Genomic DNA, 56,809 nt, shown 5'->3' with positions numbered 1-56,809 from the left:
AAGTCGAAGTGCTGACCTTGTTCGCCTTTTCCAGCGAGAACTGGCAACGTCCGGCCGATGAGGTCAGCGCTTTGATGGATCTGTTCTTCAGGGCGCTACGTCGTGAGGCCAAGCGCCTCAACGATAACAACATCAGCCTGCGCATCATTGGTGACCGCTCGCGTTTTCATCCCGAGCTGCAGGCCGCCATGCGTGAAGCGGAAGCCATGACGGTTGGCGCCAATCGTTTTGTGCTGCAGATCGCCGCCAATTACGGCGGTCAGTGGGATATCGCGCAAGCTGCGCAACGACTGGCGCGAGAAGTTCAGGCCGGACACTTGCGTCCGGAAGACATCACACCTGATCTGCTGCAGACCTGTCTGGTCACAGGCGACCTGCCGTTGCCAGACCTGTGTATCCGTACCGGTGGTGAGCGCCGCATCAGCAACTTCCTGCTCTGGCAGCTGGCCTATGCCGAGTTGTATTTCTCCGACCTGTTCTGGCCGGACTTCAAACACGATGCCATGCGCAATGCGCTGGCCGATTTCGCTTCCCGCCAGCGCCGCTTCGGTAAAACGAGCGAGCAGGTCGAGGCTGGAGCCCGGGTTTAATGCTTAAACAACGCATCATCACCGCACTGATCCTGCTGCCGATTGCCCTGTGCGGGTTTTTCCTGCTTGAAGGTTCCGGTTTTGCACTGTTCATCGGGCTGGTCGTAACCCTTGGTGCCTGGGAGTGGGCGCGTCTGGCGGGTTTCGCCGGTCAGGCGTTCCGCGTCGGCTATGCCGCCGCGGTCGCTTTGGCGCTGTTCCTCATGCACATCCTGCCCGGCCTCGCGCCTTGGGTGTTGGGCGCTTCGGTGCTGTGGTGGGCGGTGGCGACGTATCTGGTGCTGACCTACCCGCGTTCGAGCGAGCATTGGTCCAATGCGGCGACCAAATTGGTGATCGGTCTGTTGATTCTCCTGCCGGCCTGGCAAGGTCTGGTCGAAATCAAAAAGCATGAAACCGGCAACGGCAACCTGCTGATTTTGGCCGTGATGGTGCTGGTCTGGGGTGCCGATATTGGCGCCTACTTCTCCGGTCGTGCTTTCGGCAAGCGCAAGCTCGCACCGCAGGTCAGTCCGGGCAAAAGCTGGGAAGGCGTTTACGGTGGTCTGGCGCTGAGCCTGGTGATTACCACAATCGTTGCTCTGGTACGCGACTGGACGGTGGCTGAGCTACTCAAGGGGCTGATCGGCGCTGCGCTTATCGTGTTTGTCTCGGTGGTGGGTGATCTCACTGAAAGCATGTTCAAGCGTCAATCCGGGATCAAGGACAGCAGCAACCTGCTTCCGGGTCACGGCGGCGTGCTGGATCGTATCGACAGCCTGACGGCGGCGATTCCGGTGTTTGCCGTGCTGCTGTGGATGGCGGCGCCATGAGTCGCGCGCAACAGATTACCGTTCTGGGTGCGACCGGCTCGATTGGCCTGAGTACGCTCGACGTCATTGCTCGCCATCCTGACCGTTATCAGGTCTTTGCCTTGACTGGCTTCACTCGCTTGAGTGAATTGCTGGCGTTATGCGTGCGACATGTCCCGCGATTTGCTGTGGTGCCTGAGGTTGCTGCTGCCCGCACCTTGCAGGATGAATTGCGCGCGGCGGGGCTTTCGACCCGTGTTCTGGTGGGGGAGGAAGGTTTGTGTCAGGTCGCTTCCGATCCGGAAGTCGATACGGTCATGGCGGCCATCGTCGGTGCGGCGGGATTGCGCCCGACACTGGCAGCGGTCGAGGCTGGCAAGAAGATCCTCCTGGCCAATAAAGAAGCGCTGGTCATGTCCGGTGCGTTGTTTATGCAGGCGGTGCGCAACAGCGGTTCGGTGTTACTGCCGATCGATAGCGAGCACAACGCGATTTTTCAGTGCATGCCGCTCGATTATGCCCGTGGCCTTGAGGCGGTCGGTGTACGTCGGATTTTGCTGACGGCCTCCGGTGGTCCGTTTCGACAGACGCCAATGGCTGAACTGGCACATGTTTCTCCCGATCAGGCGTGTGCTCACCCGAACTGGTCAATGGGGCGAAAAATCTCCGTTGACTCGGCCAGCATGATGAACAAGGGGCTTGAGTTGATCGAAGCCTGCTGGCTGTTCGATGCCAGGCCATCCCAGGTCGAGGTGGTGATTCACCCGCAAAGTGTGATCCATTCGCTGGTCGACTATGTCGATGGTTCTGTCTTGGCGCAGTTGGGGAATCCGGACATGCGCACGCCCATCGCCAATGCCCTGGCCTGGCCTGAGCGGATTGATTCGGGTGTGGCACCGCTGGATCTGTTCGCCATTGCGCGCCTGGATTTCCAAGCGCCCGATGAAGAGCGTTTCCCGTGCCTGCGTCTGGCTCGTCAGGCAGCCGAAGCGGGTAATAGCGCGCCGGCCATGCTCAATGCGGCGAACGAAGTGGCAGTGGCGGCATTTCTCGACGAACGGGTTCGTTACCCGGAAATCGCGAGTATCATCGAGGAAGTACTGAATCTGGAGCCCGTAGTGGCAGTGGATGACCTCGATGCAGTGTTCACGGCAGACGCGAAGGCGCGATTGCTGGCTGGACAATGGTTGAGTCGTCACGGGCGGTAAATGCTGCGGATAGTCGAGCCAGGCAGCAGCGGATAGGAATGCGGAGAAAGTAGATGAGCGCGCTCTATATGATTGTCGGCACCCTGGTCGCTCTGGGTGTGCTGGTTACCTTCCACGAGTTCGGCCATTTTTGGGTCGCGCGTCGCTGTGGGGTCAAAGTGCTGCGCTTCTCCGTAGGCTTCGGCATGCCTTTGCTGCGCTGGCACGACAAGCAAGGTACCGAATTTGTCGTCGCGGCGATCCCGTTGGGTGGCTACGTCAAAATGCTCGACGAGCGCGAGGGGGAAGTGCCACTCGATCAGCTCGACCAGGCATTCAATCGCAAATCCGTTCGTCAGCGCGTTGCCATCGTAGCGGCAGGGCCGATAGCCAACTTCCTGCTGGCATTGGTGTTCTTCTGGGTATTGGCAATGCTCGGCAGTGAGCAGGTGCGTCCGGTCATCGGGGCTGTCGAGTCTGGCAGTATCGCGGCCAGGGCGGGATTGAGCCCCGGCCAGGAAATCGTGGCCATTGATGGCGAGGCGACTTCCGGCTGGGCAGCGGTGAATCTGCAACTGGTTCGTCGCTTGGGCGAAAGCGGTTCGTTGCAGATATTGGTTCGCGAGCAAGGCTCCACAGCCGATTCTCCTCGTGAACTTGCGCTGGATAAATGGCTCAAAGGGGCTGACGAGCCTGACCCTATCCATTCGTTGGGGATTCGTCCGTGGCGTCCGGCATTGCCGCCTGTCCTGGCCGAGCTCGATCCAAAGGGCCCGGCTCAGGCTGCCGGCCTGAAGACCGGTGACCGGTTGCTGGCGCTCGATGGTCGTACGCTGGATGAATGGCAGCAGGTCGTCGATACCGTCCGTATGCATCCTGATACCAAAATCATGCTGCGGGTTGAGCGCGACGGTGCTCAAATCGACGTCCCGGTGACGCTGGCCGCTCGCGGCGAGCGCAAGTCACCCAGCGGATACCTGGGGGCGGGGGTGAAGGCTGTCGATTGGCCGCCGGAGATGATCCGCGAGGTCAGTTACGGGCCGTTGGCAGCGATTGGCGAGGGGGCTCGACGCACCTGGACCATGAGCGTGCTGACCCTCGATTCGCTGAAGAAAATGTTGTTCGGTGAGCTCTCGGTAAAAAACTTGAGTGGACCGATAACCATTGCTAAAGTGGCGGGCGCTTCGGCCCAGTCGGGTGTTGCTGATTTCCTGAATTTCCTTGCTTATCTGAGTATTAGCCTGGGCGTTCTGAATTTGTTGCCCATTCCGGTACTGGATGGGGGGCATTTATTGTTTTATCTGATCGAGTGGGCGCGTGGTCGTCCCTTGTCGGATCGGGTGCAAGGTTGGGGGATACAGATCGGTATCAGTTTGGTGATCGGGGTGATGTTGCTTGCACTGGTCAATGATCTGGGTCGACTGTAACGCTTCGCTGAATTGCGAATCTGCCGCATTTTGCGGCAGTTTGTTTATTGCCAGTTGGAATAAGAAAGGACTTCATGAAACGTCTGCTGCTAACTGCGGTTCTCACCGTATTGATGATCGCCGAAGTTCACGCCGAGTCCTTCACTATCTCTGATATTCGCGTCAATGGCCTCCAGCGGGTCTCCGCGGGTAGCGTCTTTGGTGCTTTGCCGTTGAACGTCGGTGAACAGGCGGATGATCGTCGCCTGGTGGAATCCACTCGTGCGTTGTTCAAAACCGGTTTCTTTCAAGATATCCAGCTGGGCCGTGATGGCAACGTCCTGGTCATCACTGTAGTCGAGCGCCCGTCGGTCGCCAGTATCGAGATCGAAGGCAACAAGGCGATCTCTACCGAAGACCTGATGAAAGGCCTCAAGCAATCCGGTCTGGCCGAAGGCGAGATCTTCCAGCGTGCCACCCTTGAAGGTGTGCGTAACGAACTGCAGCGCCAGTACGTCGCCCAGGGTCGCTACTCGGCTACCGTCGATACCGAAGTGGTGCCACAGCCGCGTAACCGCGTCGGCCTGAAGGTCAACATCAACGAAGGCACCGTTGCCGCTATCCAGCACATCAACGTGGTGGGTAACACGGTTTTCCCTGATGAAGATCTGATCGACCTGTTCGAACTCAAGACCACCAACTGGTTGTCGTTCTTCAAGAACGACGACAAGTACGCCCGTGAAAAACTGTCCGGTGACCTGGAACGTCTGCGTTCCTACTACCTGGACCGTGGCTACATCAACATGGATATCGCTTCGACCCAGGTTTCCATTACCCCGGACAAGAAGCACGTCTACATCACCGTCAACGTCAACGAAGGCGAGAAGTACACCGTTCGTGACGTCAAGCTCAGCGGTGACCTGAAAGTCCCTGAAGACCAGGTCAAGTCCCTGCTGCTGGTGCAAAAAGGCCAGGTGTTCTCGCGCAAGCTGATGACCACCACCTCCGAACTGATCACCCGTCGCCTGGGTAACGAAGGTTATACCTTCGCCAACGTCAACGGCGTGCCTCAACCGCACGATGAAGATCACACCGTAGACATCCTGTTTGCAGTCGATCCGGGCAAGCGTGCTTACGTGAACCGCATCAACTTCCGTGGCAACACCAAGTCCGAAGACGAAGTGCTGCGTCGTGAAATGCGTCAGATGGAAGGCGGCTGGGCTTCGACCTACCTGATCGACCAGTCCAAGACCCGTCTGGAACGACTGGGCTTCTTCAAGGAAGTCAATGTCGAGACCCCGGCCGTGCCGGGTGTCGATGACCAGGTGGACGTCAACTACAGCGTTGAAGAACAAGCCTCCGGTTCGATTACCGCCAGTGTCGGTTTCGCCCAGAGTGCCGGTCTGATCCTCGGTGGTTCGATCACTCAGAACAACTTCCTGGGTACCGGTAACAAGGTCAGCGTCGGCTTGACCAAAAGCCAATACCAGACGCGTTACAACTTTGGTTTTGTCGACCCCTACTGGACGGCTGATGGCGTGAGCCTGGGTTACAACGCCTTCTACCGCACCACCGACTACAACGACCTCGACGTCGATGTAGCGAGCTATGCCGTGGACAGCATGGGTGCTGGCGTGAGCGTCGGCTACCCGATCAGCGAGACTTCGCGTCTGACCTTCGGCCTGACTGCGCAACAGGACAAGATCAAGACCGGTCAATACACCGTCGACGAAATTTTCGACTTCGTTAACCGTGAAGGCGATCAGTACTTGAACTTCAAGGCTTCGGCCGGCTGGTCCGAATCCACCCTGAACAAAGGCGTATTGGCGACTCGTGGTCATTCTCAAAGCTTGACGGCGGAAGTCACCGTACCGGGTAGCGACCTGTCGTTCTTCAAGCTCGATTACCGTGGCCAGTTGTTCCAGCCACTGAGCGAAAACTACACCATGCGCCTGCACACCGAATTGGGTTATGGCGACGGTTATGGTTCGACCGATGGCTTGCCATTCTATGAAAACTACTATGCTGGTGGTTTCAACTCGGTTCGTGGCTTCAAGGACAGTACATTGGGGCCGCGTAGTACTCCGAGCCGCGGCGCACTCAGTACTGGCAACCCGGGTACTCTTGCTGACCCGGATCAGGATCCACTGCCGTTCGGTGGTAACGTCCTGATTCAAGGTGGTGCAGAGATTCTGTTCCCGCTGCCGTTCGTCAAGGATCAACGATCCCTGCGTACCTCGGTATTCTGGGATGTGGGTAACGTATTCGACTCCAAGTGCGAGCAGACGACCAATACCAACCCTGCGTCGAAGTCCAATACGCAGTGTAACGATGTCAGTCTGAGCAACCTGGCCAGTTCCGTCGGTGTGGGCGTGACATGGGTCACCGCGCTGGGTCCTCTGAGCTTTGCGTTGGCCATGCCAGTAAAAGAACCGGATAACGCTGAAACCCAGGTGTTCCAATTCTCTCTTGGCCAGACGTTCTAAGCGTCTGTCCCAAAATAACGACAATGGATTTTGTAGGAGTGCATCGTGCGTAAGTTGACTCAATTGGTTCTCCTGGCGACCGTACTGGTAGCAGGTCCGGCGTTCGCCGACATGAAAATTGCTGTTCTGAACTATCAGATGGCTTTGCTGGAGTCCGACGCGGCCAAGAAATACGCCGTGGATGCCGAGAAGAAGTTCGGTCCTCAGCTGACCAAGCTCAAGGCGCTGGAAACCAGCGCCAAGGGCATTCAGGACCGCCTGATGGCCGGTGGCGACAAAATGCAGCAGGGCGAGCGCGAGCGTCTGGAGCTTGAATTCAAGCAAAAGGCCCGTGACTTCCAGTTCCAGTCCAAGGAGCTGAATGAAGCCAAGGCCGTTGCCGATCGTGAAATGCTGAAGCAGCTCAAGCCGAAACTGGACAGCGCTGTGGAAGAAGTCATCAAGAAAGGTGCTTTTGACCTGGTCTTCGAGCGTGGCGCAGTGATTGATGTCAAGCCTCAGTACGACATCACTCGCCAGGTTATCGAGCGCATGAATCAGCTGAAGTAACCCATGACCGTGACCATTAAGCTCGGCCAGCTGGCCGAGTTCCTCGGTGCCACGCTACGTGGCGACCCCGAGAAAGCAATTACTGGGCTAGCCACCTTGCAGGAGGCTGGCCCAGCTCAGTTGAGCTTTCTTGCAAACCCCCAATACCGTAAGTACCTGGCAGGCAGTCAGGCTGCAGCCCTGTTGCTCAAAGCCGCTGACGCCGAAGGTCATTGCGGGGATGTGCTGGTGGTGCCGGATCCATACGCAGCCTACGCGCGTATTTCTCACCTGTTCGATCCCAAGCCCAAGGCGGCAGCCGGGATTCATCCGACGGCGGTGATCGCGGCGGATGCGGTTGTCGATCCAGCGGCGAGTATCGGCGCTTTTGTGGTGATCGAAAGCGGTGCGCAGGTTGCCGCCGGTACGACTGTCGGCGCGCATTGCTTCATTGGCGCTCGCAGCGTGGTGGGTGAGGGTGGCTGGCTCGCACCGCGTGTGACCTTGTATCACGACGTTCGCGTCGGCAAGCGGGTCGTCATTCAGTCCGGTGCGGTGCTTGGCGGCGAAGGCTTCGGCTTTGCCAATGAAAAAGGTATCTGGCAGAAAATCGCCCAGATCGGTGGTGTGCTGATCGGCGATGATGTTGAAATCGGCGTGAACACAGCTATAGATCGCGGTGCGTTGGCCGATACCATCATCGGTAACGGCGTGAAGCTCGATAACCAGATTCAGATTGCCCACAACGTTCAGGTAGGCGATCACACCGCCATGGCAGCGTGCGTCGGGATCTCCGGCAGCACCAAAATCGGCAAGCATTGCATGCTCGCCGGTGGCGTAGGCCTGGTGGGGCACATCGATATTTGTGACAACGTTTTCATTACCGGGATGACCATGGTGACCCACTCGATTACCGAGCCAGGGGCCTATTCTTCCGGTACGGCCATGCAACCGGCTGCCGAGTGGCGCAAAAGCGCGGCACGTATTCGTCAGCTCGATGACATCGCGCGACGTCTGCGCCAGCTGGAAAAGCAAGTAGGGGAAGTGACCCCTGACGGTAATGCTTCATCAGATGGCTGATACCATTTCCATATCAAGTGTGCACAGCCGCTAGACTGCCTCCTTGATTTGCTAGAGGGGTGCGCGTCAGTCGCGCGCTCCCAATCTTTACATAGGCTTCCCCCCGAAATGATGGACATCAACGAGATTCGCGAATACCTGCCTCACCGTTACCCGTTCCTGCTGGTGGACCGGGTAGTGGAGCTGGATGTTGAAGGCAAGCGCATTCGTGCCTACAAGAATGTCAGCATCAACGAACCGTTCTTCAACGGTCACTTCCCTGCGCATCCAATCATGCCGGGCGTATTGATCATCGAGGCAATGGCTCAGGCTGCCGGGATCCTTGGTTTCAAAATGCTCGACGTGAAACCGGCCGACGGCACCCTCTATTACTTCGTCGGTTCCGACAAGCTGCGCTTCCGCCAGCCGGTATTGCCGGGCGATCAGCTGATCCTTGAAGCCAAGTTCATCAGCTGCAAGCGTCAGATCTGGAAATTCGAATGCCAGGCTTCGGTCGATGGCAAGCCTGTCTGCTCGGCTGAAATCATCTGTGCGGAACGCAAACTATGAGTTTGATTGACCCTCGTGCAATCATCGATCCGACAGCCGTTCTGGCTGACGGCGTCGAGGTCGGCCCGTGGTCGATCGTCGGCGCAGGTGTGGAAATCGGCGAGGGGACAGTCATCGGGCCACACGTGATTCTCAAGGGCCCGACCCGAATTGGTAAGCACAATCGCATCTACCAGTTTTCCTCGGTGGGTGAAGACACGCCTGACCTGAAGTACAAGGGCGAGGAAACCCGCCTGGTGATTGGTGATCACAACGTCATCCGTGAAGGCGTGACGATTCACCGTGGCACCATCCAGGACCGTTCGGAAACGACCCTGGGCGATCACAACCTGATCATGGCGTATGCCCATATCGGCCACGACAGCGTTATCGGCAACCACTGCATCCTGGTCAACAACACCGCACTGGCGGGCCATGTGCATGTGGAAGACTGGGCAATCCTTTCCGGTTTTACCCTGGTTCACCAGTATTGCCACATTGGTGCCCACAGCTTCTCAGGCATGGGTACGGCGATCGGCAAGGATGTTCCTGCGTATGTCACGGTGTTCGGTAACCCCGCCGAAGCCCGTAGCATGAACTTCGAGGGCATGCGCCGTCGGGGTTTCAGCGAAGATGCGATCCACGCGCTGCGTCGTGCCTACAAGGTTGTGTACCGCCAGGGCCTGACCGTGGAACAGGCGCTCGTCGAACTGGCCGAGCCTTCTGCGCAGTTCCCGGAAGTAGCGGTGTTCCGCGACTCCATCCAGTCTTCGACCCGCGGCATCACCCGCTAATCATGGCCAATCTGCGTATTGCGCTGGTAGCGGGTGAGGCTTCCGGTGACATTCTGGGTGCGGGTCTCATGCGCGCGCTCAAGGCTCGTCACCCTGCTGTCGAGTTCATCGGTGTTGGTGGTCCGTTGATGCAGGCTGAAGGCCTGACCTCGTATTTCCCGATGGAACGTCTGTCCGTCATGGGTCTGGTGGAAGTCCTGGGCCGCCTGCGCGAGTTACTGGCGCGACGCAAGAAGCTGGTCGCCGACCTGATCGATGCGAAACCCGATGTGTTCATCGGTATCGATGCGCCGGACTTCAACCTCAATATCGAACTCAAGCTGCGCCAGGCCGGGATCAAGACCGTGCATTACGTCAGCCCGTCGGTCTGGGCCTGGCGACAGAAACGCGTGTTGAAGATTCGCGAAGGCTGCGACCTGATGCTCACGCTGTTTCCGTTCGAAGCCAAATTCTACGAAGAAAAGGGCGTGCCGGTGCGGTTCGTCGGCCATACCCTGGCCGATGCCATTCCACTCCAGGCCGATCGCGCTGCTGCGCGGGCCGAACTCGGTTTGCCCGACGGGCCGCTGGTGGCGTTGATGCCCGGCAGCCGTGGCGGTGAAGTCGGCCGGCTCGGCGCGTTGTTTCTCGACACAGCGCAGCGCCTGCGGGCATTGCGTCCGGGTGTGCGGTTTGTCATGCCTTGCGCCAGTGCGCAACGTCGCGCACAGCTCGAAGAACTGTTGGCCGGTCGCGATTTGCCGCTGACCCTGCTCGATGGGCAGTCTCACTTAGCCCTGGCAGCGTGCGATGCGGTGTTGATTGCCTCCGGTACCGCGACGCTTGAAGCGCTGCTGTACAAGCGACCGATGGTGGTCGCCTATCGCCTGGCGCCGCTGACGTTCTGGATTCTCAAACGCATGGTGAAAAGCCCCTACATTTCGTTACCGAACTTGTTGGCCCAGCGCCTGTTGGTGCCCGAATTGTTGCAGGACGATGCAACGGTCGAAGCGCTGGCCCAGACGTTGTCACCGTTGATCGAGGGCGGGGAAGAGCAGACCCGTGGCTTTGACGAAATTCACCGGACCCTGCGTCTGGATGCCTCCAACCAGGCTGCGGACGCAGTGCTGAACCTGATCGGCCAAGACAAATGAGTAAAACGAACATGCAGATGGGCCTGGATTTCACCTTGGTCGCTGAAATCGAAGACCTGGTTGCCGGCGTCGATGAAGTCGGTCGCGGTCCGCTCTGTGGCGCGGTGGTGACGGCGGCGGTGATCCTTGATCCGAACCGCCCGATCCTCGGCCTGAACGACTCGAAGAAACTCACCGAAGCCCGTCGCGAAAAACTCTACGACGAAATCTGCGAAAAAGCCCTGAGCTGGTGCATCGCTCGCGCCGAAGTCGAAGAAATCGACGAACTGAATATCCTGCACGCCACCATGCTGGCCATGCAGCGTGCGGTCGCCGGGCTGCATGTCCAGCCGAAGCTGGCGATGATCGACGGCAACCGTTGCCCGAAACTGCCAATGCGCTCAGAGGCCGTGGTCAAGGGCGATAGCAAGGTCCCCGCCATCGCCGCCGCATCGATTCTGGCCAAAGTGAGCCGTGATCGCGAAATGGCCGCCTTCGAATTGATCTACCCGGGCTACGGTATCGGCGGTCACAAAGGCTACCCGACCCCCGTTCATCTGGAAGCACTGGCACGGCTTGGGCCGACCCCGATTCACCGGCGCTCGTTTGCCCCGGTGCGGCTGGCGTATGAGGCGCGGGAAGGTCTCATCGAGAGTTAGTCGCGAGGCTGATTTTTTTTACCAAGGCCCGGTACAATCCGGGCCTTGTTGTCTTCATGTTTACAGACAGGATCACTATGCCGGCTTCATTCGTTCACCTACGCCTGCACACTGAATATTCCCTGGTCGACGGTCTGGTGCGGATCAAACCGCTGGTCAAGACCCTGGTCGGCATGAGCATGCCTGCCGTAGCGGTCACCGACCAGAACAACATGTGTTCCCTGGTCAAATTCTATAAAAACGCCATGGGTGCCGGGATCAAGCCGATCTGCGGCGCCGACCTGTGGCTGTCGAACAAGGATCCGGACAACCCGCTGAGCCGGATCAGCCTGCTGGTGATGAACGCCGAAGGCTATCGCAACCTTACCGAACTGATTTCCCGCGGCTTCATCGACGGTCAGCGCAATGGCGCGATCATCATCGAGCGCGAATGGGTTGCTGAAGCCAACTCGGGCTTGATCATGCTGTCGGCGGCCAAAGACGGCGAGATCGGCCAGGCCATGCTCAGCGGCAACCCCGCCGAGGCCGAAACCCTGGCCCGGGAATGGATGGAAGTGTTTCCGGATCGTTTCTACCTGGAAATCCAGCGCACCAACCGCCCCAACGATGAAGAGCAACTGCACGGTGCCGTGGCGCTGGCCGAGAAGCTCGGTGCGCCGCTGGTGGCGACCAATGATGTGCGTTTCATCAAGCAGGAAGATTTCGCCGCCCACGAAACCCGCGTCTGCATCGGTGAGGGCCGCGCCCTCGACGATCCGCGGCGTTCGAAGAATTACAGTGATCAGCAGTACCTCAAAAGCGCCGAGGAAATGGCCGAGCTGTTCAGCGACATTCCCGAAGCGCTGGAAAACACCGTCGAGATCGCCAAGCGCTGTAACATCGAAGTGAAGCTGGGCACGCACTTCCTGCCCAACTTCCCGATTCCCGATGGCATGACCATCGACGAGTACTTCCGCAAGGTGTCCTTCGACGGCCTGGAAGAGCGCCTTAGTGTTCTGCTGCCCAAAGACACCACCGAAGACTACGAGGCCAAGCGTCAGGTCTATGTCGATCGGTTGAATTTCGAGCTGGATATCATTATCCAGATGGGGTTCCCCGGTTACTTCCTGATCGTGATGGACTTTATCCAGTGGGCCAAGAGCAACGGCGTACCGGTGGGCCCTGGCCGTGGATCGGGTGCCGGATCGCTGGTGGCCTATGTACAGAAGATCACCGACCTCGACCCGCTGGAATATGACCTGCTGTTCGAACGATTCCTTAACCCGGAACGGGTATCCATGCCCGACTTCGACGTCGACTTCTGCATGGACGGTCGTGACCGGGTTATCGACTATGTGGCCGAGAAGTACGGCCGCAACGCGGTAAGCCAGATCATCACCTTCGGTTCCATGGCCGCCAAGGCCGTGGTCCGCGACGTGGCGCGGGTGCAGGGCAAGTCCTATGGCCTGGCGGATCGTCTGTCGAAGATGATTCCGTTCGAAGTCGGCATGACCCTGGAAAAGGCCTACGAGCAGGAAGAGATCCTGCGCGACTTCATCAAGGTCGATGAAGAGGCCGCGGAAATCTGGGAGATGGCCCGCAAGCTCGAAGGCGTTGTGCGTAACGTCGGCAAGCACGCCGGTGGTGTGGTGATCGCACCGACCAAGCTGACCGACTTCTCGCCGATCTATTGCGACGAGGCCGGTGACGGTCTGGTAACCCAGTTCGACAAGGATGACGTCGAGGCGGCTGGCCTGGTGAAGTTCGACTTCCTTGGCCTGCGGACCCTGACGATCATCGACTGGGCGCTGAAAACCATCAACCGCGACCGCGCCAAGGTCAACGAACCGCCGCTGGATATCGCGTTTATCCCGTTGGACGACAAACCGACTTACACACTGCTGCAAAAAGCCGAAACCACGGCGGTGTTCCAGCTCGAATCCCGGGGCATGAAGGAGCTGATCAAAAAGCTCAAGCCCGACTGCCTGGAAGACTTGATCGCACTGGTGGCACTGTTCCGTCCGGGTCCGCTGCAATCGGGCATGGTGGACGACTTCATCAACCGTAAGCACGGCCGCGCCGAGCTGGCGTATCCGCACTCGGACTTTCAGTACGAAGGCCTCAAACCGGTGCTGGCACCGACTTACGGCATCATCCTGTATCAGGAACAGGTGATGCAGATTGCCCAGGTCATGGCCGGTTACACCCTCGGTGGTGCGGACATGCTGCGTCGAGCCATGGGTAAGAAAAAACCCGAGGAAATGGCCAAGCAGCGCGGCGGCTTCATTGAAGGTTGCGCCACCAACAACATCGACGCGGACCTCGCCGGTAACATTTTTGACCTGGTGGAAAAGTTCGCCGGTTACGGCTTCAACAAATCCCACTCCGCCGCCTATGGCCTGGTGTCGTACCAGACCGCATGGCTGAAGGCGCACTACCCGGCGCCGTTCATGGCCGCGGTGCTCTCGGCGGATATGCACAACACCGACAAGGTCGTGACCTTGATCGAAGAAGTGCGGACCATGAAGCTGCGTCTCGACGCGCCGGACGTGAACACCTCCGAATTCAAGTTCACGGTGAACGACGAAGGCCGGATCATTTACGGCCTCGGTGCCATCAAGGGCGTGGGCGAAGGCCCGGTCGAGGCGATCACCGAAGCGCGCCTGGCCGGTCCGTTCAAGGATCTGTTCGATTTCTGCGCACGGGTCGACCTCAAGCGTATCAACAAGCGCACTCTCGACGGTTTGATCCGCAGCGGTGCCCTGGATCGCCTCGGGCCGTATTTCCACGATGAGCAGAAAGCCTACCAGGCCAATATCGACCGCAATCGCGCGGTGCTGTTGACCGCCATGGAAGAGGCGATCAAGGCGGCCGAACAGACCGCGCGCACCCAGGACAGCGGTCACTCCGACCTGTTTGGCGGTCTGTTTGTCGAAGAGGACGCTGACGTCTACGCCAATCACCGCAAGGCCAAGGAGCTGACCCTCAAGGAGCGCCTGAAAGGGGAGAAAGATACCCTTGGCCTGTACCTGACCGGTCACCCGATTGACGAATACGAAGGTGAAATCCGTCGCTTCGCTCGCCAGCGCATTATCGACCTGAAACCGGCGCGCGATACCCAGACCGTTGCCGGGATGATCATCGCCTTGCGGGTGATGAAGAACAAAAAGGGCGACAAGATGGGCTTCATCACCCTCGACGACCGCTCCGGACGGATCGAGGCCTCGCTGTTTTCCGAGGCGTTCCATTCCGCGCAGTCGCTGTTGCAGACCGACGCGATGGTGGTGGTCGAAGGCGAAGTCAGCAATGACGACTTCTCCGGTGGCCTGAAATTGCGGGTCAAGCGGGTGATGAGCATGGAGGATGCGCGCACCAATCTGGCCGAGAGCCTGCGCCTGAAGTTGCATGCCAAGGACCTCAAGGGCGATCAGCTACGCTGGCTGGGTGAACTGTTGAAGCGTCACCGCGGTGCTTGCCCGATCACCATGGACTACACCAGTCCCGATGCGAAGGCCTTGTTGCAGTTCGGCGAAGGCTGGCGAATCGATCCGGCGGATGCGTTGATTCAAGCCTTGCGTGACCAGTTCGGGCGAGACAACGTCTTCCTCCAATACCGTTGACCGGCAGGTGATATCAGAACGCCTGCCCGCAACCTGAATTTTTAATCTCGACCTCAACGCGCCTGTCCCTTAAGGTAGGGCGCGAATAGACAACCGGCCGGCCCAAGATCCCTTGGGACTCGACCCAAGACGGACGCCTATGAACCCGAATTTTCTAGATTTCGAACAGCCGATCGCCGACCTGCAAGCCAAGATCGAAGAGTTGCGCTTGGTCGGTAATGACAATTCGCTGAATATCGGCGATGAGATCTCCCGCCTGCAGGACAAGAGCAAAACGCTGACCGAAGACATCTTCGGCAAGCTGACCAGCTGGCAGATCGCACGTCTGGCGCGTCACCCGAAACGTCCGTATACCCTGGACTACATCGAACACATCTTCACCGAGTTCGACGAACTGCACGGTGACCGTCACTTCTCCGACGACGCTGCGATCGTTGGCGGTATTGCCCGTCTGGATGACCAGCCGGTGATGATCATCGGTCACCAGAAAGGCCGTGAAGTGCGCGAGAAGGTTCGCCGCAACTTCGGCATGCCGCGTCCGGAAGGCTACCGCAAGGCTTGCCGCCTGATGGAAATGGCCGAACGTTTCAAAATGCCGATCCTGACCTTCATCGACACCCCGGGCGCTTACCCTGGCATCGACGCTGAAGAGCGCAACCAGAGTGAAGCGATTGCCTGGAACCTGCGTGTCATGGCCCGCCTGAAAACCCCAATCATCGCCACCGTGATCGGTGAGGGTGGTTCCGGTGGTGCACTGGCTATCGGTGTCTGCGATCAGTTGAACATGCTGCAATACTCCACCTACGCGGTGATTTCGCCGGAAGGTTGCGCTTCGATTCTGTGGAAAACCGCCGAGAAAGCACCGGATGCCGCAGAAGCGATGGGCATCACCGCCGAGCGCCTCAAGGGCCTGGGCATCGTGGACAAGGTGATTGGTGAGCCATTGGGTGGCGCGCACCGTAACCCGGCCGCTGCCGCTGCATCGATCCGAGCCGAGCTCAGCTCGCAACTGGCGATGCTGAAGAAGTTCGATAACGATGCGCTGCTGACCCGTCGTTATGAGCGTCTGATGAGCTACGGTCTGTAATCAGATCTCGCTGTACCCATGTGTGGGAGCGAGCCTGCTCGCGAAAGCGGTATGACAGCCAACGAATGTGTTGAATGTTGAACCGTCTTCGCGAGCAGGTCGGAACGCCGAACCGTCGCTCCCACATTTGATTTGTGCAGGGTGATGGATATGAGTCGGTCCAATATTGATCTGCCCGCCAGAGTCTTGTTGAATCTTGCCTTGTGGCGCAATGCTTCCGCTTGGCGCATCGCCTTCTCCGGCGGCCTGGACTCCACTGTTCTGCTGCACCTTCTGGCAACACTCTCCAAAACCGAATCCCTGCCGGCGCTGAGCGCCATCCATGTTCATCACGGTCTTCAAGCTGTGGCCGATGCGTGGCCGGAATATTGTCGTGCTGTGTGCACTGCGCTGGGCGTGCCGCTGCAAGTGGTTCGCGTGCAGGTGCAACCGGGTGCCAGCCTTGAACGTGCAGCCCGGGATGCGCGGTATCAGGCCTTCACTGAAGCCGTTCAGGCCAACGAAGTGCTGCTGACGGCCCAGCACCGCGACGATCAGGCGGAAACCCTGTTGTTTCGCTTGTTACGCGGAGCGGGCGTGCGCGGATTGTCCGGGATGCCGCGTCAGCGCCCGTTGGGCAAGGGGCACTTGCTGCGACCATTACTTGATGTCACGCGGGCTGAACTGGAGGCTTATGCCAGTGCACATGGGTTGAGCTGGATCGAAGATCCCTCGAACCAGGATCGGCAGTACTCGCGCAATTACCTTAGGCATCAAGTCTTGCCCGTGCTGATCCAGCGCTGGCCACAAGCGGTGGCGACCATGGTCCGTAGCGCGGCGCATTTGACTGAAGCGCAGGGGCTGCTCGAAGAACTGGCGGACATGGATTTGCGTGAGGCCAGCTCTGCCAGTGAGTTTGCCTGGTTGGGCTTGCGATCCCTTGAACTGGCGCCCCTTGCGCGACTGTCTGATGCCCGGCAGCGCAATGCCTTGAGTCATTGGCTCGAACCGCTGACCCGCCTGCCGGACACTGACCATTGGTCGGGTTGGGAGGATTTGCGCGACGCCACCGGCGATGCCTGCCCGGTGTGGCGGCTGGCCGATGGCGAACTGCATCGGGCGGGCGGTCGGATCTGGTGGCTGTCCGGCCGCTGGCTGCGCCCTTTGCCCGGCGCCGGGGTGTGGCTGGATCCGGCGTCACCACTGGCTATCCCGGGCAACGGTGTGCTTTCGCTCACCGGGCAAATCCCCGATGGCCCGCTGCATATCCGCTATCGTGAAGGGGGAGAGGTCATGGCTTTGCCAGGCCGCGGCCATCGGGACCTGAAACGTTTGCTCAATGAAAGTGCTGTACCGTCCTTCGTACGCGGCAGATTGCCGCTGCTCTACAAAGACGGGCAACTGCTGGCGGTAGCGAACCTTAAGGGGCTCGATGGTGGTGCGCTCGGCGACTGGCATTTGCATTGGCAGCCACTGAACGAAGATCAAGGTTTGAGCTGAAAGGGGCTTTCCGGTAGACTACGCTCCCTTCTTGATACAACTTCTGTGGATTCGCCTGAATTGCAGGAGTTGCCGATTACCAAGCAGTCTTTGCTGGGCGATTCCAAAAAATGTGTAGCGAGCAACGAACCGGTGTTTCATTTTCCGGTCTGTCCCAACGCGGCGGTTTTTTCGAAAGGTGCACTGTGATTAATGCAGGTGATCGGGGGCTTCGGCCTTCCTTCGCTTTCCCCGGCGGCTCGGACCGCTTTAACGCAGACTTCTAGGGTTTTTCATGACGCGCTACATATTCGTCACGGGCGGTGTTGTTTCTTCATTGGGGAAAGGCATTGCATCGGCATCATTGGCGGCCATCCTGGAGGCGCGGGGACTTAAGGTCACCATGCTGAAGCTGGACCCGTACATCAACGTCGACCCGGGCACCATGAGCCCGTTCCAGCACGGTGAAGTGTTCGTCACCCACGACGGCGCCGAGACTGACCTGGACCTGGGCCACTACGAGCGGTTCATCCGCACGACCATGACCCAGAACAACAACTTCACCACCGGCCGTGTCTACGAACACGTCCTGCGCAAGGAGCGCCGTGGTGACTACCTGGGTGCAACCATCCAGGTGATCCCGCACATCACCGACGAAATCAAGCGCCGCATCATCAAGGGTGCCGGCGACGCTGACGTGGCAATGGTCGAGATCGGTGGCACTGTGGGTGACATCGAGTCGCAACCGTTCCTCGAAGCCATCCGCCAACTGCGTTTCGAAGTCGGCGCCAAGCGCGCGATGCTGATGCACCTGACACTGGTGCCGTACATCGCCACTGCCGGCGAAACCAAGACCAAGCCAACCCAGCACTCGGTGAAGGAACTGCGTTCCATCGGCCTGCAACCAGACGTGCTGGTCTGCCGCTCCGATCACCCGATCGATATTTCCTCGCGTCGCAAGATCGCGCAGTTCACCAACGTTGAAGAGCGTGCGGTGATCGGCCTGGAAGACGCCGATACCATCTACAAGATCCCGGGCATCCTGCACTCCCAGGGCCTGGACGATTTCGTCGTCGAGCGTTTCGGCCTGCAATGCGGCGGTGCCGATCTGTCCGAGTGGGAAGCCGTGGTCGACGCCAAGCTCAACCCTGAGCACGAAGTCACCATCGCCATGGTCGGCAAGTACATGGAGTTGCTGGACGCCTACAAGTCGTTGATCGAAGCGATGAGTCACGCCGGCATCAGCAACCGTACCAAGGTCAACCTGCGCTACATCGATTCCGAAGACATCGAGAACCAGGGCACCGCGCTGCTGGAAGGCGTCGACGCGATCCTGGTGCCTGGCGGCTTCGGTCTGCGTGGCGTTGAAGGCAAGATCACTGCCGTTCAATACGCTCGCGAAAACAAGGTTCCGTACCTGGGTATCTGCCTGGGCATGCAAGTGGCCGTTATCGAGTTCGCACGTAACGTGATGGGCTGGAAAGACGCCAACTCCACCGAGTTCGATCGTGCAAGCGGTCACCCGGTTGTGGGCCTGATCACCGAGTGGGAAGATGCCACCGGCGCTGTCGAAACCCGTACCGAAACCTCCGATCTGGGCGGCACCATGCGCCTGGGCGCGCAGGATTGCCTGCTGGAGCCGGGTTCCCTGGTCCACGGTTGCTACGGCAAGGACGTGATTGTCGAGCGTCATCGTCATCGCTATGAAGTGAACAACAACCTGCTGCCGCAAATCATGGAAGCCGGTTTGAAAATCTCCGGTCGTTCCGGTGATGGCGCACTGGTTGAAGTGGTTGAAGCTCCGGATCACCCATGGTTCGTCGCTTGCCAGTTCCACCCTGAGTTCACCTCGACGCCGCGTGACGGTCATCCGCTGTTCAGCGGTTTCGTCAAGGCAGCGTTGGTTCAACACCAGAAGAAGGCGTAACCCCGATGGCACAGAAGATCATCCGCGTCGGCGACATCGAGATTGCCAACGACAAACCCATGGTGCTGTTCGGCGGCATGAACGTGCTGGAAAGTCGTGACATGGCCATGCAGGTTTGCGAAGAGTATGTGAAGGTCACCGAAAAGCTCGGTATCCCTTACGTGTTCAAGGCCAGTTTCGACAAGGCCAACCGGTCTTCTGTGACCTCCTATCGTGGTCCTGGCCTGGAAGAAGGCATGCGTATCTTCCAGGACATCAAGCAAGCCTTTGGCGTGCCGATCATCACCGACGTCCACGAGCCTGATCAGGCCGCGGTTGTCGCTGAAGTCTGCGACATCATCCAGTTGCCGGCCTTCCTGTCGCGCCAGACCGACCTCGTGGTCGCGATGGCCAAGACCGGTGCAGTGATCAACATCAAGAAAGCCCAGTTCCTCGCACCTCATGAAATGAAACACATCCTGAGCAAATGCGTGGAAGCGGGTAACGATCAGTTGATCCTCTGCGAGCGTGGTTCGAGCTTCGGCTACAACAACCTGGTCGTCGACATGCTCGGCTTCGGCATCATGAAGCAGTTCGAATATCCGGTGTTCTTCGACGTGACCCACGCGCTGCAAATGCCTGGTGGTCGCTCCGATTCCGCCGGCGGTCGTCGCGCCCAGGTCACCGACCTGGCGAAGGCCGGCATGAGCCAGTCCCTGGCCGGCCTGTTCCTGGAAGCCCACCCGGATCCGGACAACGCCAAATGCGACGGTCCTTGCGCCTTGCGCCTGGACAAACTGGAGCCATTCCTGGCCCAGCTCAAGGCTTTGGACGAACTGGTGAAGAGTTTTCCGACGGTAGAAACCGCGTAATCCTCAATTCTCCGGTAAAGTACCGCACGATTTAACGCTCAGGCCCTCGGGCCTGAGCCTTGTCGTCTGCAAGACTGCCCGCTGCACCTCACTTGCCGACGATCAAAGATTTCCTACAGCTGCGTCGTTTTCGTCAACTTTGGAGTGTTTACAACAATGGCTAAAATCGTCGACATCAAAGGTCGTGAAGTTCTCGACTCCCGTGGCAATCCCACCGTGGAAGCGGACGTGCTTCTCGACAACGGCATCATCGGCAGTGCCTGCGCGCCGTCCGGTGCTTCCACTGGCTCGCGTGAAGCGCTCGAGCTGCGTGATGGCGACAAGAGCCGTTACCTGGGCAAGGGCGTTCTGAAGGCCGTAGGCAACATCAACGGTCCGATCCGTGACCTGTTGAAAGGCATGGACCCAAGCGACCAGAAAGCGCTCGATCTGGCAATGATCAAGCTCGACGGTACTGAAAACAAAGGTTCCCTGGGCGCCAACGCGATCCTCGCCGTTTCCCTGGCCGCAGCCAAGGCAGCAGCGCAGGACCAGGACCTGCCGCTGTACGCTCACATCGCCAACCTGAACGGCACCCCGGGTGTCTACTCGATGCCGGTTCCGATGATGAACATCATCAACGGCGGCGAGCACGCCGATAACAACGTCGACATCCAGGAATTCATGGTTCAGCCGGTTGGCGCCAAGTCTTTCTCGGAAGGCCTGCGCATGGGCACCGAGATTTTCCACCACCTCAAAGCTGTGCTGAAAGCCCGTGGCCTGAGCACTGCCGTCGGTGACGAAGGTGGTTTCGCGCCGAACCTGGCTTCCAACGAAGATGCTTTGAAAGTGATCTCCGAAGCCGTGGCCAACGCCGGTTACAAGCTGGGCACCGACGTGACCCTGGCCCTGGACTGCGCAGCCAGCGAATTCTACGAAGACGGCAAGTACAACCTGTCCGGCGAAGGCCAGGTGTTCAGCGCCGAAGGTTTCGCTGATTACCTGAAAGGTCTGACCGAGCGTTATCCGATCATCTCCATCGAAGATGGCCTGGACGAGTCCGACTGGGCTGGCTGGAAAATCCTCACCGACAAGATCGGCGAGAAGACCCAGCTGGTAGGCGACGACCTGTTCGTCACCAACACCAAGATCCTGAAAGAAGGCATCGACAAGAAGATCGCCAACTCGATCCTGATCAAGTTCAACCAGATCGGCACCCTGACCGAAACCCTGGAAGCCATCCAGATGGCCAAGGCTGCCGGTTACACTGCCGTGATCTCGCACCGCTCCGGCGAAACCGAAGATTCGACCATTGCCGACCTGGCCGTGGGCACCTCGGCTGGCCAGATCAAGACCGGCTCCCTGTGCCGTTCCGACCGCGTTTCCAAGTACAACCAACTGCTGCGTATCGAAGAGCAGTTGAACGGCAAAGCCAAGTACAACGGTCGCAGCGAGTTCCGCGGCTGATTGTTAAATGGTAAATAGTCAGCGGATTGTGTCGGAAAAATCGCTACGGCGACGTTTTTGCCACTAATCTGATGCCTTATATGCACAAGCCTGGTTCTTCCAGGCTTCGTGCTATCAGAAGCTTCACGTTTTGGCATGGCTGTCTTTTTTCACTGGATACCTGATATTCGATGCGCAGTCCCAATTGGTTGTTCCTCGTCTTGCTCCTGCTGCTGGCTGGCCTGCAGTACCGCCTGTGGGTGGGTAATGGCAGCCTGGCGCAAGTGGCCGAGTTGACTCAGCAGATTGCCGATCAGCAAGCTGAGAACCAGGCGTTGCTGGAGCGCAACCGGGTGATGGACGCCGAAGTCAGTGAGTTGAAAAAGGGCATGGAGACCGTTGAAGAACGGGCTCGTCATGAGTTGGGCATGGTCAAGGACGGTGAAACCCTTTACCAGCTGGCGCAATGAACCAGACGTTACCGGCCTTCTGGGCCGTGATTCCTGCCGCGGGCGTCGGTGCCCGTATGGCCGCGGACCGTCCCAAGCAATACCTGCAACTGGGCGGGCGCACTATTCTCGAACACAGCCTTGGCTGTTTCCTTGATCATCCATGCCTGAAAGGCCTGGTGGTCAGTGTTGCTGTTGACGACCCTTATTGGCCGAACCTGGCATGTGCCAGTGATCCGCGTATTGCCCGGGTCGAGGGCGGCGCCGAACGTTCCGGGTCGGTGCTCAATGCGTTGCTGCACTTGCATGCGCAGGGCGCCGGTGATGAGGATTGGGTACTGGTTCACGATGCCGCACGGCCGAACCTCAGTCGTGACGATCTGGACAAGCTGCTGGCTGAACTGGCTGATGATCCTGTCGGCGGGCTGCTGGCGGTTCCGGCACGGGATACGCTCAAGCGGGTCGACAAGCACGGTCGTGTGGTCGAAACCGTGGATCGCAGCGTGATCTGGCAGGCCTACACGCCGCAGATGTTCCGCCTTGGGGCGTTGCATCGCGCACTGGCTGACAGTCTGGTGGCCGATGCCGTTATTACCGACGAAGCTTCGGCGATGGAGTGGGCCGGTTCGGCGCCACGCCTGATCGAAGGGCGGTCCGACAACCTCAAGGTTACGCGTCCCGAAGATCTTGAATGGTTGAGGCAGCGTTGGGCCAATCGTCACTAAAAGATCTTAAATCCTGTACTCCGGCCGTTTAGCCAACCCCTCCTTCAAAAAATCCACCAACTTGCGCACCTTCGGCGACAGATGCCGCTGCTGCGGATACAGCGCCCAAACGGCGGTATTCGGTGGTTGATGTGCTTCCAGCAACGAAATCAACGCGCCGCTGTTCAAATGCTCCAGCACGTAATAGTCCGGCAACTGACACAACCCCACGCCTTGTAGCGCGGCATCCAGTACGGCTTGCCCACTGTTGCAGCGCCAGTTTCCCTGCACCCTTTGCGAAAACTCCCTCCCATTTTGTTCCAGTTGCCAGAGGTCCGAACTGCCGATGAGGCAGTTGTGGCGGCTCAGCTCCGACAGGCTGTGCGGGCGGCCGTAGCGTTCAAGGTAGGAGGGCGATGCACAGAGAAACATACGCCGTGGCGCGAGGCGGGTGGCGACCAGCCGTGAATCCTGCAAACGCCCGAGGCGAATCGCCAGGTCGAGGCCTTCGTGCACCAGGTCAAGCTGGCGATTGCTCAGTTCGATGTCGATCCGCAGTTGCGGATACAGCCCCATGAAGCGGGTCACCAGCGGCACGATGAAGCGCTCGCCGTAAGCCACGGCGCAGGTCATGCGCAGCATGCCCTTGGGTTCGCTGGTCAGGTCGCCCACCGCGCGCAACGCCTCTTCGCGGCCATCCTGCAAACGCTGGCAATGTTGCAGGAAGGTTTGCCCGGCCTCGGTCAGCGTGACCCGGCGGGTACTGCGGTAGAGCAGGCGAGTTTGCAGGCGTTCTTCGAGGCGTACGATTTGTCGACTGATATGGGAGGAAGAAACCCCCAGGCGTTGCGCAGCAGCGGTGAACTGGCTGCATTCGGCAACGGCGACAAACTCGTCGATCCCTTCCCAGCGATTTTCGGACATCAATGATTATCCCTGTGCGGCAATAATATTTTGCATTTGCATCGATTATTCATCGTTGAGCCATGTATTACACTCACTGTCTCGTTTTAATTCACTGGAGAGTCATCATGATCAAGTCGCGCGCCGCCGTTGCCTTCGAGGCCAAAAAGCCCCTCGAAATCGTTGAAGTCGATGTCGCCATGCCCAAGGCCGGCGAAGTCTTGCTGCGCGTGGTGGCCTCCGGTGTTTGCCATACCGATGCCTACACACTGTCTGGCGCCGATCCGGAAGGCATCTTCCCGTCGATCCTCGGCCATGAAGGTGGTGCGATTGTCGAGGCCATTGGCGAAGGCGTGACCTCCGTTGCAGTCGGCGATCATGTGATCCCGCTGTACACCCCGGAATGCCGGCAGTGCAAATTCTGCCTGTCGGGTAAAACCAACCTCTGCCAGGCGATTCGTGCGACCCAGGGCAAAGGCTTGATGCCGGACGGCACTTCGCGGTTTTCCTACAAGGGCCAGCCGATTTTCCACTACATGGGTACTTCCACTTTTTCGGAGTACACCGTGCTGCCGGAAATCTCCGTGGCCAAGATCGCTAAAGAAGCACCACTGGAAAAAGTCTGCCTGCTGGGCTGCGGCGTCACCACCGGCATCGGTGCAGTGCTCAACACCGCCAAGGTGAAACCAGGTGATACCGTGGCCATTTTCGGCCTCGGCGGCATTGGTCTTTCGGCGGTGATTGGCGCTGTCAAAGCCAAGGCTGCCCGCATTATCGCCATCGACATCAACCCGGCGAAATTCGAAATCGCCAAACAGCTGGGCGCAACCGACTGCGTGAACCCGAAAGACTTCGATCGTCCGATCCAGGAAGTCATCGTCGACATGACCGATGGCGGCGTGGACTTTTCCTTTGAGTGCATCGGCAACGTGCAACTGATGCGCGCTGCGCTGGAGTGCTGCCACAAGGGCTGGGGCGAGTCGGTCATCATCGGTGTTGCCGGTGCCGGTCAGGAAATCTCGACCCGTCCGTTCCAGTTGGTCACCGGCCGCGTCTGGCGCGGTTCGGCGTTCGGCGGCGTGCGCGGCCGTACCGAATTGCCTAGCTATGTGGAAATGGCTGAGACCGGAGAGATTCCGCTGGATACCTTCATCACCCACACCATGGGCCTGGAAGATATCAACAAGGCGTTTGACCTGATGCATGAAGGAAAAAGCATCCGCTCCGTCATCCATTTCTGAGAAGCAGCTGCAAGCCACAAGCTTCAAGCGGCAAGCTGATTGAGTTGGCCTGGCGCTTGAGGTTTTGGTTTTCAGTGAGGAGTTTGCAATGAGTTTGGAAAACATCTCCTGCCAGAAAAGTTTTGGCGGTTGGCACAAACGCTATCGCCATCGCTCCGACGTGCTCGGTTGCGACATGGTGTTCGCCGTCTACCTGCCGCCGCAAGCGGAGCAGGGCGGCAAGCTGCCGGTGTTGTACTGGTTGTCCGGCCTGACCTGCACTGACGAGAACTTCATGCAAAAGGCCGGCGCCATGCGCATGGCCGCCGAGTTGGGGCTGATTATCGTCGCACCGGACACCAGCCCTCGCGGTCCTGAAGTTCCGGGCGATCCGGAGGGCGCCTGGGACTTCGGCCTCGGCGCCGGGTTTTATTTGAATGCCACCCAGGAACCTTGGTCGCGCCACTATCGGATGCATGACTATGTCGTGCAGGAATTGCCGACTTTGGTCGAAGCCCATTTCCCTGCGTCGGACAAGCGCGGCATCAGTGGTCACTCCATGGGTGGCCACGGCGCGCTGGTTTGCGCATTGCGCAATCCGGGACGCTATCTGTCGGTATCGGCGTTCTCGCCAATCAATAATCCGATGGATTGCCCGTGGGGGCAGAAAGCCTTTTCCCGCTATCTGGGAGAGGATCGTTCGAAATGGCGCGAATGGGATGCCAGCGCATTGATTGCCGAGGCCGATGAAAAGCTGCCGCTGCTGGTCGACCAGGGTGATCGCGACGATTTCCTTGCCACCCAGCTCAAGCCGGAAGCCTTGCAGCAGGCGGCCAAACTGGCTGGTCACCCGCTGACGTTGCGCCTGCAACCGGGCTACGATCACAGCTATTTCTTCATCGCCAGTTTCATTGACGACCACTTGCGACATCACGCGCATGCTCTGGTTGGCTAATGCAGGTAGAATCACGCCCTGACAAAAATCGGGGCGTTTTTTTATGCGTATTGGCCACGGCTATGATGTGCACCGTTTCGCTGAAGGCGATTTCATCACTCTGGGCGGCGTGCGCATTGCACACAGCTTCGGGCTGCTCGCTCACTCTGACGGTGACGTCCTCTTGCACGCCTTGAGCGATGCCTTGCTCGGCGCCGCGGCGCTGGGAGACATCGGCAAGCATTTCCCGGATACCGACCCGCAATTCAAGGGCGCCGACAGCCGTGCGCTGTTGCGTCACGTCGTTGCACTGGTCCATGCCAAAGGCTGGAAAGTTGGCAACGTCGATAACACCATCGTCGCCCAGGCGCCGAAAATGGCCCCGCATATCGAACCGATGCGCGCGCTGATTGCCGCGGATCTTCAAGTAGAGTTGGATCAAGTGAACGTGAAAGCTACCACCACCGAAAAGCTCGGCTTTGTCGGTCGCGAAGAAGGCATTGCCGTGCACTCCGTTGCCTTGTTGCTGCGCGCATGAACGAACTGCAGTTGCTCGGCCCGCGGGCTTACGGTGAGGCCCTCGGCACGGCGGTCCTGAAAGCGATCGCGGAAGATTTCCAGGTCGACGAAGTCCTCGACATTCCCCTCAGTGGCGAAGGTGAACACCTGTGGATCTGGGTGGAAAAGCGCGGCCTGAATACCGAAGAAGCGGCGCGACGGATTGCCAAGGCTGCCGGCGTGCCATTGCGCACCGTCAGTTATGCCGGGCTCAAGGACCGTCAGGCGTTGACTCGCCAGTGGTTCAGCGTGCAACTGCCGGGCAAGGCCGACCCTGATCTGTCGGCCGCGCAAAATGATACGCTGAAGATCCTCAAGACCGCCCGCCACAAGCGCAAACTGCAACGCGGTGCGCACTCGGCCAACGGTTTTACGTTGCGCCTGACGCAATTTACCGGCGACAAGCCTGCGCTTGAAGAGCGTCTGCAACTGATCGCCAAGCAAGGCATCCCCAATTATTTCGGCGCCCAGCGCTTCGGCCATGACGGCGGCAACGTCGTCGATGCTCGCGCCTGGGCCGCGCGCAAGGCCTTGCCGGAGCAGCGCAATGTGCGCTCGCGCCTGCTTTCCACGGCGCGCAGCTTTCTGTTCAATCAGGTGCTGGCCGCGCGTGTCGCCGATGGCACCTGGCAGCGTGCCCAGGTGGGCGATCTGCTGGCGTTCACTGACAGCCGCAGCTTTTTCCCGGCAGGCGAAGCCGAGTGCAGCGACCCGCGTCTGGCGATTCTCGATCTGCACCCGACCGGTCCGCAGTGGGGCGAAGGTGACTCGCCGGCCACGGGCGTTGTCCATGAACTGGAGCAGGCCATCGCCGCACGCGAAGCGGATTTGCGTGACTGGTTGATCAACGCCGGTATGAGCCACGAACGTCGCATCCTGCGGCTGCCCATTGGCGGGTTGACGTGGCATTATCCCGAGCCTGACATTCTGCAACTGGAATTCATCCTGCCGGCCGGATGCTTCGCCACCGTATTGGTGCGTGAGCTTGTTGATCTGGTGCCGGTGGGGCAGACGGACAGCCCATGCGTATTCTGATTTCTAACGACGATGGAGTAACCGCACCCGGTCTCGCCGCGCTTTATGCTGCGCTGGCGGATTACACCGAATGCGTGGTTATCGCCCCGGACCAGGACAAAAGCGGCGCCAGCAGTTCGCTGACGCTCGACCGTCCGTTGCACCCGCAAACCCTGGCCAACGGCTTTATCAGCCTCAACGGCACGCCAACCGATTGTGTGCACCTGGGCCTCAACGGCCTGCTGGAACGGGAAGCGGACATGGTGGTTTCCGGGATCAACCTGGGCGCGAACCTGGGGGACGATGTCCTGTATTCCGGCACGGTGGCGGCGGCCCTTGAGGGGCGTTTCCTGAAACACCCTTCGTTTGCCTTTTCGCTGGTCTCACGACAAGTAGATAACCTTCCCACAGCTGCCTATTTCGCGCGCAAACTGGTCGAAGCCCATGCTGACCTGGATCTGCCACCGCGTACGGTACTGAACGTGAATATTCCCAATTTGCCGCTGGACCGCATCCGCGGTATCCAGTTGACCCGCCTGGGCCATCGCGCCCGAGCCGCGGCACCGATGAAAGTGGTGGATCCGCGGGGCAAGTCCGGTTACTGGATCGCGGCGGCCGGGGATGCCGAAGACGGTGGCCCGGGTACCGATTTCCATGCAGTGATGCAGGGTTATGTTTCGATCACGCCGCTGCAACTGGATCGTACCTTCAATGATGCCTTCAGAAGTCTGGATGGCTGGCTGGAGGGACTGCGCTGATGGGTCGCGAACAAGACGATATGCTGCGTCGCGGCATCGGCATGACCTCCCAGCGAACCCGGGAGCGGCTGATCCAGCGCCTGTACGAAGAAGGTATCTCCAACGCCAGGGTGCTGGAGGTCATTCGCCGGACCCCGCGCCACCTGTTCGTCGACGAAGCGCTGGCACACCGTGCCTATGAAGACACCGCGCTGCCGATTGGTAACAACCAGACCATCTCCCAGCCTTATATGGTGGCGCGCATGAGCGAGCTGCTGCTGGAGGCCGGTCCCCTCGACAAGGTGCTGGAGATCGGCACCGGGTCGGGTTATCAGACGGCGGTGCTGTCGCAACTGGTCGAGCGTGTGTTCTCGGTCGAGCGCATCAAGGTTCTGCAGGATCGGGCAAAGGAACGCCTGGTCGAACTGAACCTGCGCAACGTGGTGTTCCGCTGGGGCGATGGCTGGGAGGGCTGGCCGGCACTGGCGCCGTACAACGGGATTATCGTCACTGCAGTGGCGACCGATGTGCCCCAGGCACTGCTTGACCAGTTGGCACCGGGAGGTCGGATGGTGATCCCGGTCGGGGCCGGCGAAGTCCAGCAATTGATGCTGATCATCCGCGAGGAACAAGGTTTTTCCAGGCATGTTCTGGGGGCTGTGCGCTTCGTGCCATTGCTCAATGGGCCGCTGGCCTGAGCATTTGTTACGGCACGCTGAATTCTCCTCGATTGCCTTTGTCTTACAGCGGCATCGCTCGGTTGAACGGGATTCATCGTCAGGCAGCAAACGTGTGCGCGACACCGATTCGCCACATTAAAGGTAAAGCGTGCACCGCCCGTTATACTTGCGACACTTTATTGCCGGACTCCGGTATTTCACATTTTCAGCCACCACAGAGGGAGCGGCGGGTGAGTCTCACAGTCATTGCGCAGCGTATGAGTAAAACGAGCTTTCAGCGCCTGGTGACTGGCCTTGTCTTGAGCACCTTGCTGGTCGGTTGTTCCAGCAACAAATCCAGCGATGTTCGTGTCCTGGACCGCAACAATGCTGCGGCCCAGCGTCCAGCCGTGACCACCGGACAATACGTCGTTCGGCCCAAGGACACCCTGTTCTCCATCGCCTTCCGTTACGGCTGGGACTACAAGGCCCTGGCTGCGCGTAACAACATTGCTCCGCCTTACACCATCCATCCGGGTCAGACGATTCGCTTTGATGGTCGTACCGATTCAACGTCGACGGCGGTGGTCAGTTCGTCCAGTTCAACACCTTCGTCGTCGAGTAAAACCACGGTCATCCGTCGTCCGGTAAACGGTGCGACCACCAGTACAACGACGGTTTTACCGTCCGTCGCCAACAAGCCAGCACCCGCTCCGTTGCCCCCTCCCGGGCCAGCTCCGACGGGCTGGGGGTGGCCATCTAATGGCATTCTGATCGGGAAATTCTCTTCAAACGGTAGTTTGAATAAAGGAATTGATATCGCCGGAGATTTGGGACAGCCTGTTTTAGCTGCGTCTGATGGGACGGTGGTGTATGCCGGGAGTGGCTTAAGGGGCTACGGCGAATTAGTGATCATCAAACACAGCGAAACTTACGTCAGTGCCTACGGACATAACCGCAGGCTGTTGGTTCGGGAGGGGCAGCAGGTCAAGGTCGGACAGACAATTGCCGAAATGGGGTCAACGGGTACAGACCGGGTGAAACTGCATTTTGAGATTCGCCGCCAGGGTAAACCTGTAGATCCGCTGCAATTCCTGCCACGTCGTTGATCGCTTACCAGCCTGTTCCGTCGCGTAGAGGGGGCAGGCTCCAGCGTTGCCAGGGATGAAGGCGCCGCTTGAGCTTGAGGTCGAACTCACCAAAGGACTATAACAATGGCTCTCAGTAAAGAAGTGCCGGAGTTTGACATCGACGATGAGGTTCTCCTGATGGAGAGCAGCATCGATACGGATTCGATGTCGAATGATGAAGGGGCGGCTCCACCTTCCGTTCGTGCCAAATCCAAACACTCCGCATCGTTGAAACAACACAAGTACATTGACTACACGCGGGCACTTGATGCCACGCAGCTGTATCTCAATGAAATTGGTTTCTCTCCCCTGCTATCACCCGAAGAAGAAGTTCATTTTGCGCGCCTGTCGCAAAGTGGCGATCCGGCCGGGCGCAAACGCATGATTGAAAGTAACCTGCGGCTGGTGGTGAAAATCGCCCGACGCTATGTCAATCGTGGGCTGTCGCTGCTGGACCTGATCGAAGAGGGCAACCTCGGCTTGATCCGGGCGGTGGAGAAGTTCGATCCGGAACGCGGTTTCCGCTTCTCGACCTACGCGACCTGGTGGATTCGCCAGACCATCGAACGTGCAATCATGAATCAGACCCGGACCATCCGGCTGCCGATCCATGTGGTCAAAGAGCTGAATGTGTACCTGCGGGCTGCGCGGGAGCTGACGCAAAAACTCGACCATGAACCCTCACCCGAAGAAATCGCCAACCTGCTGGAAAAACCGGTGGGAGAGGTCAAGCGTATGCTCGGCCTTAACGAACGGGTTTCTTCGGTCGACGTCTCGCTGGGTCCGGATTCGGATAAAACCCTGCTCGATACCCTGACTGACGACCGTCCAACCGATCCATGCGAACTGTTGCAGGACGACGACCTGTCCCAGAGCATCGATCAATGGCTCTCGGAACTGACCGACAAGCAGCGCGAAGTGGTTGTACGCCGCTTCGGCCTGCGCGGTCATGAAAGCAGCACCCTTGAGGACGTAGGCCTGGAAATCGGCCTGACCCGGGAACGAGTCAGGCAGATTCAGGTGGAAGGCTTGAAGCGGCTGCGCGAGATCCTGGAAAAAAATGGTCTGTCGAGCGAGTCGCTGTTCCAATAAGGCGCTCACTGCGATGGCATGAAAAACCCCGACTGGATCGGGGTTTTTTATTGTCTGGCCAGGAGACCGAATCCCCTCGGGATTTTGGTTTCGTGCTGTAAGCCTTGGCTTACTCTTGCGTAAGTGTTCGTTATTTTTACACTCTGGCAGTCGTCCATGCAGAACGCTGATTGCCTATATCTTTTTGATTTATATAACTATTTTTTATTATTAATGACGTGTGACAGCTGGATTTCGCGCCAAAGGGCGATTGATCCAGGCGGGGAAAGGTCTAGTATTCAGGTTGTGTCGATGGACAGACACGTCCTTCAAGGATGAGGGAAATGGATATCGCAGGACGCGATTCATCAGGACGATGAAAAGGAACACAGGGAATAGGGAAAAAATGTGGGCGGGTCAAACCGCCCCTTTTTTTGCCTGCAGAAAAGCAAAAAGGCCCTTGTGGGGCCTTTTTCGGAAACGCGGGGGTAATCAGCGTTCGAGGTGTTCGATCTTGTCTTTCTTGCCATCCCACTCGGCAGAATCTGGCAGCGGATCCTTGCGTTCGGTGATGTTCGGCCAGATATCGGCCAACTCTGCGTTCAGCTCGATGAAGTTCTCCATGCCGGCCGGAACCTCATCTTCGGAGAAGATAGCCACGGCAGGGCATTCAGGTTCGCACAGCGCGCAATCGATGCACTCATCCGGGTGAATCACCAGGAAATTCGGGCCTTCGTAAAAGCAGTCCACCGGACAGACTTCTACGCAGTCGGTGTACTTGCACTTGATGCAGTTGTCGGTGACGACGAAGGTCATTTCTAATTTTCTCCTCAGGCGCGGCTTGCTGCGCCCCTTCTCGTAGGGGTCGCCAGGTTCGGGAGCGATAGTCTGCTGGCCAGGCTATTAGCCAGCAGCATCCCAAACCGCGCGAGATTCTAACAGCTTGCAAGCCGCTGCGTTAGATCCGTGTCTTTAGTGTATAGAGCATTTCGAGAGCACGACGTGGCGTCATGTTGTCCAGGTCGAGCTTGGCCAGGTCATCCAGCACTGGATGCGGCAGGCTGGCAAACAGGTCGCTTTGCTGCGGTGCGGCCGGTTTGCCTTTGGCAGGTGCCGGTGTTTCATGGGGCAGGGCGGTGTCTTCCAGGCGGCTCAAATGCTCGCGAGCACGGGTGATGACCTCGCTCGGTACGCCTGCCAGCTGCGCAACGGCCAGGCCATAACTCTGACTGGCCGGCCCGGGCAGCACGTGGTGCAGGAACACGATGCGTTCGTTGTGCTCGGTGGCATTGAGGTGCACGTTGGCCACCAGCGGCTGGGCTTCCGGCAGGACGGTCAGTTCAAAGTAGTGGGTGGCGAACAGCGTGTAGGCACGCAGATGCGCCAGGCGCTCGGCTGCCGCCCATGCCAGGGACAGACCGTCGAAGGTGCTGGTGCCGCGCCCGACTTCGTCCATCAGCACCAGGCTGCGCTCGGTGGCGTTGTGCAGGATGTTCGCGGTTTCGCTCATTTCCACCATGAAGGTCGAACGCCCGCCGGCCAGGTCATCGCTGGAGCCGATCCGGGTGAAGATGCGGTCGACCAGCGACAGTTCGCAACTGGCTGCCGGCACGAAGCTGCCGATGTGCGCCAGGAGCACGATCAAGGCGGTCTGACGCATGTAGGTGGATTTACCGCCCATGTTCGGACCGGTGATCACCAGCATGCGGGTGTTGTCGTCCAGGCTCAGGTCGTTGGCCACGAACGGCGTGGTCAGCACTTGCTCGACCACCGGGTGACGACCCTGGCTGATGCGCATGCACGGTTCACTGACGAAGCGCGGGCAGTTCAGGTCGAGGTTCAGTGCACGTTCGGCCAGGTTGCTCAAAACGTCCAGTTCGGCCAGGGCGCCGGCGGTGTCCTGCAGTGGTGGCAACTGGGCGATCAGGTCTTCGAGCAGCGCTTCGTACAGCATCTTCTCGCGGGCCAGGGCGCGGCTCTTGGCTGACAGTGCCTTGTCTTCGAACGCCTTGAGTTCCGGCGTAATGAAACGCTCGGCGCCTTTGAGCGTCTGGCGGCGAATATAGTCGGCCGGTGCCGATTCCGCCTGCTTGCTTGGCAGCTCGATGAAGTAACCGTGGATGCGGTTGTAACCGACCTTCAGGTGCGACAGGCCGGTGCGGGCCTTTTCCCGTGCCTCGAGGTCGATCAGGAATTGCCCGGCGTTTTCGCTCAGCGACTGCAGTTCGTCGAGTTCGCTGTCGTAGCCGGTTTTCAGCACGCCGCCGTCACGAATGACTGCGGGCGGGTTGTCGATGATGGCTTTTTCCAGGAGTGCCGCCAGTTCCGGGTAGGTGCTGGTGATGGTGGCGAGTTGCTGGAGGTGCGGAGCTTCGAGCTCCGTCATTGCCACTTGTAGTTCGGGCAGTGCGCCGAGGGCGTCACGCAAACGGGCGAGGTCGCGGGGGCGGGCATTGCGCAGGCCGATCCGCGCAAGAATCCGCTCGATGTCACCGATTTCCTTGAGCTGCGGTTGCAGCCTTTCGAAGCGGTAACCGTCGAGCAGGCAGGTGATCGAAGTCTGACGCGCCAGCAGCACCGTCAAATCGCGTAACGGGCGATTCAGCCAGCGGGTCAGCAGGCGGCTGCCCATGGCGGTCTGGCAGCGGTCCACCACCGATTGCAGGGTGTTGTCGCGGCCGCCGGCCAGGTTGGTGTCGAGCTCCAGGTTACGACGGCTGGCGCCATCGAGCACCACGGTGTCGTCCAGGCGCTCATGACGCAGGCTGCGCAAATGAGGCAGGGCGGTGCGCTGGGTTTCTTTGGCGTAGGCCAGCAGGCAACCGGCGGCGCCGATGGCCAGGGTCAGGTTTTCGCAGCCAAAGCCTTTGAGATCCTGGGTCGAGAATTGCTGGCAAAGGCTTTTGAGCGCCGAATCGCGCTCGAAATCCCACGGCGCACGGCGACGCACACCACGGCGTTTTTCCGCCGGCAAATCCTTGGGCCAGTCATCCGGAATCAGCAGTTCCACCGGGTTGACCCGCTCCAGTTCCGCCAGCAGATTTTCCCAACCCTTGATTTCCAGCACGCTGAAGTTGCCACTGGTGATGTCCAGCACCGCCAGGCCGAAAAGGCGCTCATCACCCAGGACGGCGGCGATCAGGTTGTCCCGACGCTCGTCGAGCAGCGCCTCGTCACTCACCGTCCCCGGCGTGATGATGCGCACCACCTGCCGCTCCACCGGCCCTTTGCTGGTGGCCGGGTCGCCAACCTGCTCGCAGATCACCACCGATTCGCCAAGCTTCACCAGTTTTGCCAGGTAACCCTCGGCGGCGTGGTAAGGAATCCCGCACATCGGAATCGCCTGCCCGGCCGACTGCCCACGGGCGGTCAGGGTGATATCCAGCAACTTGGCGGCCTTCTTCGCGTCTTCATAGAAGATCTCGTAGAAGTCGCCCATGCGGTAGAACATCAGCTGGTCCGGGTGCTGGTTTTTCAGGCGCCAGTACTGCTGCATCATCGGGGTGTGGGAGGACAGGTCGGAGACGGCTTTATTCATCGGATTGTCAGGAAGCTCGTTGAAAGAGGTGGGGCAAAAGCAGGGCAACGGCCGGGCTTTTCCGCGATGGGCGCAAGGTTACCATGGGCGGTCTACCCGACGCAGGCATCGCGGTCGGGTGACAGCTTTCAGCATTTGAAATCTGGATATGCATGGGTTATGCAAATCGGCATTGTCTTCTTCGAGAAGAGCAAGCACTATGCGCGTTATGCAAAAACGCAACGTATCTACCGTATTAAGAGCATTGCTCGATCAGCACGGGATCTCCCCCACGGAGCTTCACCGTCGAACCGGCGTGCCTCAATCCACGCTCTCGCGCATTCTCAGCGGGAAAATCGTCGATCCTTCGGATAGGCACATTTCGAAAATTGCCGACTATTTTTCCGTGAGCACCGACCAGTTGCGTGGCCGCGCGGACGTCGCGTCTGCTGCAAATGCCGGGCGCGCTCCAGTGCATTCGGAACTCAAGGATATAAGTCTGTGGGACGACGATACCCCTGTCGATGACGACGAGGTGTCGGTTCCCTTTCTTCGCGAGGTTGAATTGGCCGCGGGATCAGGAAGATTCGTCATCGAAGAAAGCGAGCGCTCTAGCCTGCGCTTCGGCAAACGAAGCCTGCGCCATAACGGCGTGCAGTTCGACCAGGCCAAATGCGTGACAGTGCGGGGCAACAGCATGTTGCCGGTACTGCGCGACGGCGCTACGGTCGGGGTCAATGCCGGCAAGTGCGGTATTGGCGATATCGTTGACGGCGACCTTTATGCAATCAATCACAACGGCCAATTGCGGGTGAAGCAGCTGTATCGCCTGCCGACCGGGATTCGCCTGCGCAGCTTTAACCGAGACGAGCATCCGGACGAAGATTACACCTTTCAGGAAATCCAGGAGGAGCCGATTGTTATCCTCGGTCATGTCTTCTGGTGGGGCATGTACGCTCGCTAACACCCGTCCGTTCAGATAGAACCCGCTTCCCGAGCGGGTTTTTTTCGCGCGCTGAAAGCATTGGATATTCTTTGTGTATGCGTTCGTGCATTGACTGAGTATGCGTTAGTGCATAGTCTTGTTGCCTATCTATTCAAGAACGCGGTGTGACCGTTCACTCAAGGAGGCATGAAATGACCGCTGAGCAATATGCGTTGCTGGACATGCCTCTGTGGCTGGTCATCAGCCTGCCAGTACTCGGTGGCGTTACCGGTGAAATGTGGCGTGCCGATAAAGAGGGCGTTCGTGGCTGGCCCCTTGTCCGGCGCCTGAGCCTGCGGTCTGGCTCCAGCATGATCTGCGGCACCTCGGTCATCATGCTGCTGCACGCCGCCAATGTTTCCATTTGGGCTGCTTGTGCGGGTGGTTGTTTAGCGGCGATGGCCGGGACAGAAGTAGTTCTAGGGTTGTATGAGCGTTGGGTGGCCAAACGTATGGGGGGCGGTCATGCCCCGTCCGGTGACGTCGAAGATTGATTCCCCGACAGGCCTTTTCCAGAGCCTCTGGTTCTTTACATTTTGATCGGTCCCGTCGCTTGCAAGTGCGGTCTGCTCGTGTACGGTTAACCTCATCCCGCCCGATCAGGAGATGACCGTGAACGAAATCACCCAGCTCGCCGCCGAACTCGGCAGACGCCTGCAGGTTCTCAATGCCCACGTCACCACGGCGGAGTCCTGCACCGGCGGTGGCATCGCCGAGGCAATCACCCGTATCCCCGGGAGTTCGGCCTGGTTCGAGGCCGGTTATGTCACCTACTCCAACCGGCAGAAAACCCTGCAACTGGATGTCCCGGTGGAGTTGTTCACCACCGTGGGCGCGGTCAGCCGCGAGGTGGCCGAGGCCATGGTCCGGGGGGCACAGAAGAAAAATAGCGCGTATTTCTCCGTGGCGGTCAGTGGTATCGCCGGTCCGGATGGTGGAACGGCGAACAAGCCGGTTGGCACGGTGTGGCTGGCCTGGGGCGTTGGAGACCAGGTGTTCTGTGAGAGGCAGCACTTCCCGGGTAATCGCGACGACGTCCGCCGACAAACGGTGAAGGCCGCGCTAGAGGGGCTGCTGCGGTATGCCGCGGCAGAAATCTCAAATCGGGGGTAGGCGATCCGCAAACGCTGTGGAATAATACTGGCTACTTATACAGGTGTTGGCCGTCAGGCCTTATTGATTACGTGAGGACTTTAATGGACGACAACAAGAAGAAAGCCTTGGCTGCGGCCCTGGGTCAGATCGAACGTCAATTCGGCAAGGGTGCCGTAATGCGTATGGGCGATCAGGACCGTCAGGCGATCCCGGCCATCTCCACTGGCTCTCTGGGTCTGGACATCGCTCTCGGCATCGGCGGCCTGCCAAAAGGCCGTATTGTTGAAATCTACGGTCCTGAATCTTCCGGTAAAACCACGCTGACCTTGTCCGTGATCGCCCAGGCTCAAAAAGCCGGCGCGACCTGCGCATTCGTCGACGCCGAGCACGCCCTCGACCCTGAGTACGCCGGCAAGCTGGGCGTCAACGTCGACGACCTGCTGGTTTCCCAGCCGGACACCGGCGAACAGGCCCTGGAAATCACCGACATGCTGGTGCGTTCCAACGCAGTTGACGTGATCATCGTCGACTCCGTGGCCGCCCTGGTGCCAAAGGCTGAAATCGAAGGCGAAATGGGTGACATGCACGTGGGCCTGCAAGCCCGTCTGATGTCCCAGGCGCTGCGTAAAATCACCGGTAACATCAAGAACGCCAACTGCCTGGTGATCTTCATCAACCAGATCCGTATGAAAATCGGCGTGATGTTCGGTAGCCCGGAAACCACCACCGGTGGTAACGCACTGAAGTTCTACGCATCGGTTCGTCTGGACATCCGTCGTACCGGCGCGGTGAAAGAAGGTGATGAGGTCGTCGGTAGCGAAACCCGCGTCAAGGTTGTGAAGAACAAGGTAGCTTCGCCGTTCCGCCAGGCCGAGTTCCAGATTCTTTACGGCAAGGGCATCTACCTCAACGGTGAGATGATCGACCTGGGTGTTCTGCACGGTTTCGTTGAGAAGTCCGGCGCCTGGTATGCCTATAACGGCACCAAGATCGGTCAGGGTAAAGCCAACTCGGCCAAGTTCCTGGCGGATAACCCGGAAATCGCTGCAACGCTGGAGAAGCAACTGCGTGACAAACTGTTGTCCCCGGCATCGGTAGCTGACGCCAAAGCTTCTGCGGTCAAAGAGACCGAAGTCGACCTGGCTGACGCTGATATCTGATCGAAGCGATGACCGCCGTACTCGATACACTCGTCGCGGTGCGGCGAACCGCAATGGACCTGCTCGCACGACGCGAACACGGTCGTGTCGAGCTGGCGCGTAAACTGCGTCAGCGCGGCGCCCTCCCCGAAATGATCGAAACAGCACTCGACCGGTTGACGGAAGAGGGGTTGTTGTCCGAAACCCGTTATCTCGAAAGTTTCGTTTCCTACCGCGCCCGTTCCGGTTATGGCCCTTTACGCATTCGTGAAGAGTTGAGCCAGCGCGGCCTGCAGCGCACCGATATTGAACTCGCCCTGCGTGAGAGCGGTATCGACTGGCAGGAGCAACTGGCCGACACCTGGCGGCGCAAGTTCTCCGGGCAATTGCCGGCGGACGTCCGGGAGCGAGCCAAACAAGGCAGGTTCCTGGCGTATCGGGGATACTCCATGGAAATGATCAACCGCCTGTTCAGCGGTCGAGGGATGGACGATTGAACTGAAACGGCCCGCTATTTCGATAGCGGGCCGTTTTTTATGCCTCAGGAAACCTTTGACGGCTCCCGCGTGCGTTGTTGTACCTGGGGTTTTGATTGTGCCCAGTTTTCCGGCAGGTTGATGTAGTCCACAAGTTCGCGCAGACGACCATGATTGCGAGCGTTGAAGTTGAAGACCAGCCGCGCCAGATGGCTGAACTCGGCTTCGTCATGTTCCTCACCACTGTAAGCGCGCTGATGGAAATGATCGCTCAGACACAGGTCGGCGAAAGCCTCCTGCATGTGTTCGAGTGCTTGGTCGCTGAGTGTGTGATTCATGCGAATCAGGAACTGATGCTTGAGCCAGCGACTGGAGTGGAAGTTACTGTAGAACTGGTTGATGTGCTCTACCGCTTCTTCGACGTTGTAGACCAGTTTCACCAGCTTCATGTCAGTGGGCAGGATGTAGTGGTTTTCCTCCAGTTGCTGGTGAATGAAGTCCAGTGCACCTTGCCAGAATTTGCCGCCCGGCGCGTCGAGCAGCACCACGGGCACCAATGGGCTCTTGCCGGTCTGGATCAGCGTCAGCACTTCCAGCGCCTCATCCAGCGTACCGAAGCCACCCGGGCACAGCACAAGGGCGTCGGCTTCCTTGACGAAGAACAGTTTGCGGGTGAAGAAGAAATGGAACGGCAGCAGATTGGTCGTGCCGTCGACAGTGGGGTTGGCATGCTGTTCGAAGGGCAGGGTGATGTTGAAACCCAGGCTGTGTGTCAGGCCGGCGCCCTCATGCGCGGCGGCCATGATGCCGCCACCGGCGCCAGTGATCACCATCATGTCCGAGCGCGCCAGCGCAGCACCGAGCTCCCGGGCCATGCTGAAGAGCGGATGTTCCATGGGGGTACGGGCCGAGCCAAAAACAGTGACCTTGCGCCGCCCCTTGAATTGTTCGAGTACGCGGAAAGCCTGTTCCAGTTCGCGCAGGGCTTGCAGGGTGATTTTGGCATTCCAGCGGTTGTGGTCTTCCTGGGCCATGCGCAGCACGGTCAGGATCATATCGCGGTAGATCGGGGTGTTCGGGCTGTTGGGTGAAATCAGCTTGAGCTGTTCTTCGACCTTGCTGATGAGGTCATGGCCGCTTTCTTCAAAATGACGGCTCAGGAGGTCATTCGGTTGGTAAGGCATTCAACTTCTCCTTCTGCACAGAACCCTCGGCCCGACAACGTACGTCGGTGCCACGACACTTCATGTGTCGCTGTCTGCCCAGGCCCATGCCTGGGCGATCTACTTGACCCGAAAGACATCGGATCATCCAAACAGGCTCTGTTTTCCCTTGGATGAAAGAAACGTTCGCACAACACGACAAGCGACGGCCAGCCCCTTTCCAGCCCTGAAAAAGTGAACGTGGATACCCTGAAATCTAGACCTTCACAGTGAATTGCGCTGTCTTGATCATTGCGCCACAAAGTCTTTCCTGGCAACCGCTTATTGACGATTTGCAAGGTGCTTTCACCGCTCGTCTGAACGTACGTCGCATGTGCGGCACTCTGATTTACTAAGTTACAGGTGTCACACGACAACTTTGCGTCAACGGCAGGGCGCACGGTACAAGCGGATTAAGGATTTATCGCTCAAACATGAGTGAAGTGCAGGGAGGCGGGAAACCATGGCCAGAGTCGTTCTGGAGATCGATACGCAACTGTATCGATTGCTGAAGTCATCAGCCGAGACCCATCATTTGAGTCTCGAAGAGGAGTGCTGCCGACGTTTGCGCGGTGGCGAACGCCGTTCACATTACTTGCAGGCGCTGCTGGCGGAATTGCGCGCCGAAGATGAACAACGACGCGCCAATTCCCGATGATTACTTTTTCTTCTTGGCCGGTTGCAGGCAATCCGATTCCTGGAAGCTTGCGGAGCCGACCGGGCGGTTGGTCTTCACCTCGGTGAAGTCGTAACGCATGATTGCGCCCTTGGCCATCAGCTTGCGAAACCCTTCGTTTCGGCAGACAGAAGCTCCCAACTGGAAGTACACGGCTTTCGGGTCTGCACGCATCTTGTCGGCGTGGCTGCTCTGCACGCTCAGATGGTTGATCAACTGTTTGCCTTCAACGGTGTAGCCTTGATCGAGGATGTCTTCGTTGATCGCTCGTGGAGTGCCGACGCTGCTCTGGGTGGCGACGTTTTGCAGCATTTTGTTCAGTTCCGTGTCTTTCAAGGACGCAGCCTGGGCGTTGAAGGACGACGCCAGCAAAATGGCCGCGGTAGGAACGATAAGGCGCAGCATGAAACTCTCCTGGTTCAGTGATGGGGGTTGGACCCGTCACGTGACTGTGCGTTCAGTGGCGGCGAATTATAGGGGAGGCGGGCTGGACGGTACAGGCTTGCGCCGGGCGCTCTGGTAAACTGCTGGCACTTTTTACCCTGTCGAGTGTTTTTCGTGTCGATTTCCCTTCTCTGTGGGCGTTGCCCATTATGAGTCATACCCCCGCGCGCTTTGCCTTGAATGCCGTAGCCCGCTTGCGCGATCAGCGCGAGGAGGAAGGCATCAAGCCGATTCAGGCCCGCGGCTGGCGCGCGCCGCGCTGCCGTGACTGCCGGGTGATCGAGAGCCACTGCCTGTGTGCTTGGCGTCCGCAGGTCGCTACCCGCTCCGGCGTGTGCCTGATCATGACCAACAAGGAAGTGTTCAAGCCGAGCAACACCGGTTGGCTGATCGCCGACGTGGTGCCTGACAACCATGCCTTCATCTGGTCCCGTACCGAGATCGATCCGAAGTTGCTGGCACTGTTGTCCGACCCGCAATGGCAGCCTTACCTGGTGTTTCCGGGTGAGTACGTCGAGCCCGAGCGCGTGACAAACAGCGTGGACGTCGATGGCACGAAGCGCCCGTTGTTCATTCTGTTGGATGCGACCTGGACTGAAGCGCGGAAGATCTTTCGCAAGAGCCCCTATTTCGACCGATTGCCGATCCTCAGTCTGCTGCCGGAGAAACTCTCCCGCTACCGGTTGCGCCGCTCGACCCGCAGCGAACATCTGTGCACGGCGGAAGTGGCGGCGCTGTGCCTCGACCTTGCAGGCGATGTTGCCGCAGCATCGGCGCTGGATGCCTACTTTGATGTGTTCAGCCAGCATTACCTCGACGCCAAACACCAGTTGGACATGAACGTTTCGACCCCGGCGCACGCCGAGTTGATGCCCTATGTCCGGTCGGTCACCCCATTGATGGACTGATTGTCGCGCATACTGCAATAAAGTGTACTGGCCATGCTGCTTGACCACCCCGGCTTCGCTGGGCATGCTTGGCGCCGATTAGGGTGCGGCCGAAATTTGCAACGCGGTTTCTTGCGTTGAGCGTGCCTTGTCAGTGCAGCTCCGTGGCTGTGTCTTGACTTGCTTTGGCGAGGTCCGAATGCATCGGGCGTCCCATGAAAAACAGGATCATTTGAAAAATGGCCACATACGAAATCCTGATTGCCGATGACCACCCACTTTTTCGTAGTGCCTTGCATCAAGCGCTGACCCTGGGCCTTGGCCCGAATGTCCGTCTGGTGGAAGTGGCGAGCATCGCCGAACTGGAAGTGCGTCTGACGGAAAAATCCGATTGGGATCTGGTACTGCTGGACCTGAACATGCCGGGGGCCTACGGTTTTTCCGGGCTGGTCCTGCTGCGCGGCCAGTACCCGCAGATTCCAGTGGTCATGGTCTCGGCCCAGGAAGAGCCGACCATCATGGTCAAGTCTCGTGAATTCGGCGCCAGTGGCTTCATTCCCAAATCCAGCGACTTGAGTGTGATCCAGAAAGCCGTGCGTGCGGTACTCGATGGCGACGTGTTCTGGCCGCCACAAGCGTTCGAAGCGGTCAGCGTCTCGGATGAGGCCAAGGCGGCCAGCGAAGGCCTTGCCAGTCTGACGCCGCAACAATTTCGCGTGCTGACCATGGTCTGCGAAGGCTTGCTGAACAAGCAGATCGCCTACGAGCTGAGTGTTTCCGAGGCGACTATCAAGGCGCACGTGACCGCGATTTTCCGTAAACTGAATGTGCGGACCCGGACCCAGGCCGCGCTGCTCTTGCAACAACTTGAGTCAATTTCCAGCCATTAAAGGGCTGGCGGCTTCACGCTTTTTTGACTTTGATTGAACTAGCTTTCCCACTTCTTTTTTGTCAGTTGCCCACTCTATGTCACCTTTCAAAGGCCAGACCGGCCTGAAACGAATCCTCAATGCCTCCGGTTATTCGCTGGACGGCCTGCGCGCAGCCTTCACCGGTGAAGCCGCCTTTCGGCAACTGGTATTGCTCAACGTCATCCTGATTCCTTTGTCGTTCTTCCTGAATGTCAGCCGGGTCGAACAGGCGTTGTTGATCGCGGTATGCCTGTTGGCGTTGATCGTCGAGTTGCTCAACTCGGCAGTGGAAGCGGCCATCGACCGCATTTCCCTTGAGCGGCACCCGCTGTCCAAGAATGCCAAGGACATGGGCAGTGCCGCCCAGGCCGTGGCATTGAGCATGATTGCCCTGGTGTGGGCGGTGATTCTGCTCTAGGCGATCGTCGGCAGCACGATCTCGTCGCTGCGCTGGACCCCGGCGGTGAAGGCGCGGCACAGATCGAGGAACTCGCGCATCGCCGAGGTCTGATATTTCTGTTTATGCCAGATGAAATAAAACTGTCGCGCCAGATCCAGATCCGGCGTCTCGACAGGCACCAGGCTGCCGCGGCGGAATGCGTCGCGCAAAGCCAGCCTGGAAATGCAGCCAATCCCCAAACCTGATTCCACTGCGCGTTTGATCGCTTCGGTGTGTTCAAGCTCGAGGCGGATGTTTAACGAAGTGCGGTGATGGCGCATGGCTTGATCGAAGGTCAACCGCGTGCCTGAGCCCTGTTCGCGCAAGATCCAGGCTTCGTGGCTCAACTCATCCATGGTGGCCGTGCCGCGCTTGGCCAACGGATGCTGGGGGGCGCAAAACACCACCAGTTCGTCCTCGACCCAGCTTTGCACTTCGATGTCCGGGTGACTGCAGTCGCCTTCGATTAGACCCAGATCAATTTCATAGTGGGCCACTTGCTGCACGATATTGGCAGTGTTCTGCACATGTAGCTTCACCTGGCTTTCCGGGTGGCGCTGCATGAAGCTGCCGATCAACAACGTGGCCAGGTAATTGCCGATGGTCAGGGTCGCGCCCACGGCCAGCGAGCCGAAACCGGACTTGCCGTTGAGCAGGTCTTCGATTTCCTTGGCCTGGTCCAGCAGCGCCACCGCTTGCGGCAACAGTTGTTTACCGAGGGCGTTCAGGCTCAACCGTTTGCCGGCACGGTCGAACAACTGGCAGCTGCACTGGCGCTCCAGTTCGGTGATCGAGGTGCTCGCCGCCGATTGCGAGAGGTTGAGCAGGCCCGCAGCACGGGATACGCTTTCCTGCTGGGCGACGGCGACGAATACTTGAAGTTGACGGAGAGTAAATCGCATATCGATATAACCGATAACCCTTATCTTAATAATCCATTTAACAGATATTGTCTCTGCCTTTAGAATGCGATGCAATTGCGCATATCACTGGCGCAGGCAAAATCTCCAGGAGTCCCACGTACATGAGCAACATGAACCACGAGCGTGTCCTCAGTGTTCATCACTGGAACGACACTCTGTTCAGCTTCAAGTGCACCCGTGATCCGGGCCTGCGCTTCGAGAACGGTCAGTTCGTGATGATCGGCCTGCAACAGCCCAACGGCCGCCCGCTTATGCGCGCTTACTCGATTGCCAGCCCGAACTGGGAAGAGCATCTCGAGTTCTTCAGCATCAAGGTGCCTGATGGTCCGCTGACTTCGCAGTTGCAGCATCTGAAGGAAGGCGACGAGATCATCATCAGCAAGAAGCCTACCGGCACGCTGGTACTGGATGACTTGAAGCCTGGCAAACATTTGTACCTGCTCAGCACCGGTACCGGTCTGGCGCCGTTCATGAGCGTCATCCAGGACCCGGAAACCTACGAGCGTTTCGAAAAAGTGATCCTGTGCCACGGCGTGCGTTACGTCAACGAAGTCGCTTACCGCGAGTTCATCACCGAGCACCTGCCGCAGAACGAGTTCTTCGGCGACGCGCTGCGTGACAAGTTGATCTACTACCCGACCGTGACCCGTGAGCCGTTCGAGAACGAAGGTCGCCTGACCGACCTGATGCGCAGCGGCAAGCTGTTCAGCGACATCGGTCTGCCACCGATCAACCCGCAGGACGACCGCGCCATGCTGTGCGGCAGCCCGAGCATGCTCGACGAGACCAGCGAAGTGCTGAACAGCTTCGGCCTGAAGGTTTCGCCGCGGATGCGCGAACCGGGTGATTACCTGATCGAGCGTGCATTCGTCGAGAAGTGACCGCAGGTCACGTGTAGGAGCGAGCTTGCTCGCGATGGTCGTCAACGATAACGCGTGTTTACCGGTTAAACGCGGTGTATTCGAGTTCATCGCTGGCAAGCCAGCTCCTACAGTTGCTGCGTAGCACAAAGAAAGCCCGCGTGACCTGAGAAGGTGACGCGGGCTTTCTTGTTTCCGGGGTTCAGGTTTTCGCGGGAATGACTTCCAGCACGCGGATCAGCTCCGGTGTCGGATAGTGCCAACGCACATCGACATCCCAGAATTGCGCGCCGTACTCCCGCTCGGGTGCAGGCGTTTGATAGGCCGGGCGCGGATCTTGCGCCAGGCATTGCTCGATCAACTCGACCAAAGGCTCTGCAAGGCGCTGGGCATGCTCGTGAGCCTGTTGCAGCGCTATGTCCACCCACTGCACGGGGATCAGCTGCGGCGCGGCGCTGGCGATGCTGTTGACGGCGGTATCGATGATGTCGGCGTAGGGCACGTATGGTTTGATATCGAGAATCGGCGTGCCATCCAGCAGATCGATGCCCGAGATCCACAACCGGCCGGCTTCGACCTTGTCCAGTTTCACCACAGACTGCCCGATGCCATTGGGGCGGTGGGTGGCGCGGGTGGCGAACACACCCATGGATTTGTTGCCGCCGAGACGAGGAGGGCGGACCTTCAGGCGAGGCTTTTCCTCCAGGGCCTGGTGGAACAGGAACAGCAGCCACACGTGGCTGACCTGCTCCAGGCCCTGCACCGCATCCCCTTGATCGAACGGTGCCACCAGTTCCAGCACCCCACGGGCGGCCGGGGCCAGTTGCGGTTGGCGCGGAATGGCGAACTTCTCCTTGAAGCAGGAGCGCACGAAGCCGATGGGGGAAACGCTGTAGGTCATGGTTTGGGGTCGAGGCGGGAAGAGGGTGGGCATGATAACCCGACCAGCCCAAGTCAGGTGGTGACTGCCCCGGCCTCTTCGCGGGCAAGCCCGCTCCCACAGATTTTGTGGTCTACCACAATTCCTGTGGGAGCGTGGCTTGCCCGCGATGGCCGCACCGCCGATCTAGAGACTGAATCCGCCATCCAAAGGAATAATATTTCCGGTCATATAGGCTCCGGCAGTGCTCGCCAGACTGATCGCCAGCGCCGCCATCTCTTCCTCGCGCCCCCAACGCTTCATCGGGATCAACGCCGTATCCTGCGCCAGCGCCTGTTCATCATTGCCAATGTGCTGGGTCATCTTGCTCGGAAAGCGCCCCGGGGCGATCACGTTGACGTTGATGTGCTGGCTCACCAGTTCGCGCGCCAGAATTCTCGACAGTTGGTGCAACGCAGCCTTGCTCGGCCCGTAGGCATACGCCTGCTCGCCGAAGGAGGAAATCCCGGCCACCGATCCGATGTTGATGATCCGCGCCGGATTCTGCGCCGAGCCGGCCTTGCGTAGCAGGGGCAGGAACTGCTGAATACAGTTGAACACCGACGTCACATTGAGCTGCATGACTTTTTCCCAACCCTTGATCGGGTAGCTCTCCAGCGGTGCGCCCCAGGTGGTGCCGGCATTGTTTACCAGGATGTCCAGATGAGTGATCTGCTCGCCCAGGCGCGTGGCCAGTTGCAGGACGCCCTCTTCGGTGGCGAGGTTCGCCGCGATGGCGCGGCAGCGGCCAAGTGCACCGAGTTCGTCAGCGGTTTGCTGGCAGGCTTCGACGTCTCGGGCGCAGACGTACACGGTGGCGCCGGCCTCGACGTAGGCCTTGGCGATCATCTTGCCGATACCACGGGTGCCGCCGGTCACCAGGGCGGTGCGGCCTTGCAGGGAAAAGTAGGGATGCATGGCGAATCCTGAGAACTGAGGTCTTTACACCCTAGTCGTCAGCCGCCAGAAGCGGAGCCACTATTTTTGCGCGGAATGAGGGGCTATATGGCCCGGCCTTGAGCTGCATGCATGCAGCTCAAGGCCGGCGGGCCTTTATTGCGGGCGAACGCGCAGGGTCAGGCCCTTGAGGAAATTGCGCAGCAGCTGGTCGCCGCACGGGCGATAGTTGGTGTGGCCGAACTTGCGGAACAGTGCGCTCAACTCAGGCTTGGACACCGGGAACTCGGCGGCCTTGAGGATCGCGTGCATGTCGTCTTCTTTCAGCTCGAACGCCACCCGCAGCTTTTTCAGGATGATGTTGTTGGTCACCGGCACTTCGATCGGCTGCGGCGGACGGCTTTCGTCCTTGCCGCGCTTGAAGATCACCAGGCCGTCGAGGAAGTGCGCCATGACTTCGTCCGGGCAGCGTACGAAACCTTCCTCGTCTTCCTCTTTCTTGTCGAGGTAGGTCAGCAGGTCCGGCAGGGTCACGTCCATGCCGCCGAGCTTGATGATCTCGATGACTTTCTTGTCGCTGATGTCGAGCATGTAGCGCACGCTGCGCAGTACGTCGTTATGAATCATGTGTGCAGTCCTGATATTCAGCTGTGAGCGTCGCGGCCAGGCGCGGCGCCGAAATGTGTGGCGGCGAGAAAAGCCTTAGAACTTCTCTTTGCCGGACAGGTAGCGCCATTGCCCCAGCGGCACTTTGCCGATGGACACGCCGCCGATGCGAATGCGACGGATGGCGACGACCTTGAGGCCGACCGCCTGGCAGAGCAGGGCGATGATGCCCGGTTGCGGGTTCTTCATGGCAAAGCGCAGGCGGTTCTCGTTCTGCCAGCTGGCCTTGACCGCCGGTAGCTCCTTGCCCTTGTAGGTCAGGCCGTGGTTCAGGCGGTTCAGGCCGTGAGCCACCATCTCGCCTTCAACCTCGACCACATACTCCTGCTCGATCTTGCTGGAGTCGGCGGTGAGTTTGCGCAGGATTTTCCAGTCCTGGGTGAACACCAGCAGACCGCTGGCGTTGGCCTGCAGGTCGGTGCTGGCAGTCAGGCGCAGGAAGTGCCCGCGCAAAGGGCGCTTGCCGTAACGGTGCTCTTCGCTCAGCGTCTCGGCGCCAAGGGTGGCCATGGCGGTGTCTGCGTCCATGCCGGCTGGCACGTTCAGCAGCAGGGTCACCGGTTCCGGTGCAGTGGCCTTGGCTTCGGGATCAAGCTCGACTTTCTGGGTGTCGACCTTGAATTGCGGCTCGTCGATGACCACACCGTCGACGGTGACCCAGCCGCCCTCGATGAACAGCTCAGCCTCCCGACGGGAACAGCCGACGAGTTCGATGAGGCGTTTGGAGAGACGAATCGGGTCAGTCATGTCAGGGCCGTAACAAAAAGGGGGTGGGCATTGTACCTGCCTGGCGCCGGTTAATCCCGGTTCCATTTCAGTACATGGTTTTTTGGTTTTATGGTGTATCAGCCATTGCGCGTGAGTTTTTCAGCCTGACGCATACGCATGTGCAACAACGGATACGGCTGGCCCATGCCATCGACCTCCGAGCGACCAATGACCTCGAAGCCCTGCTTGAAGTAAAAGCCGAGGGCTTGCGGGTTCTGTTCGTTGACGTCCAGTTCATCGGCGTTCAGGTGTTCCAGGGCATAGCGCAACAGTTTCTTGCCCAGGCCCTGGCCGCGATGGTCCGGGTCGATGAAGAGCATTTCGATCTTGCCGGCCGCGACGCCGGCGAACCCGGTGATGCGCTGGCTCGAATCCTTGGTGCAGATCAGCATCACCGAGTCGAGGTAGCGGGTCAGCACCAGGTTTTTCAGCAGTTCGATATAGCTGTCTGGCAGAAAGTCGTGGGTGGCGCGTACCGAGGCCTCCCAGACCCGGGTCAATTCTTCGTAGTCGCCGAGTTTCGGCGTGTGGATGACCGAATGCTGACGCATGCCTGTCTGCCCCTAATGCGTGAGTGATGTGAATCCTTTCAACCTCAAACGATAGCCGTAAAAAAGCCCCGCATCTCGTCAAGAGAGCGGGGCTTTGCGTATTTTTTGCGTTTAGATCTGTTCAGCCCACAGGTCGTATTCGTCGGCGTCGGTCACTTTGCACCAGACCTTGTCGCCCGGCTTGAGGTTGCTGCCGTTGTCGATGAATACGTTGCCGTCGATTTCCGGGGCATCGAAGAAGCAGCGGCCCACTGCGCCTTGCTCGTCGACTTCATCGACCAGCACTTCGATCTCACGGCCGATGCGCATTTGCAGGCGCGCCGAGCTGATGGCTTGCTGGTGCGCCATGAAACGCTCCCAGCGGTCCTGCTTGACGTCGTCCGGGACGACTTCCAGGTCCAGGTCATTGGCCGGTGCGCCTTCTACCGGCGAGTACTGGAAGCAGCCGACGCGGTCGAGTTGGGCTTCGGTCAGCCAGTTCAGCAGGTACTGGAAGTCTTCTTCGGTTTCGCCCGGGAAGCCGACGATGAAGGTCGAACGGATGATCAGGTCCGGGCAGATTTCGCGCCAGTTCTTGATCCGCGCCAGGGTCTTGTCTTCAAAGGCCGGGCGTTTCATCGACTTCAGCACTTTCGGGCTGGCGTGCTGGAACGGGATGTCCAGGTACGGCAGGATCTTGCCAGCGGCCATCAACGGGATCAGCTCGTCAACGTGCGGGTACGGGTAAACGTAGTGCAGGCGAACCCAGACGCCGAGGGTGCTCAGGGCTTCGCAGAGTTCGGTCATGCGGGTTTTCACCGGCGCGCCGTTCCAGAAACCGGTGCGGTATTTCACGTCGACGCCGTAGGCGCTGGTGTCCTGGGAGATCACCAGCAGCTCCTTGACGCCGGACTTGACCAGGCGCTGTGCCTCGTCGAGCACGTCGCCCACCGGACGGCTGACCAGTTTGCCGCGCATCGACGGGATGATGCAGAAGCTGCAGCTGTGGTTGCAGCCTTCGGAAATCTTCAGGTACGCATAGTGGCGCGGGGTCAGCTTGATCCCTTGTGGCGGCACCAGGTCAATCAACGGGTTGTGATCCTGGCGCGGCGGCACGATTTCGTGCACGGCATTGACCACTTGCTCGTACTGCTGCGGACCGGTCACGGCCAGCACGCTCGGGTGTACGTTGCGAATGTTGCCTTCTTCGACGCCCATGCAGCCGGTCACGATGACCTTGCCGTTTTCCTTGATGGCTTCGCCGATCACTTCCAGGGACTCGGCCTTGGCCGAATCGATGAAGCCGCAAGTGTTGACTACCACGACGTCGGCGTCCTGGTAGGTGGACACCACGTCATAGCCTTCCATGCGCAGCTGGGTAAGGATGCGCTCGGAGTCGACCAGTGCTTTGGGGCAACCCAGGGATACGAAGCCAACCTTTGGATTGGCCGGCGCAGGAGTGGTGGACATGTCTAACCTCGGTATTTTGTGACGCCGCTTGCCGGGCAGGGCAAAACCGACGGACGGGCGCTTGAACTGCGCCTCTGATCAAAAAGTGCGCAATTCTAGCGATGAGTCGTTCACTTGACCAGCTTTATGCAGGGAAATACGACGAGTGCTGCGCTATGCTTCGCGCCGTTGGGCTTTACCAATTTTTTACAGTCAACAAAACGTCTGTAACGTGAAGTAAAACAGCGCATGCTGCACGACAAAGCATAGTGCTTCTTCAAAGAAGCCGGGTCTGGGAAGTAGGAGTGGTGGATGGGTCAGGCAAGTAGTCAGGCTGCAGGTGCCGAGCATTCGGCGGTGAAGCCGATCGGCATGCTGGTCGCGGCAGTCGGGGTGGTTTATGGCGATATCGGCACCAGTCCGTTGTACACCCTCAAGGAAGTGTTTTCCGGAGGCTACGGCGTACCGGTCAACCATGACGGGGTGCTGGGGATTCTGGCACTCATTTTCTGGTCGCTGATCTGGGTCGTGTCGATCAAGTACATGATGTTTGTACTGCGCGCCGACAACCAGGGCGAAGGCGGGATCATGGCCTTGACCGCACTGGCCCGGCGGGCGGCGGCGGGGCACGCGAAATTGCGCATGTTGCTGGTGGTCTGCGGACTGATCGGCGCGGCGTTGTTCTATGGCGACAGCATGATTACCCCGGCGATTTCCGTGCTGTCGGCGATTGAAGGCCTGGGGCTGGCCTTCGAAGGTATCGACCATTGGGTCGTGCCGCTGTCGCTGGTGGTGCTGGTCGCGCTGTTTCTGATCCAGCGTCACGGTACGGCGCGCATCGGCATTCTGTTCGGGCCGATCATGGTCACCTGGTTCCTTGTGCTGGGTGCATTGGGCGTCTATGGCATCAGCCAGCATCCAGAGGTCCTGGAAGCGATGAACCCGGTGTGGGGCGTGCGCTTCTTCATCGACCACCCGGGCATGGGCGTGACAATTCTCGGCGCTGTAGTACTGGCATTGACCGGTGCCGAAGCGCTGTACGCGGACATGGGCCACTTCGGTCGCAAGCCGATTGCTCGCGCTTGGTTTCTCCTGGTGCTGCCGGCGCTGGTGCTCAATTATTTTGGTCAAGGTGCCTTGTTGCTGGGTGACCCGGAAGCAGCCCGTAACCCGTTCTACCTGCTTGCACCCAGCTGGGCATTGATCCCGCTGGTCGGCTTGTCGACCCTGGCCACGGTGATTGCCTCGCAAGCGGTGATTTCCGGTGCGTTCTCCCTGACCCGTCAGGCGATCCAGCTCGGTTACATTCCGCGCATGCACATCCGGCACACCTCCAGTGCCGAACAGGGCCAGATCTACATCGGCGCGGTGAACTGGGCGCTGATGGTCGGCGTGGTGCTGTTGGTGCTGGGTTTCGAATCCTCCGGTGCCCTGGCCTCGGCCTACGGTGTGGCGGTGACCGGGACCATGCTGATGACCACCATCCTGGTGTCGGCCGTGATATTGCTGTTGTGGAAATGGCCACCGCTTCTCGCCGTTCCGGTGCTGCTCGGTTTCCTGCTGGTGGACGGCCTGTACTTTGCCGCCAACGTGCCGAAAATCGTCCAAGGCGGGGCTTTCCCGGTGATCGCCGGTATTGTGCTGTTTGTGTTGATGACTACCTGGAAGCGCGGCAAGCAGTTGCTTGTCGAGCGCATCGATGAGGGTGGATTGCCGCTGCCGATCTTCATCAGCAGCATTGCTGTACAACCGCCCCATCGAGTTCAGGGCACCGCCGTGTTCCTGACAGCGCGGGCGGATGCCGTGCCCCATGCGTTGTTGCACAACCTGCTGCATAATCAAGTGTTGCACGAGCAAGTGGTGTTGTTGACGGTGGTGTACGAAGACATCCCGCGGGTGCCACTACAACGGCGCTTCGAGGTCGACTCCTACGGCGAAGGTTTCTTCCGCGTAATCCTGCATTTCGGATTCACCGATGAGCCGGATGTACCGCAGGCGCTGAAACTGTGCCACCTCGATGAACTGGATTTCAGCCCGATGCGTACCACCTACTTCCTCAGTCGCGAGACGGTCATTGCCTCCAAGCTCGAAGGCATGGCCCGTTGGCGCGAAGGGTTGTTTGCCTTCATGTTGCAGAACGCCAACGGCAATTTGCGATTCTTCAATCTGCCGCTGAACCGGGTGATTGAGTTGGGGACACAGGTGGAGATGTAAGTCCCATCAAAACGCCCCCGTTGCCATCACGGCAGCGGGGGCTTTTTTGTGGGCGAGTACAAAACTGGAAGACTATGAAGATCCAGTGTGGGAGCGGGCTTGCTCGCGAAAACGGTGTGTCAGATACATCTATATCGCCTGACACGCCCCCTTCGCGAGCAAGCCCGCTCCCACAGGAGATGTGTGGTGAGTGCTGGAATGAAAAAAGCCCCCGCTACCGTGAAGTAGCGAGGGCTCTTGTTCAGCGGGTCCGGATCATTCCTGAGCGGTCGCTTCGGCTTCCTTCGCCTGCCGCTTCTCGATCACATCCACCAGGCGCTTGGCCAGCGCCGGGTAGTTCTCGTCGAAGTGGTGGCCGCCAGGCAGCTTGATGGCTTCGCCCACCGCCGTCTTGTCGGTGCAGCCACTCTCGTCGGTTTCTTCCGCGCCGTAGATACACACCACTTTGGCGGCTGGCAGCTTGGCCATTTCCGGGCCAGTGGCGGCTTCTTTGCCGGCGTTGCCGAGCCAGCCTTCGACTTCGATCTCGAAGCTGCCGGTACGGGCGAAGGCCAGCAGGATAATGGCGTCGACGCGCTGCTGCTCCGACTCGGCCAGACGGTTGTAGATCGCCGGCAGTACGTCGGCGCCGAACGAGTAACCGGTCAGGATGAAGCGCTTGGTGCCCCATTTCTGCCGGTAGTGTTGCATCAGTTCAGCCAGGTCCAGTGCGCTTTGCTCCGGGCTCTTGTGCTGCCAGTAGTAGCGCAGGGTGTCGATGCCGACCACCGGGTAGCCGATCTTGGCCATCTCGCCCGCCACGTCGCGGTCGAGGTCGCGCCAGCCGCCGTCACCGGACAGGAACAGGGTTACGGTGTCCCTGGCCTGGCCTGCTGGCACTTCGACCACCGGGATCTGCAGGCCGCCAGCGGCTTTGTCGCCACCGACGAGGATCTTGCGCAGTTCGTTGTTCAACACTTGCGGCAGGTTGATGTCGTAGTCGCTGATGCTGGTTTCGGCGTTCGGTTGATCACGCACGAAGCCGGCACTGGTGTCGTCCGGGTTGTCGTTCCACGCGACCAGCCAGTGGCCGTGGGCAGCGCTTTTCGGCAGCAGGTGAGTGCAGCCGCCCTTTTCCAGGGCCAGGTCGACCGAGATGGCCTGGGCCTTGTCATTCTTCTGCTCGGACAACCAGCGCCAGGCCAGCACGGCGCCAGGGCCGATGCCGCTGACCAGGGTCGCCGGGCCTTTGAGTTCTCGCAGGCCCGATTGCAGGGCGCGGCTTTGCAGCAGGCAGTCCTTGGGCAGGATCACCTGGACAATCTGCGCCGCGCCACTGCGGCTCAGGGTCATCAATTGCTTGTCGCTGAGCTTCTGGTCTTCGTTGACCGCCACCAGCACCTGGGCGCGTGGCGTGGTACCGGGGATGACGCGGGTCATCGCCGCACCATCGGCCGGGGTCAGCAATTCGAGGGTCGGTTCCGGTGCCGGGCGTTTCAGGTACCAGTAACCGCCACCGAGAATCAGGGCCACTATCACCAGCGTGCCCAATACATACCGCAAGGAGCGTTGAATCATCAGCGTTTCACCAATCCGGTCAAGCCGCCCGCGATCAGGGCAGCAGTGTCGGCCAGCGCAACCAGCGGATCGAGTCCGGCGGGCACGGCCATATAACGGGGTTCCCAATCAGGCTGGAACTTGTCTTTGAAGCGGCGCAAGCCCTGGAAGTTGTACAGCTGCTCACCACGGCGGAATACCATCGAGCCCAGACGCTGGGTCAATGGCGCGCCGCGACGGGGTTGCAACCCCGACAACGGCACCATGCCCAGGCTGAAGCGCGCGTATCCATGGTTTTTATAATGTTGAATCAGGCCGACCATCATGAACTCCATGGTCAGCTTCGGGGCGTCCGGGTGTGCACGCATCAGGTCGAGGCTGGCCAGGTCATGGCCGTAGGTCTCGAGCAGGTTGGCGAACGCTACCGGGCGTCCTTCGAAACGAATCACCGCGATGCGGAAGTGCTTGAGGTAGTCATCGCTGAAGCGGCCCAGCGAGAAGCCTTTCTCCCGGACGTTCTTGCCGGTCAGCCAGGCATCGGAAATCACCTTGAGCTCATCCATCGGCGCGTGGCCCGGCTCATGGATTTCCAGGGACAGGCCGTCACGAGTACCACGGTTCCAGGTGTAGCGCAGGTCCTTCATCTCTTTGCCCTTGGCTTCGAGATCAAAACGCTTGAGGTCGACCCGGGCTTCTTCGCCGAGCTTGATCGCGGTCAGGCCGATGTCCATGTAGTACGGCAGGTTCTCGGCGCGCACTTGATAGAACACGGGACGGGCGTGGTGGATGTCGCATAGGTCGCGGAACTGCCAGATCATTTCCGCCCGTTGCTGGCCCGGGCCGATCGGGTCATATAGTGCCACCAGGCTGCGGCCGCGACGGGCGTACATCAGGAACGCTTCGTCATTGGGGTGAAACAGCAGCGCCTTGTCACCGGTCAGGGCCAGGCCGCCATCCGGTTGAGCCGAAGCCATGAGGATCTTGCTGGCGCGCTCCAGTTCGTCGGGCGTCGGCAGGTGAATGACCGGACGCGCGGTGCGCAGTAGCCAGGTCAGCGATACCACCACCAGCAGCACGGCAGCCCCGAGCAGCGAACGCAGGCCGCGAGGAGCATCGGCGTCGAGGGTGAACTGCCACCAGAGTTGGTGGCTGTACGGCACGTCCTGATAGGCGAACAGCAGCAACCAGATCGACGCCCCGAGCACACACAGGCTGGCCACCAGGTACAACGGCGAGAACGGTACTTCGGTCAGGCGGCTGGGGCGATAGAACGAGCGGCGGAATACCCCGAGCAGGCTCGCCGTCAGCACCATCAGGCTGGCTTCTTCCCAGTCGAAGCCTTTGAGCAGTGAGAGTAGGGCACCGACCAGCAACAGAATGGTGGTCAGCATCCACGCGGCCGACAGCCGGCGACGCAGCCCCTGGGCCAGCAGCAGGCAAAGAACGCCGACCAGGCTGGCACCGAAGTGCGAGGCATCGACCAGTCGATGAGGGATCAGAAAACCGATGTGTTCCAGGCGGGTATCGATTTCCGGAGTGGCGCCGGAGAACAGCAGGACAACGCCGGACAGGAATACCAGCACCGCCAGTATCGGAGCCGCCAGGCCTGAGGCCGCGCGCAACGTCTGGCGTGTCTGGAACAGGCGCTGGCCTTCGTTGATCAGCAACAGCAGGCAGGCCACCAGCAAGGGCAGGACGACGTAGATCAAGCGATAGAGCAGCAGGGCGGCCGCCAGTGGCGCAGCACCCAAGGTGTCGGAAAACGCCGCCAGCAAAATGGCCTCGAACACCCCGACACCGCCCGGCACATGGCTGAGCACGCCGGCGGCCAGAGCCAGCAGGTAAACCAGAAGGAACGCGCCGAAGGGTGGCGTCTCCGGCAGCAGCAGATAGAGCACGGTCGCGGCGGCCGCTACGTCCAGGGCGGTGATGATCAATTGCAGGAACGTCAGGCGACGTCCGGGTAGACGCAAGGTGCGGCGCCCGACCTTGACCAGCAGGTTGTCCGGGTAAGGCTGTTCCGGCAGCCGACGACGGTAGATGCCGATGGTCAGTACCGAAAACAGCACGAGCACGGCGCTCGCCACCACGCCCAGCAACGTCTCTGAGAGCCCCAGGGCGGTGGACGCGGCTGGCAGGTCGCTGAGCGTCGCCAGGGCGGCCAGCGGCGGCAGGGCGCAACCCAGCGAGAGGCTGGCGAACAGCGTCATGCGGGCGACCTCAGCCGCACCCAGGCCATGACGGGCATAGAGGCGATAGCGAACCGAGCCGCCCGACAACATTGAAAGACCGATGGCGTTGCCGATGGCAAAGGCCGTGAAACCACCCAGCGCCAACGTGCGCGGTGCCAGGCTCACCCCGGCATAGCGGCTAGCCGACCATTCATAGCCGAGCAGAATGATAAAGCCCACCACGGTTGCAGCCAGTGCGCCCATCAAAGCGGGTTTCGGAACGTCGAGGATCGAGTCGTGCAGCGCGTAAAGGTCGAGTTCGCTCAACAGGTGGCGACAGGCAATCAGCGCGATCGCGAACAACAGCAGGGTGACCGCCAGGCCAATGGGTTGACGGTATTTGCTCAATCGATCAAGCAGGCGCAGGCGCTCAGCATTGATCGGTTGTGTCGCTGTGACAGTGTCTTGTGAATCAGACGAGTTGGCGCGCATCAATCACCTCTTGGATTGTGCGCGACAGGATGGGGGTATCCAGCCAAGTTACCAATCCCTGCAGAAAAAAATAATCACAAATATTAACGCCAATCACCGGGCAATGGGGACGGCGCGTCATCAGTCGTGAAGGCTTCAGCCTGCAATAGAGCATAGTCTGAACCCGGCGCATGGGTGCCCCCCCAAACGGCTTGCTTCACAGTGACAGGTCATTGTTGCGAAAGGACTTTTTCAACAGATACAAAAAAGGCCACTCTTTCGAGTAGCCTTTTTTGATGTTTGGTTGCGGGAGCCGGATTTGAACCGACGACCTTCGGGTTATGAGCCCGACGAGCTACCAGACTGCTCCATCCCGCGTCTGTGTGGCGGCATTCTATAGAGTAATGCCGGGGTGTCAACCGTTAATCCTGAACCAGGTCAAATAAACGTTGAATTGCGGCAAGCGGTCGCAGGGATGGCCAAAGTTTCGGAATCAGAACGATTTCCGGTTTCGGAATCGTTGAGCGTCCAGGCCTTGTTTCGGTGTTCGGCCCTACAAAACGAGCGCGCACAAAAAAGGCCACTCTTTCGAGTAGCCTTTTTTGATGTTTGGTTGCGGGAGCCGGATTTGAACCGACGACCTTCGGGTTATGAGCCCGACGAGCTACCAGACTGCTCCATCCCGCGTCTGTGTGGCTCATTCTATAGAGATGCGCTCGGGTGTCAACCTCCAATTCCGACAAAACC

General features: G+C 59.3%; 52 protein-coding genes and 2 tRNA genes (1 of these 54 cut by a window edge). 38 read left to right on the top strand and 16 right to left on the bottom strand.

Translation table 11 applies throughout. The features are described from left to right. From uppS to ispD, 19 genes are all read left to right on the top strand, one after another. Positions 1 to 590 carry the 3' portion of a polyprenyl diphosphate synthase gene (gene uppS / locus AC1DVE_RS08210; protein ID WP_223458837.1) on the top strand. The gene continues 166 nt to the left of window position 1, outside the view, so the window shows 590 of its 756 coding nt (coding positions 167–756); the start codon falls outside the window, past its left edge; the stop codon is at positions 588 to 590. After that, positions 590 to 1,402, top strand: a complete 813-nt coding sequence (locus AC1DVE_RS08205) for a phosphatidate cytidylyltransferase (RefSeq protein WP_223458839.1) — start codon at positions 590 to 592, stop codon at positions 1,400 to 1,402. The genes uppS and AC1DVE_RS08205 overlap by 1 nt, the downstream gene beginning before the upstream one ends. Further along, positions 1,399 to 2,589 (top strand): 1-deoxy-D-xylulose-5-phosphate reductoisomerase, encoded by a 1,191-nt coding sequence (gene ispC, locus AC1DVE_RS08200; RefSeq protein WP_223458841.1) that lies wholly within the window; start codon positions 1,399 to 1,401, stop codon positions 2,587 to 2,589. Before AC1DVE_RS08205 ends, ispC begins: the two co-directional genes overlap by 4 nt. 53 nt (positions 2,590 to 2,642) lie before the next feature. Beyond that, positions 2,643 to 3,995, top strand: a complete 1,353-nt coding sequence (rseP, locus tag AC1DVE_RS08195) for a sigma E protease regulator RseP (RefSeq protein ID WP_223532511.1) — start codon at positions 2,643 to 2,645, stop codon at positions 3,993 to 3,995. A gap of 74 nt (positions 3,996 to 4,069) precedes the next feature. Further along, a complete protein-coding gene (gene bamA / locus AC1DVE_RS08190; RefSeq protein ID WP_223458845.1) occupies positions 4,070 to 6,460 on the top strand; it encodes an outer membrane protein assembly factor BamA in 2,391 nt (796 codons plus the stop codon). Positions 6,461 to 6,505: 45 nt separating this feature from the next. Next, the gene (locus AC1DVE_RS08185) at positions 6,506 to 7,009 is read left to right on the top strand and encodes an OmpH/Skp family outer membrane protein (protein WP_046041136.1); all 504 of its coding nucleotides are present in this window, start codon (positions 6,506 to 6,508) and stop codon (positions 7,007 to 7,009) included. A 3-nt stretch (positions 7,010 to 7,012) separates the two neighbouring features. Then, a complete protein-coding gene (gene lpxD / locus AC1DVE_RS08180; protein WP_223458846.1) occupies positions 7,013 to 8,068 on the top strand; it encodes a UDP-3-O-(3-hydroxymyristoyl)glucosamine N-acyltransferase in 1,056 nt (351 codons plus the stop codon). Positions 8,069 to 8,176: 108 nt separating this feature from the next. Then, complete coding sequence (fabZ, locus tag AC1DVE_RS08175) at positions 8,177 to 8,617, top strand: 3-hydroxyacyl-ACP dehydratase FabZ (RefSeq protein ID WP_007978374.1); 441 nt, start codon at positions 8,177 to 8,179, stop codon at positions 8,615 to 8,617. Further along, positions 8,614 to 9,390, top strand: a complete 777-nt coding sequence (gene lpxA / locus AC1DVE_RS08170; RefSeq protein WP_046041139.1) for an acyl-ACP--UDP-N-acetylglucosamine O-acyltransferase — start codon at positions 8,614 to 8,616, stop codon at positions 9,388 to 9,390. The genes fabZ and lpxA overlap by 4 nt, the downstream gene beginning before the upstream one ends. Positions 9,391 to 9,392: 2 nt before the next feature. Beyond that, positions 9,393 to 10,523, top strand: coding sequence for a lipid-A-disaccharide synthase (gene lpxB, locus AC1DVE_RS08165; RefSeq protein ID WP_223532513.1), 1,131 nt, complete (start codon positions 9,393 to 9,395; stop codon positions 10,521 to 10,523). An 11-nt stretch (positions 10,524 to 10,534) separates the two neighbouring features. Then, positions 10,535 to 11,161, top strand: a complete 627-nt coding sequence (gene rnhB, locus AC1DVE_RS08160) for a ribonuclease HII (RefSeq protein WP_223458963.1) — start codon at positions 10,535 to 10,537, stop codon at positions 11,159 to 11,161. 77 nt (positions 11,162 to 11,238) lie between these two features. Then, positions 11,239 to 14,760, top strand: coding sequence for a DNA polymerase III subunit alpha (gene dnaE, locus AC1DVE_RS08155; RefSeq protein WP_223458851.1), 3,522 nt, complete (start codon positions 11,239 to 11,241; stop codon positions 14,758 to 14,760). Between the two features lie 139 nt (positions 14,761 to 14,899). Further along, positions 14,900 to 15,847, top strand: a complete 948-nt coding sequence (locus AC1DVE_RS08150) for an acetyl-CoA carboxylase carboxyltransferase subunit alpha (RefSeq protein ID WP_223458853.1) — start codon at positions 14,900 to 14,902, stop codon at positions 15,845 to 15,847. 150 nt (positions 15,848 to 15,997) lie between these two features. Then, a complete protein-coding gene (gene tilS, locus AC1DVE_RS08145) occupies positions 15,998 to 17,326 on the top strand; it encodes a tRNA lysidine(34) synthetase TilS (RefSeq protein WP_223458855.1) in 1,329 nt (442 codons plus the stop codon). A 274-nt stretch (positions 17,327 to 17,600) separates the two neighbouring features. Further along, positions 17,601 to 19,232: a CTP synthase gene (locus tag AC1DVE_RS08140; protein ID WP_223458857.1), complete on the top strand. Its 1,632-nt coding sequence runs from the start codon at positions 17,601 to 17,603 to the stop codon at positions 19,230 to 19,232. A 5-nt stretch (positions 19,233 to 19,237) separates the two neighbouring features. Beyond that, positions 19,238 to 20,083: a 3-deoxy-8-phosphooctulonate synthase gene (gene kdsA / locus AC1DVE_RS08135; protein WP_007949350.1), complete on the top strand. Its 846-nt coding sequence runs from the start codon at positions 19,238 to 19,240 to the stop codon at positions 20,081 to 20,083. Positions 20,084 to 20,239: 156 nt separating this feature from the next. Further along, positions 20,240 to 21,529 carry a phosphopyruvate hydratase gene (eno, locus tag AC1DVE_RS08130; RefSeq protein WP_223458859.1) on the top strand — a complete coding sequence of 430 codons (1,290 nt, stop codon included), beginning with the start codon at positions 20,240 to 20,242 and terminating at the stop codon, positions 21,527 to 21,529. Between the two features lie 170 nt (positions 21,530 to 21,699). Further along, positions 21,700 to 21,978, top strand: coding sequence for a cell division protein FtsB (gene ftsB / locus AC1DVE_RS08125; protein ID WP_007996937.1), 279 nt, complete (start codon positions 21,700 to 21,702; stop codon positions 21,976 to 21,978). Continuing rightward, positions 21,975 to 22,682, top strand: a complete 708-nt coding sequence (gene ispD, locus AC1DVE_RS08120) for a 2-C-methyl-D-erythritol 4-phosphate cytidylyltransferase (RefSeq protein WP_223458861.1) — start codon at positions 21,975 to 21,977, stop codon at positions 22,680 to 22,682. The genes ftsB and ispD overlap by 4 nt, the downstream gene beginning before the upstream one ends. A 6-nt stretch (positions 22,683 to 22,688) precedes the next feature. On the opposite strand, the gene AC1DVE_RS08115 is transcribed toward ispD, so the two are convergent. Then, the gene (locus AC1DVE_RS08115; protein ID WP_223532515.1) at positions 22,689 to 23,585 is read right to left on the bottom strand and encodes a LysR family transcriptional regulator; all 897 of its coding nucleotides are present in this window, start codon (positions 23,583 to 23,585) and stop codon (positions 22,689 to 22,691) included. Positions 23,586 to 23,692: 107 nt separating this feature from the next. On the opposite strand from AC1DVE_RS08115, the gene AC1DVE_RS08110 reads away from it, so the two are divergent. The 8 genes from AC1DVE_RS08110 (at position 23,693) to rpoS (ending at position 30,908) form a co-directional block, all read left to right on the top strand. Further along, entirely contained in the window at positions 23,693 to 24,805 is a 1,113-nt protein-coding gene (locus tag AC1DVE_RS08110; protein WP_008054058.1) for an S-(hydroxymethyl)glutathione dehydrogenase/class III alcohol dehydrogenase, read from the top strand. An 88-nt stretch (positions 24,806 to 24,893) separates the two neighbouring features. Continuing rightward, a complete protein-coding gene (gene fghA, locus AC1DVE_RS08105; protein ID WP_223458865.1) occupies positions 24,894 to 25,739 on the top strand; it encodes an S-formylglutathione hydrolase in 846 nt (281 codons plus the stop codon). A gap of 43 nt (positions 25,740 to 25,782) precedes the next feature. Further along, positions 25,783 to 26,256 carry a 2-C-methyl-D-erythritol 2,4-cyclodiphosphate synthase gene (gene ispF / locus AC1DVE_RS08100; protein ID WP_223458867.1) on the top strand — a complete coding sequence of 158 codons (474 nt, stop codon included), beginning with the start codon at positions 25,783 to 25,785 and terminating at the stop codon, positions 26,254 to 26,256. Next, positions 26,253 to 27,311, top strand: a complete 1,059-nt coding sequence (truD, locus tag AC1DVE_RS08095) for a tRNA pseudouridine(13) synthase TruD (RefSeq protein WP_223458869.1) — start codon at positions 26,253 to 26,255, stop codon at positions 27,309 to 27,311. Before ispF ends, truD begins: the two co-directional genes overlap by 4 nt. After that, positions 27,299 to 28,048, top strand: coding sequence for a 5'/3'-nucleotidase SurE (gene surE, locus AC1DVE_RS08090; protein WP_150727669.1), 750 nt, complete (start codon positions 27,299 to 27,301; stop codon positions 28,046 to 28,048). The genes truD and surE overlap by 13 nt, the downstream gene beginning before the upstream one ends. A 41-nt stretch (positions 28,049 to 28,089) precedes the next feature. After that, complete coding sequence (locus AC1DVE_RS08085; protein WP_172435346.1) at positions 28,090 to 28,725, top strand: protein-L-isoaspartate(D-aspartate) O-methyltransferase; 636 nt, start codon at positions 28,090 to 28,092, stop codon at positions 28,723 to 28,725. Between the two features lie 212 nt (positions 28,726 to 28,937). Beyond that, positions 28,938 to 29,795 (top strand): peptidoglycan DD-metalloendopeptidase family protein, encoded by an 858-nt coding sequence (locus AC1DVE_RS08080; protein WP_223458870.1) that lies wholly within the window; start codon positions 28,938 to 28,940, stop codon positions 29,793 to 29,795. 105 nt (positions 29,796 to 29,900) lie between these two features. After that, entirely contained in the window at positions 29,901 to 30,908 is a 1,008-nt protein-coding gene (gene rpoS, locus AC1DVE_RS08075) for an RNA polymerase sigma factor RpoS (RefSeq protein WP_007990225.1), read from the top strand. A 471-nt stretch (positions 30,909 to 31,379) separates the two neighbouring features. Here the strand turns inward: rpoS and fdxA are convergent, their stop codons facing one another. Then, positions 31,380 to 31,703, bottom strand: a complete 324-nt coding sequence (gene fdxA / locus AC1DVE_RS08070) for a ferredoxin FdxA (protein ID WP_007990223.1) — start codon at positions 31,701 to 31,703, stop codon at positions 31,380 to 31,382. 142 nt (positions 31,704 to 31,845) lie between these two features. After that, positions 31,846 to 34,425 carry a DNA mismatch repair protein MutS gene (gene mutS / locus AC1DVE_RS08065; protein ID WP_223458872.1) on the bottom strand — a complete coding sequence of 860 codons (2,580 nt, stop codon included), beginning with the start codon at positions 34,423 to 34,425 and terminating at the stop codon, positions 31,846 to 31,848. A 208-nt stretch (positions 34,426 to 34,633) separates the two neighbouring features. Between mutS and AC1DVE_RS08060 the strand changes: the two genes are divergently transcribed. The 5 genes from AC1DVE_RS08060 to recX all read left to right on the top strand — a co-directional run bounded on the left by AC1DVE_RS08060 (position 34,634) and on the right by recX (position 38,120). Further along, positions 34,634 to 35,368, top strand: a complete 735-nt coding sequence (locus AC1DVE_RS08060; RefSeq protein WP_150757397.1) for an XRE family transcriptional regulator — start codon at positions 34,634 to 34,636, stop codon at positions 35,366 to 35,368. A gap of 173 nt (positions 35,369 to 35,541) precedes the next feature. After that, positions 35,542 to 35,883: a phage holin family protein gene (locus tag AC1DVE_RS08055; protein WP_223458874.1), complete on the top strand. Its 342-nt coding sequence runs from the start codon at positions 35,542 to 35,544 to the stop codon at positions 35,881 to 35,883. A 118-nt stretch (positions 35,884 to 36,001) separates the two neighbouring features. Continuing rightward, on the top strand, positions 36,002 to 36,502 hold the full coding sequence (locus AC1DVE_RS08050) for a CinA family protein (protein ID WP_223458875.1): 501 nt from the start codon (positions 36,002 to 36,004) through the stop codon (positions 36,500 to 36,502). An 83-nt stretch (positions 36,503 to 36,585) separates the two neighbouring features. After that, positions 36,586 to 37,644, top strand: a complete 1,059-nt coding sequence (recA, locus tag AC1DVE_RS08045) for a recombinase RecA (protein WP_223458877.1) — start codon at positions 36,586 to 36,588, stop codon at positions 37,642 to 37,644. Between the two features lie 8 nt (positions 37,645 to 37,652). After that, entirely contained in the window at positions 37,653 to 38,120 is a 468-nt protein-coding gene (recX, locus tag AC1DVE_RS08040; protein ID WP_223458880.1) for a recombination regulator RecX, read from the top strand. 44 nt (positions 38,121 to 38,164) lie between these two features. Here the strand turns inward: recX and AC1DVE_RS08035 are convergent, their stop codons facing one another. Continuing rightward, positions 38,165 to 39,283 (bottom strand): LOG family protein, encoded by a 1,119-nt coding sequence (locus AC1DVE_RS08035; RefSeq protein ID WP_223458882.1) that lies wholly within the window; start codon positions 39,281 to 39,283, stop codon positions 38,165 to 38,167. 481 nt (positions 39,284 to 39,764) lie between these two features. Here AC1DVE_RS08035 and AC1DVE_RS08030 point away from each other — a divergent pair, with 481 nt between their 5' ends. Then, entirely contained in the window at positions 39,765 to 39,959 is a 195-nt protein-coding gene (locus AC1DVE_RS08030; protein WP_057716151.1) for a hypothetical protein, read from the top strand. Here the strand turns inward: AC1DVE_RS08030 and AC1DVE_RS08025 are convergent, their stop codons facing one another. Further along, complete coding sequence (locus tag AC1DVE_RS08025; protein WP_007990204.1) at positions 39,960 to 40,382, bottom strand: quorum-sensing-regulated virulence factor family protein; 423 nt, start codon at positions 40,380 to 40,382, stop codon at positions 39,960 to 39,962. Positions 40,383 to 40,570: 188 nt separating this feature from the next. Here AC1DVE_RS08025 and AC1DVE_RS08020 point away from each other — a divergent pair, with 188 nt between their 5' ends. The 3 genes from AC1DVE_RS08020 (at position 40,571) to AC1DVE_RS08010 (ending at position 42,637) form a co-directional block, all read left to right on the top strand. Continuing rightward, positions 40,571 to 41,329 (top strand): tRNA-uridine aminocarboxypropyltransferase, encoded by a 759-nt coding sequence (locus AC1DVE_RS08020; protein WP_223442813.1) that lies wholly within the window; start codon positions 40,571 to 40,573, stop codon positions 41,327 to 41,329. 218 nt (positions 41,330 to 41,547) lie between these two features. Then, the gene (gene erdR, locus AC1DVE_RS08015) at positions 41,548 to 42,198 is read left to right on the top strand and encodes a response regulator transcription factor ErdR (protein WP_223458884.1); all 651 of its coding nucleotides are present in this window, start codon (positions 41,548 to 41,550) and stop codon (positions 42,196 to 42,198) included. Between the two features lie 76 nt (positions 42,199 to 42,274). After that, on the top strand, positions 42,275 to 42,637 hold the full coding sequence (locus AC1DVE_RS08010; protein WP_057716147.1) for a diacylglycerol kinase: 363 nt from the start codon (positions 42,275 to 42,277) through the stop codon (positions 42,635 to 42,637). Here AC1DVE_RS08010 and AC1DVE_RS08005 read toward each other — a convergent pair. Then, positions 42,634 to 43,560, bottom strand: coding sequence for a LysR family transcriptional regulator (locus AC1DVE_RS08005; RefSeq protein ID WP_046041182.1), 927 nt, complete (start codon positions 43,558 to 43,560; stop codon positions 42,634 to 42,636). The two genes, AC1DVE_RS08010 and AC1DVE_RS08005, sit on opposite strands and share 4 nt — an antisense overlap. 122 nt (positions 43,561 to 43,682) lie before the next feature. Between AC1DVE_RS08005 and fpr the strand changes: the two genes are divergently transcribed. Next, positions 43,683 to 44,462, top strand: coding sequence for a ferredoxin-NADP reductase (gene fpr, locus AC1DVE_RS08000; protein WP_008054100.1), 780 nt, complete (start codon positions 43,683 to 43,685; stop codon positions 44,460 to 44,462). A gap of 181 nt (positions 44,463 to 44,643) precedes the next feature. Here fpr and tsaA read toward each other — a convergent pair whose 3' ends face one another. The 6 genes from tsaA to rimO all read right to left on the bottom strand — a co-directional run bounded on the left by tsaA (position 44,644) and on the right by rimO (position 49,691). Then, positions 44,644 to 45,342 (bottom strand): tRNA (N6-threonylcarbamoyladenosine(37)-N6)-methyltransferase TrmO, encoded by a 699-nt coding sequence (gene tsaA, locus AC1DVE_RS07995; RefSeq protein WP_223458886.1) that lies wholly within the window; start codon positions 45,340 to 45,342, stop codon positions 44,644 to 44,646. A 165-nt stretch (positions 45,343 to 45,507) separates the two neighbouring features. Further along, complete coding sequence (locus AC1DVE_RS07990; RefSeq protein ID WP_223458887.1) at positions 45,508 to 46,278, bottom strand: SDR family oxidoreductase; 771 nt, start codon at positions 46,276 to 46,278, stop codon at positions 45,508 to 45,510. Between the two features lie 135 nt (positions 46,279 to 46,413). Continuing rightward, positions 46,414 to 46,884, bottom strand: coding sequence for a YehS family protein (locus AC1DVE_RS07985; protein ID WP_046816549.1), 471 nt, complete (start codon positions 46,882 to 46,884; stop codon positions 46,414 to 46,416). Positions 46,885 to 46,959: 75 nt separating this feature from the next. Continuing rightward, positions 46,960 to 47,670: an rRNA pseudouridine synthase gene (locus AC1DVE_RS07980; protein ID WP_223458889.1), complete on the bottom strand. Its 711-nt coding sequence runs from the start codon at positions 47,668 to 47,670 to the stop codon at positions 46,960 to 46,962. 98 nt (positions 47,671 to 47,768) lie between these two features. After that, entirely contained in the window at positions 47,769 to 48,242 is a 474-nt protein-coding gene (locus tag AC1DVE_RS07975) for a GNAT family N-acetyltransferase (protein ID WP_102702689.1), read from the bottom strand. Positions 48,243 to 48,353: 111 nt separating this feature from the next. Continuing rightward, the gene (gene rimO, locus AC1DVE_RS07970) at positions 48,354 to 49,691 is read right to left on the bottom strand and encodes a 30S ribosomal protein S12 methylthiotransferase RimO (RefSeq protein WP_223458891.1); all 1,338 of its coding nucleotides are present in this window, start codon (positions 49,689 to 49,691) and stop codon (positions 48,354 to 48,356) included. A 291-nt stretch (positions 49,692 to 49,982) separates the two neighbouring features. Here rimO and AC1DVE_RS07965 point away from each other — a divergent pair, with 291 nt between their 5' ends. After that, positions 49,983 to 51,884, top strand: coding sequence for a potassium transporter Kup (locus AC1DVE_RS07965; RefSeq protein ID WP_223458893.1), 1,902 nt, complete (start codon positions 49,983 to 49,985; stop codon positions 51,882 to 51,884). Between the two features lie 255 nt (positions 51,885 to 52,139). Here the strand turns inward: AC1DVE_RS07965 and AC1DVE_RS07960 are convergent, their stop codons facing one another. From AC1DVE_RS07960 to AC1DVE_RS07945, 4 genes are all read right to left on the bottom strand, one after another. Further along, positions 52,140 to 53,441, bottom strand: a complete 1,302-nt coding sequence (locus AC1DVE_RS07960) for a virulence factor family protein (protein WP_223458895.1) — start codon at positions 53,439 to 53,441, stop codon at positions 52,140 to 52,142. Next, complete coding sequence (gene mprF / locus AC1DVE_RS07955) at positions 53,441 to 56,083, bottom strand: bifunctional lysylphosphatidylglycerol flippase/synthetase MprF (RefSeq protein ID WP_223458897.1); 2,643 nt, start codon at positions 56,081 to 56,083, stop codon at positions 53,441 to 53,443. Before mprF ends, AC1DVE_RS07960 begins: the two co-directional genes overlap by 1 nt. A gap of 280 nt (positions 56,084 to 56,363) precedes the next feature. Further along, positions 56,364 to 56,440, bottom strand: a tRNA-Met gene (locus AC1DVE_RS07950). A gap of 232 nt (positions 56,441 to 56,672) precedes the next feature. Next, positions 56,673 to 56,749, bottom strand: a tRNA-Met gene (locus AC1DVE_RS07945). Positions 56,750 to 56,809 lie beyond the last annotated feature (60 nt).

The sequence above is a fragment of the Pseudomonas sp. P4_B4 genome, assembly GCF_056402255.1.
This window is presented reverse-complemented; position numbering and strand designations above follow the sequence as displayed.

Bases quoted from the DNA above. Each gene is read 5' to 3' on its own strand.
- AC1DVE_RS08025 (WP_007990204.1), bottom strand. From the start codon at position 40,382: ATGCTGCGCCTTATCGTTCCTACCGCGGCCATTTTGCTGGCGTCGTCC.
- rimO (WP_223458891.1), bottom strand. From the start codon at position 49,691: ATGTCCACCACTCCTGCGCCGGCCAATCCAAAGGTTGGCTTCGTATCC.
- fabZ (WP_007978374.1), top strand. From the start codon at position 8,177: ATGATGGACATCAACGAGATTCGCGAATACCTGCCTCACCGTTACCCG.
- mutS (WP_223458872.1), bottom strand. From the start codon at position 34,425: ATGAATAAAGCCGTCTCCGACCTGTCCTCCCACACCCCGATGATGCAG.
- AC1DVE_RS08110 (WP_008054058.1), top strand. From the start codon at position 23,693: ATGATCAAGTCGCGCGCCGCCGTTGCCTTCGAGGCCAAAAAGCCCCTC.
- AC1DVE_RS08055 (WP_223458874.1), top strand. From the start codon at position 35,542: ATGACCGCTGAGCAATATGCGTTGCTGGACATGCCTCTGTGGCTGGTC.
- AC1DVE_RS07980 (WP_223458889.1), bottom strand. From the start codon at position 47,670: ATGACTGACCCGATTCGTCTCTCCAAACGCCTCATCGAACTCGTCGGC.
- eno (WP_223458859.1), top strand. From the start codon at position 20,240: ATGGCTAAAATCGTCGACATCAAAGGTCGTGAAGTTCTCGACTCCCGT.
- AC1DVE_RS08060 (WP_150757397.1), top strand. From the start codon at position 34,634: ATGCAAAAACGCAACGTATCTACCGTATTAAGAGCATTGCTCGATCAG.
- tilS (WP_223458855.1), top strand. From the start codon at position 15,998: ATGAGTCGGTCCAATATTGATCTGCCCGCCAGAGTCTTGTTGAATCTT.
- rpoS (WP_007990225.1), top strand. From the start codon at position 29,901: ATGGCTCTCAGTAAAGAAGTGCCGGAGTTTGACATCGACGATGAGGTT.
- AC1DVE_RS08205 (WP_223458839.1), top strand. From the start codon at position 590: ATGCTTAAACAACGCATCATCACCGCACTGATCCTGCTGCCGATTGCC.
- AC1DVE_RS07975 (WP_102702689.1), bottom strand. From the start codon at position 48,242: ATGCGTCAGCATTCGGTCATCCACACGCCGAAACTCGGCGACTACGAA.
- AC1DVE_RS08140 (WP_223458857.1), top strand. From the start codon at position 17,601: ATGACGCGCTACATATTCGTCACGGGCGGTGTTGTTTCTTCATTGGGG.
- rnhB (WP_223458963.1), top strand. From the start codon at position 10,535: ATGCAGATGGGCCTGGATTTCACCTTGGTCGCTGAAATCGAAGACCTG.
- lpxA (WP_046041139.1), top strand. From the start codon at position 8,614: ATGAGTTTGATTGACCCTCGTGCAATCATCGATCCGACAGCCGTTCTG.
- AC1DVE_RS08010 (WP_057716147.1), top strand. From the start codon at position 42,275: ATGTCACCTTTCAAAGGCCAGACCGGCCTGAAACGAATCCTCAATGCC.
- ispD (WP_223458861.1), top strand. From the start codon at position 21,975: ATGAACCAGACGTTACCGGCCTTCTGGGCCGTGATTCCTGCCGCGGGC.
- AC1DVE_RS07990 (WP_223458887.1), bottom strand. From the start codon at position 46,278: ATGCATCCCTACTTTTCCCTGCAAGGCCGCACCGCCCTGGTGACCGGC.
- AC1DVE_RS07960 (WP_223458895.1), bottom strand. From the start codon at position 53,441: ATGATTCAACGCTCCTTGCGGTATGTATTGGGCACGCTGGTGATAGTG.
- AC1DVE_RS07965 (WP_223458893.1), top strand. From the start codon at position 49,983: ATGGGTCAGGCAAGTAGTCAGGCTGCAGGTGCCGAGCATTCGGCGGTG.
- fpr (WP_008054100.1), top strand. From the start codon at position 43,683: ATGAGCAACATGAACCACGAGCGTGTCCTCAGTGTTCATCACTGGAAC.
- recX (WP_223458880.1), top strand. From the start codon at position 37,653: ATGACCGCCGTACTCGATACACTCGTCGCGGTGCGGCGAACCGCAATG.
- AC1DVE_RS08115 (WP_223532515.1), bottom strand. From the start codon at position 23,585: ATGTCCGAAAATCGCTGGGAAGGGATCGACGAGTTTGTCGCCGTTGCC.
- AC1DVE_RS08030 (WP_057716151.1), top strand. From the start codon at position 39,765: ATGGCCAGAGTCGTTCTGGAGATCGATACGCAACTGTATCGATTGCTG.
- AC1DVE_RS08150 (WP_223458853.1), top strand. From the start codon at position 14,900: ATGAACCCGAATTTTCTAGATTTCGAACAGCCGATCGCCGACCTGCAA.
- ftsB (WP_007996937.1), top strand. From the start codon at position 21,700: ATGCGCAGTCCCAATTGGTTGTTCCTCGTCTTGCTCCTGCTGCTGGCT.
- kdsA (WP_007949350.1), top strand. From the start codon at position 19,238: ATGGCACAGAAGATCATCCGCGTCGGCGACATCGAGATTGCCAACGAC.
- lpxD (WP_223458846.1), top strand. From the start codon at position 7,013: ATGACCGTGACCATTAAGCTCGGCCAGCTGGCCGAGTTCCTCGGTGCC.
- fghA (WP_223458865.1), top strand. From the start codon at position 24,894: ATGAGTTTGGAAAACATCTCCTGCCAGAAAAGTTTTGGCGGTTGGCAC.
- ispF (WP_223458867.1), top strand. From the start codon at position 25,783: ATGCGTATTGGCCACGGCTATGATGTGCACCGTTTCGCTGAAGGCGAT.
- recA (WP_223458877.1), top strand. From the start codon at position 36,586: ATGGACGACAACAAGAAGAAAGCCTTGGCTGCGGCCCTGGGTCAGATC.
- ispC (WP_223458841.1), top strand. From the start codon at position 1,399: ATGAGTCGCGCGCAACAGATTACCGTTCTGGGTGCGACCGGCTCGATT.
- AC1DVE_RS08020 (WP_223442813.1), top strand. From the start codon at position 40,571: ATGAGTCATACCCCCGCGCGCTTTGCCTTGAATGCCGTAGCCCGCTTG.
- AC1DVE_RS07985 (WP_046816549.1), bottom strand. From the start codon at position 46,884: ATGATTCATAACGACGTACTGCGCAGCGTGCGCTACATGCTCGACATC.
- erdR (WP_223458884.1), top strand. From the start codon at position 41,548: ATGGCCACATACGAAATCCTGATTGCCGATGACCACCCACTTTTTCGT.
- truD (WP_223458869.1), top strand. From the start codon at position 26,253: ATGAACGAACTGCAGTTGCTCGGCCCGCGGGCTTACGGTGAGGCCCTC.
- rseP (WP_223532511.1), top strand. From the start codon at position 2,643: ATGAGCGCGCTCTATATGATTGTCGGCACCCTGGTCGCTCTGGGTGTG.
- AC1DVE_RS08085 (WP_172435346.1), top strand. From the start codon at position 28,090: ATGACCTCCCAGCGAACCCGGGAGCGGCTGATCCAGCGCCTGTACGAA.
- lpxB (WP_223532513.1), top strand. From the start codon at position 9,393: ATGGCCAATCTGCGTATTGCGCTGGTAGCGGGTGAGGCTTCCGGTGAC.
- AC1DVE_RS08005 (WP_046041182.1), bottom strand. From the start codon at position 43,560: ATGCGATTTACTCTCCGTCAACTTCAAGTATTCGTCGCCGTCGCCCAG.
- mprF (WP_223458897.1), bottom strand. From the start codon at position 56,083: ATGCGCGCCAACTCGTCTGATTCACAAGACACTGTCACAGCGACACAA.
- AC1DVE_RS08035 (WP_223458882.1), bottom strand. From the start codon at position 39,283: ATGCCTTACCAACCGAATGACCTCCTGAGCCGTCATTTTGAAGAAAGC.
- dnaE (WP_223458851.1), top strand. From the start codon at position 11,239: ATGCCGGCTTCATTCGTTCACCTACGCCTGCACACTGAATATTCCCTG.
- fdxA (WP_007990223.1), bottom strand. From the start codon at position 31,703: ATGACCTTCGTCGTCACCGACAACTGCATCAAGTGCAAGTACACCGAC.
- bamA (WP_223458845.1), top strand. From the start codon at position 4,070: ATGAAACGTCTGCTGCTAACTGCGGTTCTCACCGTATTGATGATCGCC.
- surE (WP_150727669.1), top strand. From the start codon at position 27,299: ATGCGTATTCTGATTTCTAACGACGATGGAGTAACCGCACCCGGTCTC.
- tsaA (WP_223458886.1), bottom strand. From the start codon at position 45,342: ATGACCTACAGCGTTTCCCCCATCGGCTTCGTGCGCTCCTGCTTCAAG.